Raw genomic sequence first — 56,320 nt, 5'->3', positions numbered from 1 at the left:
GTGATGAAAAAGGGTGAATACCCAGATGTGTTTGGGTTGATATCGGATTAGTCAAGCTGGGGTTGGTGAAAGGTTACTGTTGAATTGCTGATAACAATGTTAATTTTAAGTAAGCTGGTTGACGATAGAGCCAAGAGTTGACTATTGTCCAAAGACCTTCTTCAAGAGGTTGCCCCTCTTTATCTCTAGGAATACAAACTTTTTTATGTGCTGACACTAAACTTTGCACAGCAGCAGACATAAAACCTTTACACCATTCATCTCTTTTATGGCACGTAGATATGAGCGTTGCAGGTTGTGCTTTTTTACCTTGCTCTATATCTTCTTTTATCTGCGCTGCTATGAGTTCATCTCTTCTCGCTAACAAAGCAGTTGTGAGGGGGTCGATTACTTCTTCTGGGCTATTCGCGTACGTAAAACAGGAGTATAAAATAACAAATATAATTATTAGCTTCATAATCCCTCCTTCGATATTCTAGAGTTGGCTTGTAGCTGAAGCCCAAAATGCTAACAGAGGTATTATTCGTAAGATATGCAGAACATGAATTACTTCATTAAGTTTAGTCTAGGTAGTTAGTGCTGCTTAGCTTGATTAGATATTTATGGTTTAAAACTATTATTCAAAGGTCAAACATTCTATAACCCGCTAAAATCTGTAGAAATATCTAATACACGCTAAACCCAACCAAATCGCTGATGCCGTCATCATAACGGCATGAATAAAGACCTCTTATTGAATTATCACCCCGCTTTTCAGGCTGCCATGCTTTGGCTTGGCCCCATTGAAGGCGGCTATGTGAATGATCCTGACGACCCCGGCGGTGAGACCCAATTTGGTATATCCAAACGGGCTTACCCGAATCTGGATATTGCCAACTTAACCCAAGCGCAAGCGGTGCGCATTTACCATCGCGACTATTGGAAAGCCGCGTATTGCCACGAACTGCCCGATGCCCTAGCCATTGTGATGTTTGATGCCGCCGTTAATCACGGGGTTAGCATTGCCAAGCTGATTTTGCAAAACGCCCTTAAGGTAAAACCCGATGGCAAAATCGGCCCCATCACCTTAGCGGCAGCGCGCCAAACCGATACCGCCCAGCTGGTATCGGCTTATTTACTGCGCCGTGGTCGCCGTTATGCCCGCATTGTCGCCAAGCGTCAACGCAGCCAGAAGTACCTAGAAGGATGGTTTAACCGCCTTGATTTACTGCTGCCTTTTACTTGGCAGTATCTGTAATGGGCATGGGCTGGACACTGGCTTATTACGAAGGCCGCCGCGACCGCATTGAAACCGAGCTAGCCAGTTTAGCCGGTGAGTCTGAACGGCCTTACAAACAGTGTTATCCGTGCACCACTAAGGCCAGTTATTACCAAAAGGGTTGGCACAGTGTCACCCCTGCGCAAGTGGCCCGCGCCCAGCTACAAGTCGAGAAATGGCGCGGCAGAATGGCGTGCATTATTCGAAACCTAATAGAAAGGAAGCTTGTATGAAAAAAATGATCTTCGCAGTATTGGTTAGCGCAGCACTCACTGGTTGTAGTTCAGCCGGTTATCTAGCAGAGCCTATGGTTACAAGTTATTGCGGCCAACCAGAAGAAGTTCGCGCTGGGCTAAGAGCGCTTATTGCTCAGAAAATAAAACCACATCGAATTTACGTGGAGTGTAATTGAAATGGCCAAGTTTATTGGACAGTTAGATTTACGCAGTGTTCGCGGAACGATGTGTTGGCAGTTACTAGCACCATTTGGATTTCAAAACGTAGAACAAACCATTTCAGTACCTGTAGGTTTCGAGACGGACTTAGCAAGCGTGCCTCAATTCGCTTGGGCGGTTTTTCCAAAATCGGGGATCTACCGTGAAGCTGCCGTTATACACGATTGGCTTTATTGCCACCATCAAGAGGGCATGAGCCGCAAACTGGCCGATGAAATCTTTCTTGCTGGAATGCGTGAACTCAATGTCTCTAAATGGAAGCGATACACCATGTGGGCTGCGGTTCGCTTAGCTGGTAAGCGTTATTGGCACAAAGAGGGAAATAATGACAGACATTGTTGATAAAGCCAGCGAACACGAAAGCCAATGGCTTGCCCGTAGCTTAGCCGCCCAACAAGCCAAAGCGATGCAAGGCCACCGGCCTGATGATGCCAGCGAGGGCGAACGCCTGTGCATGGATTGCGAAGACGTGATCCCCAAAGCCCGCGTTAACGCTAACCCCTGCGCCCTGCGCTGCGTGGAATGCCAAGGCGTGGCGGAGCGTAAGGAGAAGCTAGGTGCTTGATTTTATCACCACTTACTGGGTGCAAATTTACGCCTTTATTACGCTGGCACTGCTGTTTAGCAACTTCTTTTTAACCAAGACCTTTGCCAAGCAAATCAAGGTAGAAGCGCTAGAGCGCCGCGTGGCTGAGCTAGAAAGCGAGTTTAAACACCTGCCCAGTAAAACCGACATTAGTGATTTAGATAAACGCATTGAAAACCAAAGCGGCAAGCTGGACACCATTTTAACCCAGCTAAATCACTTACACGTTATGACGCAGATGCTCACCGAAAACGAAATTAAAGGATAAGCACCCGCGGATTTAATCGCGGTTTAAGACATGCAGGCACGTAATGAACAGCACCAAAAGCTGCTCACAGAAAACGAAATCAAAGGATAAACATATCATGGCTCTACAGGATTTAATGACCGAGCATCAGCGCCTTGTGGTGCTGCGCTTGCTTAACGAAGTGTCAGGCTTTGAGCTAAACGAGTCCATCTTACAAGATGGCCTTGCGCGTTATGGCCTCACCATCAGCCGCGACGCCTTGCGCACCCAGCTGCATTGGCTGGCTGAGCAGCAATACGTCAAGGTGGAAACTGTTGGCCAAACCTTACTGGCCAGCTTAACCCAGCGTGGTTTAGACGTTGCCCTAGGCCATGCCACCGTGCCAGGCATTAAACGCCCGCGCCCAAATTTATAGGGGGCGCAGATGACAGATAAGCCAACTAGAGGCAAGCGCAGCAAAATCGATCTGCTGCCCGAAGCGATCCGCAAAAAGCTGGATATGGGCTTGCGCGATGGCTCTATCACGCAAAAAGAGCTGTTGGAAGAAATCAACGAGCTGATCCGTCAATCTGGGCTGCCAGAAGAAGCCGAGCTGTCAAAAAGCGGCTTGAATCGCTACGCCAGTAAAATGGAGGCCGTGGGCAAAGACCTGCGCGAAATGCGCGAAATCAGTGAGGTATGGGTGGCGCAGTTAGGCGAAAAGCCCACCGGTGATGTCACCAAATTGATCTTAGAAATTGGCCGCACCCAGCTATTTAAAGCCATGATGAACCAAGCCGATTCAGCCGATGAAGCGGTCGATATAGGCATGATCAAAGATGCCATGTTAGCGGCGCAGCGCCTAGAACAAACCGCCAGCTTGTCTCACAAACGTGAAAAAGACATCCGCAAAGCCTTTGCCGAAGAAGCCGCCAATGCCGCCGAAGCCGTGGGCAAATCCCAAGGCTTAACCAAAGACGCAGTGCAACTGCTGAAAAATGAAATATTAGGGATTGCCTAATGTTGCATACCCCTGAGCAAGTATTAGCCGAACAAACCCGCGCACAGCTCAGCTCCTTTGACCCTGCAGAGGTGCTACTCGGTTATCAAAAACGCTGGATAGCTGACGAGTCTCCGCTGAAAATCGCCGAAAAATCACGCCGTACCGGTATCACTTGGGCCGAAGCGGCAGACGCCTGTTTAACCGCCGCTACCGCCAAAGCCCATGGCGGCACCCATCATTTTTATGTTGGCTCTAACAAAGAAATGGCGCGCGAGTTTATCGACGCCGTGGCCATGTGGGCCAAGGTGTTCGACAAAGCCGCGGGTGACATTTGTGAAGAAGTCTTAAATGATGAAGACAAAGACATCCTCACCTTTGTGGTGTATTTCGAGTCGGGCTTTAAAGTACAAGCCCTTAGCTCAAATCCCAGCAACCTGCGCGGCATGCAAGGTAACGTCACCATTGATGAAGCCGCCTTTCATGAGCGCTTGGCCGAGGTGTTAAAAGCCGCACTGGCACTGACCATGTGGGGCGCTAAGGTGCGCTTGATCAGCACCCATAACGGTGTAGACAACCAATTTAATCAGCTTATTCAAGACAGCCGCGCCGGCAAAAAAGCCTACAGCGTGCACACCATCACCCTAGACGATGCCTGCGCTGATGGCTTGTATCAGCGCATTTGCCAAATTCGTGGCATCGAGTGGAGCCAGCAAGCACAAGATGCTTGGATAGCAGGGCTACTTAACGCCACCCACACCAAAGACGACGCCCTAGAAGAATACTACTGTGTGCCCAAACACGGCGGCGGCGCGTATTTGCAGCGCAGCTACATTGAGCGTGCCATGACCGCAGGCCTCCCGATTTTGCGTTATGAAGCCTGCGCCGAGTTTATTAACTGGAGCCAGCCACGGCGAGAATTAGAAATTAACGACTGGTGCGAGCGCATATTGGCCCCTGAACTGGCTGTGCTTGACCCCAGCTTAAACCACGCCTTTGGTGAAGACTTTGCCCGCAAAGGCGATTTAACTATTTTTGTGCCACTGGAAATTAAACGCGATTTAACCAAACGCACGCCGTTTTTAATTGAGCTGCGCAACCTCACTTACGACCAACAAAAGCAAGTGCTGTTTTACCTGCTGGCACGCTTGCCGCGCCTGCAGGGCATGGCCTTTGATGCCACGGGTAACGGCGGCTACTTAGCCGAAAGCGCGGCGCTGAAATACGGCACCGAAATGGTCGATTGCATCATGCTTAACGATCCTTGGTATCGCGAGTGGATGCCCAAGCTTAAAGCCGAATTTGAAGACGGCACCCTGAGCATACCCAAGCACCAAGACATACTCGACGACCTGCGCCACATCCAAGTGATCGGCGGCGTGCCCAAAATCGACAAGGGCAAAGGCAAAGGCCAAGACGGCAAACAACGCCACGGTGACGCTGCCGTGGGCCTTGCCATGGCCATTCGCGCCAGTTGGATGGAAGGGAGCGCCATTGAGTTTACCGCCATCCCGCACAGCAGCCGCTTTGACGGTGACACGGGCAACGACACCGACGATGACAACCACGCCTTTGCCAGCCGCTGCTGGTAACGAGGAACAAATACATGACTATAGTTGATATTTACGGCAATCCACTGCGCTCAGAGCGCCAGCTAAAGCAGCAGCAAACCGATGACGATGCGCGCTTAGCCCATTTGCACCAGCATTACGACGAGCATCCTACCTCGGGCTTAACCCCGAGTCGCTTAGCCAATATTATGCGCGAAGCGGAAAACGGCCACCTCGTCAGCCAAATGGAACTGGCCGAAGACATATTAGAAAAAGACGCCCACGTTTACTGCGAGGTAGACAAGCGCCGCAAAGCCTTGCTGGGCATAGAATGGAACATCACGCCGCCGCGCAACGCCAGCGCCCAAGAAAAGGCCGACGCCGAGCTGATCCAGCAAATGCTGGAAGACAGCACCATCATGGATGAAGCCATATTGGAAATGGCTGACGGCATCTTTAAGGCGTTTTCTTGCTTAGAAATTAAGTGGGCACAGTTTGACGGCCTGCATGTGGTGCAAGGGTTAGACTTTCGCCCACAAACCTGGTTTCAACTGAATCCACTGCAGCGTGACGAACTGCGCTTGCGCGATAACAGCCACTTAGGCGCAGCGTTGCAACCGTTCGGTTGGATCAAGCACGAGCACAAAGCCAAATCGGGCTACCTTGGCCGCGCCGCATTAGTGCGCCAAGTGGCTTGGCCATTCCTCTTTAAAAACCTGTCGGTACGAGACTTAGGCGAGTTTTTAGAAATCTACGGCCTGCCGCTGCGCCTGGGTAAATACCCAAGTGGTGCCAGTGAAAATGAAAAATCCACCTTACTGCGCGCCGTGATGAGCATTGGCCATAACGCCGGGGGCATTATTCCTCGGGGCATGGAATTAGACTTTCATGAAGCGGCCAAAGGCGGCGCGGAGCCGTTTGAAGCCATGATCGCCTGGTGTGAGCGCAGCCAATCCAAAGCCATTGTCGGTGGCACCTTAACCAGCCAAGCCGATGGTAAAAGCTCAACCAATGCGCTGGGCAATGTGCATAACGAAGTGCGCCAAGAGCTGCGCGACAGCGACCTAAAACAAATTGCCGCCACGCTCACCCGCGATCTGGTGTATCCCTTGTATGTGCTTAATGGCCGCAGCTATCGCAGCCCGCACCGCATTCCGCGCCTTGAGTTTGATATTACCGAGCCAGAAGACATGAAGTTGCTGGCCGAGAGCTTGCCAGCGTTAGTGAGCCTAGGCATGCAAATTCCCCAAGCTTGGGCGCACGACAAACTAAAAATACCCGAAGCGCAACAAGGCCAAGCGGTATTGGGGGCAAGCCCAAGCAATGAAAGCAAAGGTAATCTCACGCCCTTAGTGGCCCTTAGCGCCATTCACAAGTTAACGCCAGCACCAGATAACGGCCCTGATCAAGCTGACCAATTTAGCGCCCAGCTGCGCCAGCAAATGGGCGACGCATTAGGCAGTATGACCGACGGCATTCGCGCACTAGTCGAGCAAGCCAACAGCCTAGACGAACTGGCCGAGCTGTTAGCTAAACACGCGGTTAACGTCGATCAAGCCAGCGCGATCATGGGCCAAGCCTTTGCGGCTGCTGAGCTAGCTGGTCGCATTGACGTAGAGCAAGGCAACTAATGGCCAAGTCGCAGCAGAATATGCAAGGGCAAGCCCGTTACGGCTCATTGCCCTTTGACGAGGCAATCAAGCAGTTTAAAGCCAAGTTAAACCTACCCAGTGAGCGCTGGGCCGACGTGTGGCGCGATGCCCACAACAGCGGCTTTATGGTGGCCGGTGCCATGGGCGATAATCTGCTGAATGACTTTCGCCAAGCGGTCGATACCGCCATCGCCGAGGGCAAAAGCATTGGTTGGTTTAAACGCGAGTTTAACGCCATTGTCAAAAAACACGGCTGGGAGCACACCGGCAACGCCGACTGGCGCGCGCGGATCATTTACGACACCAACATGCGCCAAAGCTACAACGCGGGGCGCTGGCAACAGCTGCAACAGTTTGACGTGTGGCAATACCAACACGGCGACAGCATTACCCCGCGCAAGTGGCATTTAAAATGGCATGGCCTGACGTTAAGCAAAGACGACCCCTTTTGGCATACGCATTTCCCGCAAAACGGTTGGGGCTGCAAATGCAAAGTGCGCGGCCTGCGCCGTGTGAAAGACGAAGACTTAAACCGCTCACCCGAGCCTATCTATCGTGACTATGTTGATCCCGTCACCGGTGAAGTGCATCGCGTTCCCCAAGGTATCGACCCCGGCTTTGACTATGCGCCCACCAAAGCGCAGCAAGCCAAGCAGCAGACTAAGCACCGCGAGCAAGCAGCCAAACCCTTTACGCCGCCAGAGCGCTTGGTGCCCACGGCATTTAGCACAGTGAAAAATGTGAACATAGACAGCTTGAATAAAGCCCTTGAAGCGCTAATGGCCACCGACGCCGCGCCCGAGTTGGCCAAGCTGCTGGCGTTTATTAAAGAGCGTGATCTTAAAACCCTGTTTATCAAATCAACCGAAATGGGCAAAGGTGACGCGGCTTGGGCCATCGCTGATGAGGTGGCCGAGTATTTAGGGCTGACTAAATATCAGGCCAAGGCTTATCACACCTCAGCGAGTAAACCAGAGGGCTTTACCAGCCAGAGCTTTGATCATGTTGTGATTAAAGTGAAAGCCAACCATAACCTAGCAAAAGTGGATGCAGTTAAATTGCGCTCAGGGCTAGCTGCTATAATTGAAGACGGAGCCAACCAAACAGGTAAATATCCACTGCATGGGCAACAGCTTTGGTGGGCGTTCACCGAGGCCAGTGGCGATATGCACGATAATACAGGCCGCTTATTAACTTGGATCCATGAAATGGGCCATCAAGTGCATTACAAATTGGGGATGCCTGAGCCACCAATGAAGCAAGGGCTAACGCATTACAGCATGAAATCACCGCGTGAGTGGTTTGCTGAGCATTTTTCGGCTTATGTGTTAGCGCGTGAAACACTTAACAGCCAATGGCCTGACGTGGTTAAATGGTTCGATGAACAAATGGGGAAACTTAACTAATGGAATTTAAACTGTTGCCCAAGGTGCAAGCGATTACAGAGCAAGACCCGTTACCGGATGACGCATGGCAGCAACTAGAAGCGATTGCCGACCAAGCCAAAGGCATGGAGCAAACCTTTATCAATATGTGCTTTGAGGCATTGATTGCGGCTGCGACACCCGAACAGCTTGCACTTTGGAACCCACCGGCCACTGATGAAGAAATTGCCCAATGGGATGCTGAACTAGCAGCAAAAGGTAAACAATAATGGCGGGCAGCTTTTTATCCATCGATCTGCTGGGCCAACAACAAATCGCCCAAACCCTCAAGCAGATTTACCAGCGCAGTGAAGACCTACCCCCCGCATTAAGCGAGGTGGGCGAATACTTGTTAGACCTGCACGTCCAGCGCTTTATTGACCAAACCGATCCCGATGGCAACACTTGGGCCGCCTTGCAACCGGCCACCTTAGCCAACGCCAAGCGCCCCGATCGCATCCTGCGCGAGTCTGGCACCTTGGCCGATACCTTGACCTATCAAATAGGTGCGCAGCAACTCAGCTTTGGCACCAACCTAGAATACGGCGCAGCCCATCAGTTTGGCCGCGACGAAATCAATCTACCACCGCGCCCTTGGCTGGGCCTAAACGATGCGCAAAGCCAAAGCGTGTTAGACATCCTGGCACACTACATCGAAAGCTAACAATCACCCCTGCAATGCAAATACCCCGCAAACGCCTGTAAGCGATTTTAAGCCCCTTTAATCAAAAAGGTAGGCATTGCCTAGGCTAAAAAGTGTTAAACAAATCTGACGCGAATTAAACAGGTATTAAACAGGGTTGTGTAATGATGTTTAGCTGCTATTTGGTTCACAATCCTTGATATGTGTATTTAGCCGGTTTTATTTTAGGTGGTATAGTGAAAAATCATTCACTTAGGACTTTGCTTTATCGTTATGGATCTGATTTCAGTCGCTCTAGCCTCTTACATCAACACAGTGCAAAACACAGTTCATAAACAAATGAATGACATTTACGGTGTTGAAGCCAAAACCTTGGTGCTCGATTATGCGGGTATGCAGGTGCCGTTTACCTACCAATTGTGGAAAGTGCAGGATAAAAGCGTCTGTGCCACTTATGCCCAAAATGCCCTGCAGTATTCAAAATGCACCGTGGCGGCCAGTGACATGTTTCATCAAATTTGCCGAGAGCTAAAACAAAAAGACCAACCAAGCCAAGCGTGGCAATACACCAAATACAAAAATATGTACTGCAATGCTGCCTTGGCATACAAGCCGATGGTGGCGCAGATCAGCTTTGTAGAGCCTTCATCTGAACTAAGAAAAGCCGAGAAGGCTTGCAATGTGGCGATCCTTGAAGCGATGGGATCTGATGATGAAGCGCTGCAACAAGAGCAAAAGCGGTTGTGTAATAGGTATAGAAAGCTAGATAAAGCGATTAATTAAAGAAGAGATCATGGAGAGCAGCTAGGTCGAGTAAGTGGAGGGGCCTGCTTCTCCGAAGTATCAACTTAAAACAAATATTTACGCTAAACATCAAATGTTAGCTTATGAAAATTAATACCAGTCATAAAGAGATAAAAAAATGAAGAAAATAATGTTAACACCAATCATTGCTGCATTAGTACTTAGTGGTTGTATAGGGAATCCGAAAACAGCTTTTGTAGAGGCTTGCTCTGAAATAATGAAGGACCGGCTCAAATCACCATCCTCGTATCAAGTGCTAGATAGCAGTGACATTCTGTATGAACCATTTACACTAGAGTATTGGGAAAAAAATAACCCTATGGATAAGTACGCAGACCTAGATAAAGTAAAATTTTGGCAATCGATGAGAGATTTAGCGGAACAACAAGAAAAGAATGGGAACAACAAAGTAGCAAAAATCATCATAAAATATGAAGCTAAAAATGCATATGGAACTCCAATAGCAAGCGAAATGCTCTGTAAATATGAGACAAAAGGGCCTGAAGTACCCAGTGATGTTGATGATTTTAATTTATTCGAAGTTCATGTTAACGGGATGACTAAATCGGACTGGCTGATGTCACAAATAAAAAAAATTCGATAAAGACAAGCGGTGGGTGTCCAGTTTCTCGTTGTTAAACAAATCTGACGCGAATTAAACAGGTATTAAACAGGGTTTGGTCTCTAGCTTGTGAGGTGAAAGCACTTTTAAGTCCGCTTTACTTAAAATAACAAGCGTTCAATCAATAATTTCGATTTTTCATATGTACCTATGAAAAAGGTAGTGGAAAAATAGAGATCCGCCTCTAATTGTTTAGTTAGGGTATCTAATCATGGAATCTATATTACACGGCATATCTAATCATGAGCACTTGTACCATCAATCTTAATGTCTCAGACCTTGTTGCAATTATTTCTTTGCTGGTGGCTGCTTTATCTGCCATCTATGCCCGAAGGGCCACAATAGAGGCATCCAGAGCAAATGAAATTTCATTACTAACACATAGGGAGTCAATTTATGATGCTTTTTTAGACTTGAAAATGCATTTGCAGCATAAAGGTTACAAAGCAGAGCTTAGTGAGGTAACTAAATTTTATTGTTCATTAAAAAGTGTAAAGCGTTATTTCCCCGATGAGGAAAAGTTAAAAATACAAATTTCAGAGTATTATAACGCCTGTTTTAAAATTGCTCAGGTTTATGAAAAAGCTGGGGGGTTTAATTCTGATAGCCTAACAGAAATAGCCCCTTTTTTAGAAACTGAAAAAAAATTAGCCCCTGAGTTAGAATCTAGTCTTTTGAGCATTATTAATAAAGCAACAAGTAGGCATTAGAATGATATACATGTTTGTAAAGATATTTGAAGAAAAAGCTCACGCTGAAGCTTTTATAAGGGGTGATCTTTATATGCAGACCCTTCGAATGTTTAAGGAGCACACCGATAAGTCAGGGGAACTTCGTGGAGACCCTATGGAAGGCGTCGTTGCATGGTATCAGCCTGAGAGTGTTAAACTTGAGATAAATGGGCAAAAAATATCAAGTCACGAAATTTCAGCTCCGATAGGGATCCATTGCAGCACACTTCTTGAAAGCAACGCCTTTTGTTTATATTCTTTGAATAGCAGTGGGCATGAAACGATTTCTGCTCCAACTTTACCGGATTTTAAACGTGTTTTAGAAATTCATCAGAGTTGCTATGGGCTTGGTAGTTACTGCGTGGCTATTCTTAATGCAACGGAGTTCATCAACCGGTGTAAAAAAGCTCTCACAATCTTAGATAGCACTCCTAATCTATTAAAAACCAATACAAAACTGGGAAAGGTTCGTTACTTCAATGAGCTAGCGGAAAATGGTGAACTGCCTCCAGAAATGAATGGATTTCATAAGCGGAGTGTTTATGGAAACCAAAGAGAATATAGGATTCTAATTGGCCTGAATCGCGAGCCAGATGTCTATTCATTGAACGTGGGGGACCTTAGCGATATAACCTCAGAGATAATCACACCTGATGATTTTAATAGTAGATTAGAGATTAAGTTACCTGATGGAAGTATTGCATAAAACAATTATATTCATAGTCGCACTAAAACCCGCTAAACCCCACCCATAACCCCATGCCGCTAATCTAGCGGCATGAAAACAAAACACACTCATTACGGCCTAGCGGCCCTCAGCGCCACCTTACCCCACAATAGCAATATTACGGCGTTAGCGGCTGAGCTTAATCTTAACGCCTCAGATGGCTGGGTTCAGCTGTTGCCTGCTGGCCACTTTAGCGCCGTGGATGGTCGCCCCGTTGATGTGCCATCGAAGCAGTGGTTTATTGATGCTGACGTGACTCAGGCCATGCTCGCGGCCACGCCCCATCAGTTGGGTGATTTGGTGATTGACTACGAACACCAAACCCTTAATAGCCCAAAAAATGGCCAGCCCAATCCGGCTGCCGGTTACTTTAGCGTTAACGAAATTGACTGGCGTGAAGGCCAAGGCTTGTTTATTAAGCCGCGCTGGAGCGACAAGGCGCTGGCGTACCTGCACGCTAAAGAGTACCGCTATTTGTCGTGTGTGTTTGGTTACGACAAGGCCACCGGCCACCCCACATTTTTACACAGCGCCGCCCTGACTAATCGCCCAGCCCTTGATGGCATGACGCCATTGGCTGAGCTGGCGGCAACGCTGCTACCCCAATCTATCCCCCCGACAAAACAGGAGACTCCAGTAATGGAAGAATGGCTAAAACAAATGCTGGCTAAGTTAGGCGTTGAGGTGGCAGACGGTGCCACTATCAGCCCAGAGCAGCGCACCACGGCTTTAACCGCGCTGACAGCGTTAACCACTAAGGCCGCGCAAACCGAACAAGCGATTGCCGCACTTGCCGCTGAAACTGAAAAAAGCATCGGCAAAACGATGGCCGTTGACCTGACGCAATACGTGCCAAAAGCCGCGTATGACGCCACGGTGCAACAACTGGCGGCGCTGTCTGCACAAAGCCAAACCGACCAAGTGACCACGGCAGTGGATAAAGCGTTCGCGGCCAACAAGCTAACCGGCGCGCAAAAAGATTACTACCTGCAGCTAGGCCAGCAACACGGCATGGCGGTGCTAACGGCGCAGCTTGACTTGTTACAACCGATTGCGGCGCTGAGCGCGCAGCAAAGCCAAAGTTTGCCCCCTGCAGCGCCAACCGACACCGGCTTAGCCGCACTCACGGCAGAAGACAAAATAGCGGCTGATTTGCTTGGCATCAGCTATGAAGATTTCGCAACATCCAAAGGTGAAAAATAATGGCGATTGTTACCCCTGCTCAAATTGGGTCCTTGTTTACGGGCTTTAAATTTGACTTTAAAAATGGCCTAACGGGCGTTGAAACCCAATACACCAAGATTGCCTCGGTAATTAAATCTACTTCAAAAAGCAACACCTACGGCTGGTTAGGCAAGTTTCCGTCACTGCAAAAATGGGTGGGCGACCGTCAAATTAAGTCGATGCAGGCCCATGGCTATCAGATCGTCAATGAAGATTACGAGTCAACGGTAGGCGTGGACAAAAACGACATTGAAGATGACGAGCTAGGCATTTACTCGCCCTTGTTTCAAGAAATGGGCAATGCAGCGGCCATTCATCCCGACGAGTTAACCTTTGGCTTACTGGCGGCTGGCTTTACCACCTTGTGTTATGACGGCCAAAACTTCTTTGATACCGACCACCCCGTGGCCGAGAACGTCGATGGCACCGGCGCAGTCACCAGCGTGGCCAACATGATAGTGGATGCGGGTTATAGCGGTGAGCCTTGGTTTGTACTGGATACCTCACGCGCGATTAAGCCGCTGATTTATCAAGATCGCAAACAGCCGCAGCTGATTGCCATGACCAAAAACGATGACGAGTCGGTGTTTATGTCGCGTGAATTTCGCTACGGCGTGGATAAGCGCTGCGCGGTGGGCTTTGGTTTTTGGCAAATGGCCTTTGGCATGAAAAAGGCGCTGAACGCGGATTCACTGTGGGAAGCAATTTCGGCCATGCGCGCTATTCAAGGCGACGGCGGCAAAAAGCTGGGCATTAAACCGACCATTTTGGTGGTGCCGACGTCTCTTGAAAAAACCGCCACCCGTTTGCTTGAGCGTGAACTGGACGCCAATAGCTCCAACGAACTCAAAGGCCGCATTGAGCTGCTGGTAGCCGATTACCTGTAAACCCCATTTAAACGGGGTTTAGGCCCTGTTTAAACGCTGTTAAATACGTTTAAAACGGAGAACCCATGCAATGGATAAACCTGTACCAGAAAATCAGCCAACTATCCGCGTGTTTAATGCGGCGCATTCGGGCTATCGCCGCGCGAATCTTACCTTCCACAAAGGTGAAAATTTGCTACCAGTGGCGAGTGTGTCCGCAGCTCAGCTTAAGCAAATCCAAGCGGATAGCCGCCTTACGGTGGAAGCCCATGCTGCGCCAGATGTTGGTGCTGATCATTCGGGGGCCGTGGACGCGGATCCACTGGGTTTAGAGCGCGCTAAAGCGTTGGATTTAACCGGCTGCCCCGATGAACTAGCCGCCATTGTGGCGCTGATCGCAGTGGCCGATGCCGATGGCTCCTTAGTGCTAACCAGCTCAAATAAGCCCGATATTAAAGCCCTTGAAGCGCTTGGCCTAGAAGATTTAGACGGCGAACAAGTGCCGCTAAACATCAGCGGCGCGCAGCGTGATGCGGCGTGGGATTGGTATCAAGCAAACCAAGCTAACGCTGTGACAGTGGCGGAGTAACGGCCATGTATTGCACGCCAGCTGATTTAATCGACGCTTTTGGCACTGATGAAATGCGCATGCTGACCGATGAAACCGGCAGCGGTGAGATTGACCAAGCCAAGCTAGCGCGGGTGATTGCCGATGCTGGCGTGCGTATGAATATGTATTTAGCGCCTTGGTTGCCCTTTGCTGTGGTGCCCGAGGCGTTAAAGCCCCTGTGCGCCGACGTTAGCCGCTACTTGTTATTTGACGATGTGGTGCCGGAGCAGGTGAAAGTGCGTTACGAGCAAGCCATCAGTTATTTAAAAATGGTGGCCAAGGGCGATGTGCGTTTGGTGATCGATAACACCAACACCAGCAGCAACGACTTGGCGCACATTGAATCCGCCGGCACGCTATTAGGTCGCGACCAGGCGAAGGGCTTTATATGAACTATTTAGCCTTTGAGCCCTTGCTAATTGAACACCTTAAAGCCTTGCCGTTTAAGGCGGTGCTGAGCAGTGAACAGCTGTCGGTGCTGGAAGAAAAGTGCCAACCCACGCCCGCTGCCCATGTGATCTATTTGGGTGATCGGGTGGATGAAACCGCCCAAGCGGGCCTGTATAGCCGCGTTAAGCAGCATTGGATGGTAACCGTGACGGTGCGTTATGTCAGCACCAGTAATGCCCGCCAGCAAGCGGGCGAGCTAATGGGCGCAGTGTTGACCCATTTACAAGGCTGGAAGCCGCCAGCCGAACTTGGCTGCGTTAAGCGAGTAAACGCGAACACCATGCCCTTGTACAAAAACGGCTATGCCTATTTTCCGCTGGTGTTTGAAACCAGCTTAAAGATTGAAGGAACTTAAACAATGAACGGTATTTTATGTGCTGGCGATATGTATTTAGAGCGTATTGCTGACAATGGCGCGGGCCTTGGCCTGATTGGCCCGTTAAACACCACTAAGCTGGAAATTAAACCCACCAGTGAAAGTAAGTCGCGCAAGTCCACCAAACAATCCAGCTATGGCCAGTTGTTGGATGATGTGATTATTCCTGGTGCCACGGAAATCACTATTGCCATTGATGACCAACCCAGTGAAGTGGTGGAAATGGCACTGCAAGGTGAAGCAGAGCCCATTAATCAAGGTGCGGGTGATTTGACAGCTGTAGCAGTGACGCTGCTATCAGGGCGTTGGACTGAGTTGCCAAATAGTAACTTGGTTGCCGTCGCTGCGAGTGTGACCGACAGCAGTAATGCTGATGCCCCGTTAGACATTGGCGCAGACGTGGAAATTAATTGGGCTGATGGTTTGATCCGGCCCGTAGTCGGCGGCGCGATTGAAAACGGTGGCCCAGTAAAAGTGACCGCCAGCTTTAATGCATTAAAGGGGACGCGGGTGAAAGGTGGCTTGGCCTCAAGTAACCGTTATCGCTTAGTGCTTAAAGGTAAAAACCTCGCTAACCGCAAACCTATTCGCCTGAACGTGCCGCTGTGTACGCTATCACCCAGTAATGGCACCGACTTTATGGCGGCGGATTACGTCAGCACTGAGCTTACTGGCAAAGTGATTTTGGTGTCTGAAAACGGCGTGCCTTATAGCTACGAAGAGCATGAGGTGCTGGCGTAAATAAGCAGTTGAGTAGTAAAACGCGATGTTCCTTGTTCGGCGCGCCGTTAAATCGTCCTTGATGGCTTAGTTGCCGCGTCCCTGCGGCAAATAGCCGAATAAGAAACCTCGCTTATTTTTCTTGTGTGTTTGGTTTATTAATTTGCGAGATCTGCCGTGTCGAAACTGTCCCTTAGCTTAAACATTGATACTAAAACCACGGGCAGCGAGAGCCTGAAAAAGCTGTCGGCTTTGCTGGATGAGCTGGGCGCTGAGGCAGCGCAGGCGCATCCCGAAGCCAATATGCTGGGCCAGCGGATCAATGAGCTTGAGCGCCAGCAAGCGGCGGTGGAGCAGTTTCGCAAACTTAAAACCGAATTAAACACCACTTCAACTGAGCTTAAACAGGCCGAGCAGCGCACCCGGGCGTTGGCCAAAGAGATCAACCAAGCGGATAAGCCCACCAAGGCGCTAACGGCGTCATTTAACCGCGCTAAAGCCGAAAGCCGTGGCTTAAAAGCGGCGCAATCTGAGCAACAGCAAACCCTGCAGCAGCTGCGCAATCAGCTAAGTAATGCGGGTATTAACAGCAAAAACCTTAACACCGAGCAGCAAAAGCTGGCCACCTCAATGCGCGCTGCTGAGCAGTGGGCGCAATCACTGACCCAAGAGTTAGGCCAACAGCAAGTCAAGTTAAAACAAACCGCCAGTGCTACCGGCGCGCTTAATCAAAAAAGCCAACAAGCCAGCCAAGGCTTTCACCAAGCCAGCCAAGCTGGCACGGGCTTTAATGGCCGTTTAAACGCTATTACGACAAGCTTAATTGCCGCGGGTGCGGCTTATGTCGGCATTAATACCCTGACCAGTTCGGTGCTGGACTTGCTGAATACTGGCGGCAAGTTTGAAGCCTTAGATGCGCAAATGAAAGCGCTGATGGGCAGCATTGAAGCAGGCGAACAGGCCACGGAATGGGTTAAGCAGTTCGCCAAAAACACCCCGTTTCAATTAGATGGTGTGACGAAGGCATTTATTAAATTAAAAGCCTACGGTCTCGATCCAATGGACGGCACCATGCAAGCGTTGACCGATCAGGTTGCCCAAATGGGTGGCGATCAAGAAAAGCTTGAAGGCGTAGTGCTAGCCGTTGGCCAAGCCTGGTCGAAACAGAAACTACAAGCAGAAGAAGTTAACCAACTCGTCGAACGCGGCATTCCTGTCTGGCAGTTGCTTGAAAAAGTAACGGGTAAAACAACCCAAGAAATCCAGAAGATGAGCGAGCAAGGCAAGATTGGTCGCAAAGAAATAAAGCTGCTGGTCGATGAAATGGGCAAAGCCAGCGCAGGCAGCGCAGCGGCGATGATGAGCACATGGAACGGCATGGTTTCCAACCTGCAAGACAACCTGGACAAAGTAAAAAATACCATTGCCAATGCCGGTTTGCTCGACACATTTAAAGACGAATTAAACGCCATTAATACCGCCATTGATGAAATGGCCGCCGATGGCTCATTGCAGCAATACGCCAAAGAAATATCCGATGCCATCACCAGCACCTTATCGGCGTTAAAAACAGGCTTGGCGACAATATGGGAATGGCGCGAGGCCATTGGCAACCTAGCCCAGTTGGTGATTGGCTTAAAATTAGCGTCGATGTTTGCTGGCTTTCCAGCTGCTGCAGCCAGTGCCGCCACCGCGTTAATCGGTTTTAAAAATCAAATGCTGCTGACCCAAAGCGCAGCCAATGGCATGGCAGCAGCGGGCAGCGCAGGCATGAACACCCTTGCAGCTGGAGCTATGCGTTTTACTAGTTTGCTTGGCCCATTAGCGGCTGGCTCGATATTGGCCGCCCAGGGTATCGATTACATTACGCGAGCCGCCATTGGTTATGATGTGGCCATCGCGGCAGCGGCTGAATCGCAAAAGCGTATGAACGAAAGCCAAGGCCAGCTTGATCAGCAATTGACTGAGTTAAGCAGCAAACTGGGCATTCAAATTAAGAGCATGGAGCAGCTTGAGCGCTTAGTAGCCAGCGGCGCGGTGAAATGGAACGAACAAAGTCAAAGCTATTACAACGTGGCAAAAGCCATCGCCGAAAAGAATGCAGCAGCGGAATTAGCTTGGGCGCAAGACACTAAAAACCATACCTTGATGGATAAAATGGTGCTGTCGCAACAAGCGCTGACCGACACCATCAAAGGCTTAAACACCGCTGCGCTAGACAATACCTTGCCCAATTGGGTGACCACCACAGTGGCCGCGTTTGACCCCAGCAAAATAGAGCAAGTGGCCAACTTTGGCACCGTGCTGGAAAAAGCCACCGCGCACAGTGCCGCGCTGGCGCAAAGCCTAGAAACCGAGCTGGCCGCCAAACTGGCCAAGCTGTCGGGTGAAGACTTAGCCGCATTTAGCGCCAACCTGCAACAGCTATTTGATAACGGCATGATAGGCGCAGATGAGTTTGCCAACGGCATTGACGCCGCCCTAAATGCCAGTTTTACCAAGCTAGGCTTAGACATGGCCGAGGTGAACAACCAGATCACCGCCACCGGTAAAAGCGCCATTGATGCCTTTGCGTTGATCTCCAGCTCAGGAACGCAAAGCTTTGATGCGGTAAAAACCGCGTTTGATGCGTCTATTGGCCAAGCCAAAACCCAAACAGAGCTAGATGCTTTAAAAGCGATTTGGCTTAAATACGCCCAAGATAATAATTTAGCCACAGACCAAATAACCGCAGGCGTAAAACGCATTGAAGATGCGCAAAACAACTTGATCCGCAACACCTCAGAGGTGGAAAAAGCGTTTCAACAGTTGGGCATTCAATCGGCCAAAACACTGGCCGACATTGCGCAAAAAAACAAAGACGCCTATTTCATCATCAAAGAGTCGGGTGTGGCCAGCGCAACCGATGTGGCCAATGCCCTTAGTGTGTGGGTCGATTCTGCTATCAAAGCCACACAAGCCACTGGCGGGCAAATCGATCCCCTGATTGACGTGGAAAAAGCCGCCAATGGCTTAACTGACCAGTTTAAAAACCTGACTACAGCGCAAGACAATGCTGCCACTTCATCACGCAACCTAGCCAGTGACTTGGCCAGTACCGCAACCGCCGCGGCGGATGCCGCCACCCAAGTGGAAAACGCCACCCGCCGCATCATTGACGCCAATGCCCGCACACGTCAAAGCGAGATTGATAAAAACACCGCCAGTGCCGGCAGCACATTAGGCTCTGGCGTGGATACCAGCAACCTAGGCGGCAAGAGCGTGCGAGAGCTTGAAGCAATGATGGCAGAGCTTGCCCGCAACATGACTAAAACAGGGTTAAGTCGCGGTTTTAATAATGGCACAGCCATTGATGCACTAATTAAGCAAATGCAGGCGCAAATGGATGAGTTGCGTGAAGCGTTGAGAAAGCGCAAGGAAGAAGAAAAATCGAGTCGGGCTAACGCGAATAATCGTTCAACGGCATTTCAAAATAATAGCCAAAGCCCATCACGCCAAGCAGACAAGGTGATCCGCTTAGAGATAGGTCTGCCCAGTGGTAAAGCCCTGCAAGCTCAGACCAGTGACTTAAGTTTGCTGGCTGAGTTAGAGCGCTTAAAAGGAGTGTCATTTTGATTTCGTTTGCTGATTTTTCACTTGCTGAATTTGTGTGGCAAAACCGTTTTGAATGGGATGCCTGGGTGTCGCACAGCGAATATGCCATTGATGGCAGCTTGCTATTAGAGCAATCACAAAAGCAAGCAGGTCAACCCATTGTACTGGTGAGTGAGCAAGAAAGCTTTGCCACTTACATGGCTCTTAAGGCTCATGCCAGCAGCTCGCCAACGGGCTTTTCGTTAACCATTAACGATGAGGTGTTTAATGTGGTTTGGCTGCATCAACCTCAAGCGATAACCGCCACGCCAGCGATTGCCTATGCCGACTTGTCACCCAGCACCATGTTTGATGTGACTTTGAATTTCATCACTATTTAAAGAGTTACTATGAACCGCAGCGACTTAAAAATATTCAAACCCGAATCCCTTGGCCAAACCGATGACGCGGGCGGCTATCGCTCAAAAAATGAAGTAGTTAGCGGCAAACTATCGGATTTATTAACGCCGATTTCAGACATTGACCATGCTCAAAGCGCACTCGACATGGTTAAGTTTTACCCCACTGTGGATACGCCCGACGCCCAGCTATTGCAAGATGGCCATGTGTTTATCAGTCAGCCGTTAACCGATCCCAAAGTCACGGCTTTATTGATTGAGTCAGACGCATTGAACGATGCCAGCACCTTGGCTGACATGCGCGAAATTTTAGGCAGTGCGGTGACACCGGGCTTACGCCTGCGCACTGGCTTAAGTGGTTTAAGCAAAAACCAGAACGTGATCAGCGCGATTGATTTAGAAACAGGCGCGGCGCAGGGGGAGCCATCGCGAGTAAGTTTGTCTATCGGTCAGATTGTCGCTATCTGCGTTGAATATGATGGCGAAGAAGACGCAACGTGGCCACGGCGAAACCATTATGCGCAAATTACATCGTTTGATACTGCGCAGCGGTTATGGGTGTTTGAGCCTGCTATTGCTTGGCCAACGCCAGAGCGTGACACGCTGATCAACGGTCAGAGAAAATGCACCGTGCTGCGCCGTATTTCCACTGCGAATGAAACATTTAAAGCCCACGGTGTGAGTAAGTTAACCGCGCCAAGCAGCGGCCAAACCTTACAAGTTGCAGCCGCGCAGCAATCCTTGTTGCCCGTGATCAACACCGAGAAAAAACACCTTGGCCAAAGCCCTAACGGCGCACAAAGCGACATTGTGCGCACTGTGGCCCAGTTTAGCACCACCTCATCAAGCACTTATCGGGTGGTGGTTGATGCGCCCACCTTGGATTTATTAGAAAAATATCCTGCCACCGTGTCATACACCAAAGGCGGCGAGCTGAAAACCGAGCAAGATGCTCTTGTTCGCGCCGAATATGATGGTAACGAGCGTTATATTCAAGTGGTGTTGGCAGAGCTGGCCGACGCAGGCAGCTTTGTTAGCGTGTCGTATATTAGTGCAGATAACTACGAATACCGCGAAATACTCACCACGGCCAATGCGAACCCGCTAGCGATTGCCAAGGGCAGCTTGCAAGGCACATTTGATGCTTTTGCGGGCGGAACGACTCAATATGTTGGCCAAATCACCGAGCGTGACGATGGCGTGTATGGCAGCGATGGTAATGGTACAACGCGCATTGCCATTGTTGATTATGCGGCTGGAACCTATGCTGATATTAACAATCGTATTCGCTCCTTGTTTGGCCTTGCCGTGAAATCAATGCCAACCGCCACCGAAGCGCGCTTTGTGTTGCCCTTTAACAACGTATTGCTTGAGTCGCTTTATATTAGCGTGACCACGGCCACCAATACCCAACTTAGCGCCAGTGGTGACAATGCCGGTGTTATTAGCGGCAGTGGCATCACTGGCAGTGTATCAGGCAACGTGGTTGAACTGACGTTTAGCAGCCCCGTTAAATTATCCACCTTGACCTATGACGTAACCGAGTTGGTGAGCTTGTTACCGCCCCCTGATCGCTATGGCATCAACCCGCTGCGCGTGCCCAAAGGGGGTTTAGTGGACATTTACCGTCCTTGGGGCGTGGTGTGTTTATCCGATTTAAAAAGCCAATTAATCAGCCCAGTGAATGGCGCAACCCATACCGTGCGCGCCAATAGCCGCATTGATATTTTAGACGCGAATCAACAAAGCTTATGGACAGCAGCGAACACCCATTTTAGTTATGCGGGCACCACTGTGACCATTCACAGCGACTTTGCTGGGTTTACGGGGCCATTTGTGCTTACAGATAACGTCAGCGAGTTGGCGTTAGTCACCCAAGTGGTGGGTAATGAAGTGAGCTTATCCGAGCCGCTAGCCAACAGTTACCCCGCAGGTGCCACCGTGGCCAGTGTGCAAGTGCTGGGCGATTTACAAGCGCGCATTGTTAACCCAAGAGTATTAAGCAGTTTTAACAATAACTGGGACAATGACAGCGCGTTAGCCATTGCCAAGCTTAATCCTGATTTTCCGATTGAAACCAGTAATGACAGTGCGATAAACGAAGATTGGGCGCTAGTGTTTACCAGCCCAACCGCGTTTCGCTGCATTGGCCGCCGCTTTGGCCAAATTCAAACGGGGGATACCTTAAACCCTTTTAGCGCACTGAATGTAAAAACAGGCGATGTGATGTTTACCATCCCCGTTGAAGCGTTCGGTGCAGGTTATAACGCGGGGGAAGTCATCCGCTTTCAACAAGTGGCCGCCAGTCGCCCAGCCATGTTGGTGCGGGCAACGAATCCCGGTCATAGCAATATCACCCAAGACTCACTCACGATTGCTTTTAGAGGAAACGCATAATGTCTTTACCCGTTACCGTATATCGCTGGGATGATGCTGGCGCGCCCGGCATTCCCAATGGCACCCCCTCAGAAATCATCAATGTGCTGAAAAAATGCCTAGTGGAAGGTTATGGCGCTAAGCAGCCATTGGGCTGGTCGGTGGCGTTTGAAGATGCGCCGACTAATCAGATTATTTTTAAAAACGATATCAGCCAAGGTGGCAGCGGTGGTGTGGTGAAGTTTTTTGATGCAACGGGTAATGACCCAGTTAGCGGTTTAGTTAGCTACCAGAGCGCACAAGCCTGCTCTGGCATTAACGATTTATTTAATGTCGGTGCTCAACGTGTGACTCGAGCCGTCAAAAATAACCATGATGCGTGGGTGTTAATCGGCACTGCTAGAGGGTTTTATTTCACCATTTGTAAATCGGCATCGAAGATGGACGCAGGCACGGAAATCAATCCGACTCTGTTTGCTGGTGACATTGATAGCATTATTGACTCGGACGCGGCTGTCTTTGTCGCAGGAGATGAAAAACCCGATGACGCAACATCGGTGAATTATTCGCGAACAGGGTTTGAGGCTGCGGGCTACAGCTTAAATACTAGTGGCTTTGTTATGTATGACTGTGATGGCCATATAACGAATACGCAATATTATTTTAACTCAGCATTTTTAAATGGTTATTCTGCCATAAATGCACCTGCGGGTGATGTCGTTCCTTCAATGCTATCGAAAGTGATCTTGTCTACGTCAAGTAGTGGCCCCGGGGCTGATTTAGGAGTGGATCGATTCGGTGTGTCCCGAGTTGAAAGCCAAGTTCAACCATCGTTGAGGGGATTTATTCCCGGACTTTTCACCTCATCCAATCGCGCTTTTTTGGATGAAGCATGGCCTGTTATCCGTGAGTATGATGGTAAAAACTACTGGTTAATTCGTGGTACACGCCGCACAGGCTGTTGGATATGGATAAATGTGGATCAATGGTATGCGTGAATTTGATTATATAGTTATCAAGAAGCCCCGAGAGATAGCTACCGTTAATCTTGATCTAAGTGACAATGCAAGCCGAATTTGCATCATGGATAGGCGTGAATTGTTGCTATTGTTTGCATCTAGCGCTCAGGCAAACATATTGCGGCAGGTTCCTTTAGAATACTCCCGCGCACCTAATTTAATAATCTTCATGTTAGATGATACAGGTAATTATAACGCTGTAGTGGCTGACGCTGTGCAAGCGGAATTTGTCAGTGCTGGGGCTGAGGTGTAAATGATTATCTTGCGTTTTAGTCAGCCATTAACGACATATAAATGGCCACTTAAACTGCGCTTTGGCAATGTTGAGCCGCAGCCGCAATTGCCCATTATGCAGCCGAATATGGGCATAGATTGCCACTTAGCTATCGCTAATACCTTGCTAAATAGCCAACAAATCACGCTGAGCCAGCAAAGCCGCACTATTCGCAATGCAATCAAATTATCTCAATCCCGTTTGGCATTACAGCGTCAAGCAATACAGGTCAACATGAAGCGTTACCCGATGCAGTGCCAAAGCCATGTCATTAGCACCAAGCGCTTGGGTAAGCAAAGCCAACGTTATGCCATTGACTGGCAAAACGCGCCATTACAAAGCGCCAGCCTTAACATTCATTGGCAATCAGGTGACTTACAGCAATCAGCTTGGCGAGTTCGCTATAACAAAGGGCCGTTACAAACCGCTGATATTCATCTGGCTTGGCGCGGTGCGATCCCCTTGAGCGAGTCATTTAAGCTGAGTTACGCACTAGATGAAGCGATGCAAGCCGAAAACCATTGGCGCTATGGCCCAAAACCCGCGGTAGTAATTTGCACCTCGGATTACCAGCCCCAAAAAGGCAAAGTGACACTGCGCTTTAGTGGCGTTCGCCAGCCTCAAGCTAATCCGTTGGTCATGCGCTTTATTGCTGAGCCTGAATATTGCTATTGGGATGAAGGCGGCGGCTTAATTGATGCCCATCCTACCTTGCCCGACATTGATTTTAACTTGCCGATTGGCCCACAAATCAGAAGGTCTTATATTATGAAACCAACCGTTAGTTGCCAGCGCTTATCTGATGGCCAAGCCATTGCATTAAAGTCTGCGTCTTATCAGCATGGACGAGAACAATTTGCAGGCACTTGGTCGGTGGCTTTTGGCTCCCGCATTGATATGGAGCGCGCAATGAATCAATTACTGGAATTGAACGTGAATGGTTATTTGTTTCTGATCTTGATTGAGCAAAGCAGCACCTCGCACGCGTTTGGCTCTCAGTCATGGCTTGGCACCGGTCGAAGTCGTTTAGCCGAGTTATCCGCGCCATACCTTGAAAAGTCGTCGATGAGTAATCAAACTCAGCGCAGCTTACTGGGTATTATGAGCGATATTTTAGTGAACACCGGCTGGGTCGTCACGGCTGATATTGTCGATCACATCATTCCCGCTCATTGTTTTAGCTATCGAGACAAAACACCTGCAGAAGCCATTGCCGCGATGGCGAAATCATGTGGCGCCATGCTGTTGGTTGATGACGCTGCACGTAGCATTCACTTGGTGCCAAAATGGCCGGTCACGCCTTGGAATACACAAACAGCAGTCGCTGATGCGGTACTCATACCGAATGTAATTACGGCATTCAGTGAGCGTAAAGAAATTCGACCGATGGCCAATAAGGTGTTGGTACGAGGGGAGCAGCAAGGCGTGGCTTGTGGTGTACGCAGACAAGGCACACCAGGGGATAAGTTTGCTGATGATGTGGTGGACAACCTGATCACCGATGTTCAGGCAGCGCGCCAACGCGGCACTGCTGTGTTGGCAGATGCTGGTGACAAGATAATTAACACCATCAAAACCAAGCTAATGCCTGATTTACCGCCCATTACACCCGGCATGCTAGTTGGTGTGTCATATGACGCAGAGGTATTTAAAGCAACCTGCGATAGCTTAGCCATTGATATTAGTATCGACAATGAGGGCAAACTGAGTGTTAACCAAACCATTACCTTGATGAGAAACGCCGCATGAGCAATGCCTATCAACGTTTATCAGGGCTACTCAAGCCCCCAGCGCGCACTATCGCGACGGTAGTGAACGTGCACAATAATGGCACAACTACCGTAAGACATAGCAACGGCTCATTTGAGTTAGTATTAGGCGATAGCATCGCCTCAGGAAAGGTTTACATTAAAGACGGTGAACTAGTGGCCCAAGCAGCAGACTTACCTTATAGTGAAGTGGAAATTTGATTTAAACCGCGTTTAAACGGATGTTAAAGAAATTTAAGTTTAAACGACTAAAGTTAGTAAAATAGGGCTTTGGCGATGATTTTTCATTCTAACCGGATTTTGTTTCCAAAATTGCCGACGCGCTACATCAAAATAAAGTGAAAATTGAATGTTGGTTCACATTTTTTTTCGATGTTTTTTTTGTCATGAGTAAATAAGAGTTATACACATCAAGCTGGCAACCTTGCTGTGTAAGGCTTGTGTAGACTTATCCACTATTTTTGTGGATAAGTGTGTGGGTTAAGGTCTGTTAAGTGCTCCTGAGCCTTGTGCCATCAGGGTTCGAGCGTATTACTATATTTTATATTGCTCACCATCTTTTTCTTTAATAACAATAACTTAATTATGTCAATAGTGTCATGTTTAAGGTGGCGATGAAAAATTTAATTTCTTGGTTGTACAATTCTTCATCTGTGGGTTATTTCTTTTTTCGTTAAGAAAAATTAGCGATAGTCAACCTTAAAATTAATTTTTTTATCGGTGTTTTTATTGCTAATTCGCCATTTTTCGGTTTTTAAAAATAGCCTTATGGAGCAGGTTAGTGGCTCATTACTAATGACGTTAGATTTCGCGGTGAGTTTGACGAGATTTAAGGTTTAAGGGGCTGCTAAAGCTAAATATTGCTATTCAGGCTCGCTCTTATCGTAATTTTACTGCGCCTAGGCAGAGCAAAGCCTGATAACGCTAGTTTTATCAGTTAAAATAGCGCGATTTTTCGGTTGGTAAAATATAGTCAGTTGAGCTACGGTGCATACTTATCCAAAGGAGCCTATCAGTGAAAAAATCATTTCAACTCGAATCTGCATTTAAACCCAGTGGTGATCAACCAGAGGCCATCAGCACTTTAGTTGAAGGTTTTAATGACGGTTTAGCGCATCAAGTGCTACTTGGGGTCACGGGCTCGGGTAAAACGTTCACGGTGGCGAATTTGATCAAAACGTTAGACCGGCCAACTATAGTTATGGCGCCAAACAAGACCTTGGCAGCGCAGCTTTATGGTGAAATGAAAGAATTTTTTCCGAACAATGCTGTCGAGTATTTTGTTTCTTATTACGATTATTACCAACCTGAAGCGTATGTCCCCAGCACTGATACTTTTATTGATAAAGATGCATCAGTCAATGATCACATTGAACAGATGCGGCTCTCGGCGACTAAGGCGCTAATGGAGCGCCGTGATGTCATCATCGTGGCGTCTGTCTCCGCCATCTATGGCCTTGGTGATCCGCAATCCTACTTGTCGATGATGTTGCACTTAACCACGGGTGATATAATTGATCAGCGTGATATTTTACGTCGCTTGGCGGAAATTCAATATACCCGCAATGATATGGCGTTTAGTCGTGGTACCTTTCGCGTGCGTGGCGAAGTGATAGATGTTTTTCCGGCTGAATCGGATAAACATGCGGTGCGTATTGAGTTGTTTGATGGCGAGGTTGAGCGCCTAAGCTTGTTCGATCCGCTAACGGGCCAGAGTTTAACAGATGTACCTCGGATCACGGTTTATCCTAAAACTCACTATGTGACGCCACGGCAAACTATATTAGATGCGATTGAGAATATTAAAGTTGAGCTGGGTGAGCGTAAAAAACAGTTACTCGACAATAACAAGTTAATTGAAGAGCAGCGTATTACCCAGCGGGTGCAATACGATATTGAGATGATGCAAGAGTTGGGTTACTGCTCTGGCATAGAAAACTACTCCCGTTATCTATCTGGCCGCTCGCCAGGTGATGCGCCGCCGACATTGATTGATTATTTACCTGCCGATGGCTTGATGATCATTGATGAAAGTCATGTCACGGTGCCGCAAATTGGTGCGATGTATAAAGGTGACCGATCTCGCAAAGAAACCCTTGTTGAATATGGCTTTCGTTTACCCTCTGCGCTGGATAACCGACCATTAAAGTTTGATGAGTTTGAACGCATCGCGCCGCAAACCTTATATGTGTCAGCGACTCCGGGCAATTATGAGTTAGCGCAAACCAATGGCGAGTTTGCCGAGCAGATAATTCGCCCAACCGGTTTACTTGATCCTGAAATTGAAGTCCGGCCAGTGGCGACTCAAGTGGATGATTTATTATCGGAAATTCGTGTACGGGTAGCACAAAAAGAGCGCGTGCTCGCCACCACTTTGACTAAAAAGATGGCGGAAGATTTATCCGAATACTTAGCCGACCATGGCGTAAAAGTGCGTTATTTACACTCTGATATCGACACCGTTGAGCGGGTGGAGATTATTCGTGATTTACGTTTGGGGGTGTTTGATGTGATTGTCGGCATTAACTTACTGCGTGAAGGTTTAGATATGCCTGAGGTATCGTTAGTGGCGATCCTAGATGCCGATAAAGAGGGTTTTTTACGCTCGGAGCGTTCGTTAATCCAAACCATTGGTCGCGCGGCTCGAAACGTTAAAGGTAAAGCCATTTTATACGCAGACAGTATGACTAAATCAATGCGTAAGGCCATTGATGAAACTGAGCGTCGCCGCAAAGTTCAGCATCAATTCAACCTTGATAATGGCATTACACCAAAAGGGGTGAATAAAGCCATTTTGGATATTATGGCGATGGGCACAGGGAATAGTAAACTCAATAAAGTCGCAGAGAAGAAGGGTGAGTATAAGATAGTTGACCCGCAAACCTTGCTAAAACAAATCGCTGAATGTGAAAGCAAGATGTTTGAACATGCCAAAAACTTGGAATTTGAACAAGCAGCGGCAATGCGCGACGAAGTAGCAAGTTTGCAGCAGCAGTTGCTAGCCCTGGGCTAAGCTACAGCTAAGCAGTATGGCGATTGCAAGGTTATTCTAGCGTGGCGATCCTGTACTGATAATTAACAGCTTCCTACGGCCTGTTGATCTTTGTTGGTCATTTCTAGTGCGTTAGCGCCTTTTCGCGTCGTTCACTATGCCACTAAGTACAGTGGCTAGACAGAGTTGCACCACCAGTAGTTTGTGGTGCAACAGCCTAAGGTTGGATGGCGGCCCTTAGTTCAAAAAATATTTAGGCCAAATACCGCTTTAACATCAAGCAGTGTTTGCTCGGTCTGCTCTTTTGAGGTTTGACTGCCACGTTTTAAAATGGCCAATAATTGCGCCTTATCGTTTAAATATTCTGCCCGCTTATGGCGTATTGGACGAAGCAGCTCTTGTAGGCATTCTTCTAATATCTTTTTTGTTGTGCCATCACCCAATCCACCATGGCGATATTGGCTTTTAAGCTGTTCAACAGTGTTTTTATCCTGATGGAAAGCATCCAAGTAAGTAAACACGACATTGCCTTCGACTTGACCAGGGTCTTGTACCCTTAGGTGATTTGGATCTGTATACATGGCTTTTACCGCGGCACTGATTTCTTGTTCAGACGCGCCAAGGTTAATAGTATTGCCCATGGTTTTAGACATTTTATTTTTACCATCTGTGCTGGGTAATCTCGGCGCGTTACTGAGCAGTGGTCGACATTCTGTCAGGACCTTTTTGTTTGCTAGGTGATTAATTTTTCTTACTATTTCGTTAGTTTGTTCGATCATCGGAAGTTGATCGTCGCCGACTGGTATCAGAGTTGCGTTAAATGCAGTGATATCAGCCGCTTGAGAAATTGGGTAAGTTAAAAAACCGGCGGGGATTGAACGGTCAAAGCCTTTACTTTGAATTTCTGTTTTGACAGTGGGGTTTCTCTCTAGGCGAGCAATAGACACCAAATTACTGTAGTACATGGTTAGCTCGGCAAGGGCAGGTAATTGGGATTGTAGACAAATGGTGGTTTGGTCTGGGTCGATGCCAACCGCTAAGTAGTCAGCAACCACATTAAGGATATTGGATGATACCTTCGCGGGATTATGCGCGTTATCAGTTAGGCCTTGCATGTCGGCCACCAGTATTGTTTGTTGGTGTTGCGACTGCAATAATACTCTCTGTTGAAGAGAGCCAACATAATGGCCTAAATGCAGCGGCCCAGTTGCTCTATCGCCGGTTAAAATAATCTCTGGTTTAGTTGCTATGTTCATGAATATCTCCAAGTGAAAAAATGCTACTGGAGATAAAAAAGATCTGACATTCTTAGCTACCTACCAGCAGCTTAAGAATGTGAAAATTCCGCGCCGCTCTAAAAAGAGCGCCACCAGAAAAAGGAAATGGTAGGTGAATTAAATGTTTTCATTCCTTGAACTTATCAAGGAATTTTTGAAACCTCAAGGGTTAAATAATTTAAGGCTGAAGTTTAAGTTAACCGTAGCAGTTATTTGACGATGACATCTGCTTGAGCGCCACGCTGACATTGTCTACAATAACGCACTTTATATTTTTAGGTCATGAACATGAACGACACGCTATCGAAACCAGATTTACCTGATCGCCTATCTTGTAACCCACGTAGTCCAAATTATGTAGAAGAGATTTTTGAGCACGATATTGGCATTCGACTTAACGGCAAAGAGCGTTTTGATGTTGAAGAATATTGCATCAGTGAAGGTTGGGTTAAAATTCCTTCGCCGAAGGCGCTAGATCGCCGTGGTCAACCGCTTTTGATCACCCTAAAAGGCACTGTTGAAGCTTATTATTCTTAAGTTTTTCAATAAAATCGCGTCTTACTTAGGCGCGGTTGATCGCTAATTTGTTTTTTCGTTTAAGAAATCTGCCGGTATCAACCGTTCCCTTCTTTCCCTTCTTTTTCATTTTAAATTACATAAAATCCCCTTAGCTATTTTTATTGCCTAGAAAAAGCGATTCAGTGATAAAATACATAAGCTTAGCCGCGTTTATATAAATTGATATGTGGCTAGATAGCCATCACAAATGGAGTTGATAAGTGGATTTTATACAGCAAATGATAGGCAGTATCGCCATTGAGTATATTGCCGTGACTTGTGGGTTTCTTAATGTTTATTTGATCATTAAACGGTCGCTGTGGAACTACCTGTTTGGTTTCATTATGGTGGTGCTTTACGCCAAAATTTTCTTTGATTATCAACTTTATAGTGATTCATTATTACAAGTATTTTTCTTTATCACGCAATGTTATGGCGTGTTTTATTGGCTGAAACATAAAGCCCCTGATGGCAAGGTTCAAGTGGCCTATCTAAATCATCGTCATTTTAGTCAGGGATTGTTGGCTACAAGTGCATTGTGGCTTATTTTAGCCGTGGTGATGCAACAATATACTGATGCAACACATCCATTTTGGGATGGTGCAATTGCGGCGTTGAGTGTCTCTGCGCAAATATTATTGATGCGCCGACATTTGCAATCATGGTATCTGTGGATTGCCGTTGACGTGTTAGCCATTGGACTGTTTATAGTGAAAGGTTTACTGCCCACAGCAGCGCTGTATGGCGTGTTTTTGATACTTGCTATCTTAGGTTTATTACAATGGCAGAGAGCATCACGTGACTAGAGGCTTATATCTTGGCAAGTTCATGCCTATTCATCATGGTCATCTGTGGGTGATTGACACCGCAGCTCAACTTGTGGATGAGCTCACCGTATTAGTATGCGCAGTTAGCCAAGAGCCAATTGATGGCCGTTTACGTAGCCACTGGGTGAGAAGCAGTGTTAGCGAGAACATTCAGGTGCGTGAACTTTTTGATGATTCATTACCTCAACAGCCTGAGGACGACCCCGACTTTTGGCCAAAATGGCGTGATGCGCTTAGCCCATTTGGCCCTTTTGACTATGTTTTTGGTGGGGAAGATTACGTGGTGCAACTTGCTTACGAAATTGGCGCTGTTGCGGTGCCACTTGGCCGCAGTAGCGTTAACATTTCAGCTACTATGATCAGAAATGCCCCCCATGAACATTGGCGTTATATACCCACCGCCGTGCGGGCTCATTTTCAGCGTCGTGTTACGTTTTTAGGGCCTGAGAGCACGGGCAAGTCGACTTTGTCAGCGCGGTTGGCACAGCGGCTTGATCCTAGTGGTCAATTGAGCAATCTGATGACGGAATATGGTCGTATTTATGATGCTTCCCTCAAGCAAGGACAGAACTGGACGCGGCAAGATTTTCGTAGCTTAACACACACTCACATTGCAATGCGTAATGCGCTTGCTAAGCACGCTGGGCCTTATCTGATAGAAGACACCGATCTGATCCAAACCATGGCTTGGCAGCAATTGTTAATGGGAGAGGTGGATAGTCAGGACTACCCGTTACAGGATTTCGCTGATTTATACTTATTATTATCGCCTGATGTACCTTGGATTGACGATGGTACTCGTTATGGCGAATCATTTCGCATTGACATGTTTGAGTTTTTAAAAACGCAACTAGAATGTTTAGGCTTGCGATTTGTCGTGATTGATGGCAATGACTGGAATAGGCGAGAGCAGTTGGTGAAAGATGCGGTAGAAAAGCTACTTAACCTGAGCTCTGGATAAGCAAACGAGTATATTTCTCCTTGTATGTTGAGCAAGTTGATTGGCTTTTTTGTGGCTCAGGGAATGTGTGATGTTCGCTGAGCAAGCTCAGCCCCTACAAAAAAGCGCCTAACGAGTTAACTCGCTAGGCGCTTTTTAATCAGATTTAAAATCTAATATTAAGCTTGAGCAGCTTCGATGATAGCGGTGAAATCAGCCACTTTTAAAGAAGCGCCGCCTACTAGGCCGCCATCGATGTCTGGTTGTGCAAATAGCTCAGCTGCAGTCGCTGGGCCAACAGAGCCGCCGTAAAGAATTTGTACTTTAGCCGCTACGTTAGCATCTTGCGCTGCTAGCCATTGACGGATGTGCGCGTGAACTTCTTGAGCTTGCTCTTTAGAAGCTACTTTACCTGTACCGATAGCCCATACTGGCTCGTACGCGATTACCGAGTTTTCAAGAGCTGCCACGCCGTGCGCTGCGATAACTGCTGCTAGTTGCGTTTCAACTACTGAGTTAGTTTTATCAGCTTCACGCTCTTCAAGGGTTTCACCAATACAAAGTACAGGTACTAGGCCGTTGTCTTGGATCACTTTGAATTTAGCAGCAACTACTTCGTCAGTTTCAGCGTGTAGCGTACGACGCTCACTGTGGCCAACAAGGCTGTATTTCGCGCCGAATGATTTTACCATTACCGCTGATGTTTCACCAGTGAATGCGCCCGCTACGTTTAGGTCACAGTTTTGTGCGCCAAATTCAATTGCGCCGTCTTTAGTAAGCGCTTCAGTTTGGCCTATGAAAATGGCAGGAGGACATACTGCTACTTCTACGCCTGTTGCTTTAGCAACAGGGCCAGCTAGACCGTTTAGTAACTCAGCAACTGATTCTTTAGTGCCGTTTAGTTTCCAGTTACCCATAACTAGAGGTGTTCTCATGTCCATTTCTCCAATGATTATCAAATGAATAGTAAATTATTTTCCAAATCTGCCGCCGATTATAAAAAGGCCGTTGGCTTATAAGTAGTGATTTGAACAAATAAATGTGTAATTAATTTTCATAAATACAATAAATGTGACCCAGATCACTCTTTATTTGATGTTTTGTCGTAATTCTGACCACCAAATGCCTAAATACTCATGCACAGCCATCTCGGAGCGCTCTAAATAGTAGGCACTTGGGATCATCCTATTGCTTGGCTCGGGTAATGTTGAGTTGCGCTGCTTGTAATAGGCGGGTGCGGCAATAGGCTGTGAGTTTTGCTGGGCAAACAGTTTCATGGCGCGGGGCATGTGGCTTGCTGACGTGACCAGTGCCGCTTGTTTATCTTTGATTAATCGCGCCATTTCTTTGGCTTCATCGGGAGTGTCGCGAGTGTAGTCTAAACGCTTAATCTGCGCCTCGGGTACGCCAAAACTGAGTGCTAAGGTTGCCATTAACTCAGCATGGGTTTTGCTATCGCCAAAATTCGAGCCGGAGACAACAATGGTTGCTTGTGGGTTAGCCTGCCAAATGCGAAACGCTTCGGCAAAGCGCGAGATGGCAGTGCCAGACAGCTGGCCAGTAATGGCTAAATCAGGATCGGCAAGGCCACCGTGGCCTAACACTAAAATGGTGTCAACTTTTTGCTCAATGTTAAAGGCTGGATATTGGCGTTCTAGGCTGGCAATAAGATAGCCACTGACAGGCTCAGATGAAAATGCTAATAACGTTATCAAACCCAAGCAGAGGACAAATTTACCAAAGCGTTGTTTGCTGGTCATTATCAACAGTAATAAACCAAAGGTAAGCAGAATAAGTGAAAATGGCAGGGGTTTAAGCAATCCGCCTAACCACTTTTTGAGTAAAAACACAGCAATATCTCCGTTTGCGAAATTGCGCAAATATTACCAGTTTTATGCAGCGCCGGCTTGTGCCAAAATAGCGGCCTTATTTAATCTGCTTAATATAGCTTTATTTCGCGGTTAAAAGGTAACAAAGGCCTTATTTATAGCAGGCTTTCGACTTTATCTTTTTGATTCTTAGCAATTATACAGATATTACTGCGTTCCCCAAGTTTACTTGAGTCGCGCGGTATAGATTGAACTCGTTTGGTAAATTTGGGAACACGATGACCAAAAAATACACGCTAGCAGCACAAAAGAACTTACCTGAGCTCGTTGGTTGGGTAAAGCAAGAGGCGTTTTGCTTAAATCTGTCTTCTGACCGACTAGCCTTTTTGATTGCCGTATCTGTGGTAGCAGAGCAAGAGTTAGGGGCTGAATTAACGGAAGCACAGCTTCATGATGCGTTTCGTTTGGTGAGCGACATTTTTGGCCAAGTGGATGAAACTCAGACCGAGCGTGCTAACAACGCGGTGAATGAATTTTGTCGCCAACAATTATTTAATCGCTTTGGCGCAGATACCATGGACACCGCAAGCCTGTATCGATTAACGCCCTTAGCGCTGGGCATTGTTAACTTTTATGCCCAGCAAAAAACCTATTCCAATGTTAAATTGTCTATTCTACTCACCCAAGTTGCGGCTGAAATTACCAAAGTATATGACGCGGCTAAGCAGGGCGGTGATGAACAATATTGGGATGAGTCGGTTTACAGTGTACTGAAATACTCAGTGGAAGATATTTTTGAGCGCATCGATTTAACCCAGCGCGCCATGGACAGCCAACAACAAGCAGCGAAAGATAACATTGCCCAGTTACTGCACCAAAACTGGAGCCAAGCTATTAGCGCCTGTGAGCAGCTATTAGCCGAAACCAGCAGTCATTTACGTGAATTGCAAGATACACTCACCTCAGCGGGCGATAAGCTGCAGTCGGGTTTGCTTAATATTCAAGAAACCGTGCACGGCAATGAAGACTACGAACACATTGAAGTGTTAGTGTTTAACTTACAAGCCCGCTTAGATGGCATCATTGCTTGGGGTCAACAGTCTATCGATTTATGGACCCGCTACGATCGACATGTGCATAAGTTTATTCGCACCGCCATCGACATGGACAAAAACCGCGCCTTTAGTCAACGTTTACGCGAGTCGGTACAAAATTTCAGTCAACATAACTGGCATTTAGTGATAGCCGAAGAAGACCGTATTCTTGAGCTGCGCGATGAAACCTTGAGTTTCCGCGATGAAACCATCACCGGTGAAGTGCCACAAGAAATGGAATACCAAGAGCTGGTGGATATTCAAAATGAAGTGGCTGGGCGAGTAGAAGCCTATTTGGCGCAGTTTAAAGACAATCAACAGCCCCTTGAATTAGCCATGGTGTTACGGGATTTCTTGGCCGATTACCCCAGTGTGCAGCATTTTGATATTGCCCGCCTAGTCATTGATGAAGCCTGTAAACTGGGCTTATCGAGTGCGGAAGTGAAATTTACCGGGGCACAGGCGCCATGGCGACCCATTAACACCACTGGGGCTAAAATTCAGGCGCATCATATTGATACCTATGACACTGATGGCCAATAGCATTGAGTTTTTACTTAACAACTTTTTTATTTTTTGCTTTTTGCCAGTAAAGGCAGGAGTTAGTGACAGATGCAAATAACCGATCTAAACGACAGCACAGAACAATATATTTCCCAGGATCTGGCCCGCGCGGTAGCCAATCCTTTATTTCCGCAAATTGATGCGCAGTTGCGCAGTGGCCGGCATATCTGTAGTGATGATTTTCAGGCCCATTCATACCTAGCCGATGCTTATGAAGCGTTAGAGTTCTTCTATCGCCGTTATCAAGTGGAATTAATTAAAGCCCCTGAAGGGTTTTTCTATTTAAGGCCCAAATCTAACGCCTTGTTAGGTCGCAGCGTATTGTCTGAGCTTGATATGTTAGTGGGCAAAGTGCTGTGTTATTTATATTTAAGCCCAGAGCGTTTAGCCAATGAAGGGGTATTTACCTTAACGGAATTATTAGAAGAGCTAGCTAACCTCGCAGATGAAACGCAGTTATTACGCATGGTGAACCAGCGCAGTGGCGGCTCAGATTTAGATAAGCAAAAGTTAAAAGAGAAAGTAAAAGGTTGTCTGCGCCGTTTTCGCCGTTTAGGCATGGTTACGTTAATTGGCGGAGTGGATAAATTCACCCTAAACGAAGCAATCTTTCGTTTTGGCGCCGATGTGCGCACCGACGAAGACCCACGTGAAGTGCAAATGCGCTTAATTCGTGAAGGAGAAGCGATAGTGCATGACGACGACATGCCAACGGATGAAAAACTGCAACAATCCGATGATGCAGACAGTGATAACGAAGAACAATTAGGGTTAGAGGTATAATCATGGCAAATCGCGGCAAGTTTTTATCATTAACCATGGTTAATTGGAACGGCTTTTTTGCCAGAACCTTTGAGTTAGATCAGCTGGTGACGACGTTATCAGGCGGTAACGGCGCAGGTAAATCCACCACCATGGCGGCGTTTATTACGGCGATGATCCCAGACCAAACCTTACTGCATTTTCGTAACACCACCGAAGCAGGCAGCTCTAATGCCTCACGGGATAAAGGCTTATACGGTAAGTTAAAATCAGGCCCTTGTTACAGCATGCTACAGGTGCGTAACTCTCACGACCAAGTGATTTGGCTCGGCGTGCATTTAGAACAAATAGCAGGGCGTGATAAAAAAGTGAACATTACGCCGTTTGCGTTAATGGACTTACCTGAAGAGATTAAACCGACCGAATTATTACTCGAAACCTTAGCCTCTGGCCAAGCTCGGGTGAGGCAATTTAGCGAGCTGCGCGCCGCAGCCGCAGAGATTGGCGGTGCTCGTGTCACTAAATATAATTCGATTAACGAATATCATAACTTTTTGTTTGATATGGGCGTTATTCCGAAAAAAATGCGTGACCAAAAAGATCGCAGTAAGTTTTATCGTTTAATTGAAGCCTCATTATACGGCGGTATTTCCAGCACCATTACCCGTTCATTGCGCGATTATTTATTGCCTGAAAACAGCGGCATTCGCAAAGCCTTTCAAGACATGGAAGCGGCGATCAAAGAAAACCGTCACACCTTAGAGCGCATTAAACAAACTCAAAGTGATCGCGATTTATTTAAGAACCTGATCACCGAAACCACCCATTACGTGGCGGCGGAATATGTTCGTTTAGGCAGTCAGCGCCAAGCATTCTCTGATGAAGCGCTCAGCCATCGCGCCAAATTACAAGACACGCAGCGTTTGCTCAAAGAAGAGCAAGGCCGGATTATTTATTTGCAACACGAGCTGGAAAACCTGACTAACCGCGAAAGCATGTTAGAAAAAGAACTAGAGCATGCCAGCGACATGTTACAAAAAGTCATCCAAGCGGTGGCGCTACAAAGCAAAATTAGCCAATACCAAGCTGAAATCGATATCACCCTAGCGCAGCTTGAAGAACAACAGGAAAAACTCGAACAAGCCAATATTCTGTTTATTGAAACTGAAGCCAGTAAACAAGCGGCGGAAGCTGAGGTTGACTCACTGAAAACCCAATTAAGTGACTATCAACAAGCGCTGGATATTCAGCAAACCCGTGCCATTCAATACAAGCAAGCGGTGGCGGCGCTAGAGCAAGCGAAATTAAGCTGCGATACGCCTGATTTAATGCCGGAATTAGCAGCAGACAAACTGGCTTTGTTTAAAGGGCAAGAAGAAGAGTTAACTCATCAAGTCTTAGAGGCTAAGCATCGCCTAGAAATGGCTAATGCGGCGCTGGAAAAATTTGAACAAGCCTTGGGCTATTTAACGCAAATAGAGCCAAGTGTCGATCGTAAACAAGCCTTCACCCAAGCCAAATTGCAGCTGCAACGCCAGCAAGAATATGTCGGCGTGACTAATCGTAAAACTGAAATTGAGCGCAGCTTACAAGATGCCTTGCGCCAGCAAAAACAGCAAGATCAAGTTACGCAATGGGTAGCCGATTATGCCAGTCAAACTTCGGTAAATCTTGAGCAAGAACAGCAAGTGGCCGAGCAACAAGCCCATTGGTTGTTAGAGCAAGAAACCCAGCAAGCACAGCAAGCTGAATTAGCCGATATGCTGTCCACCAACAAAGAAAAATTAGCCTCGTTAACGGCAAGTAATCAGCGCCTAACGCAGTTTGCGCCAAAATGGCTGGTGGCTCAGGCGGAAAAACAAAAACTTGAGCAATCTTCAGAGCAAAGCCTTGAAGATGCCGGCAGCGTCAGCGCTGTGATGCAGCAAACCTTGCAGCAAGAACAAACACTGAAACAGCGTAAAGAGCAGTTACAACAGCAAAAGAGCGAGCTTGAACAGCAAATTCGTCGTTTGCAAAATGCTGGCGGGGAAACAGACGAAACCTTAGGCAGCATTGCCCTTGATTTGGGCGGCGTATTACTCAGTGATGTTTATGATGATATCCCGCTGGAAGATGCGCCTTATTACTCTGCGCTATACGGCCCCGCGCGTTATGGTGTGGTGGTACGTGATTTAGAAGCGGCAATTGAAAAGCTGAAAAATGTCGCAAACTGCCCAGAAGACTTATACCTGATCCAAGGCGATCCCGATGCGTTTGATGAAGAGCTATTTAACGCCACTGATTTAGGTGAAGCGGTATTGGTACGTGAAGGTGCTAGGCAGCTTCGTTATTCACCTCATCCAAAAACGCCACTGTTTGGCCGCGCAGCGCGTGAAGCGCGGATTGCAGAGCTTGAAAAAGCCCGTGATAGCTTGATTGAAGAATTTGGCAGCGTGTCGTTTGAGCAGCAAAAGAAACTGCGTTTATACAATCAATTTAATGACTTTATCGCAACGCATCTGGCCGTCGTATTTGAAGCAGATCCGCAAGCGCAATTAGAAGCGAATAAGCAAGAAATTCGCGCGTTAGAGCAGCAAAACCAAAGTGCGCAGCAGCAACAAACACAATTACTGCAAACCCTCAAGAACATTAAAGCTCAGCTGCAACTGTTGGATAAAATCCAGCCACTGGCTTATTTGATTGGTGATGATACCGTAACGGCTCGATTGGAAAATGCGCAAGAGATGGCCGAGCAACTGCGTCAGGCCGTGCAATTTTTAACTCAGCATAAGAGTGCATTGGCTGGCTTAGCCGCTCATGTGGACTACCTGCAATACGATCCACAAGACATTGAAGTGCTAAAAGCCACACTGGAACAAGTGGATGCACAGTTAGCGGCGAAAAAACGCCAGTGTTATCACTTAGAGCAATTACATGCCCGTTTGGCTCATTTCTCGTATCACGATGCGCAAGCATTATTGGATCAAACCAGTCAAATTAACGATGAGCTAAAAGCCAAACTCGTGTTGGCAGAGAAAACGCGCCAGCAAGCCCAAGCGCAAGAAAAGCAATGTCGCGAGCGTTTAAATCAAGAGCAACAAACGCAGGTGGCGTTGTCTGCAAGCCTGAAAGCTAAACAACAAACCTTGCAAGAAAATCACAGCGAATTAGCGGCCCTAGGCGTGGTGCTGAGTCACGACAGTGAAGCCAAAGCAAAAGCCAATAAAGAGCAAGTACAACAAGACTTAATTGAAACCCGCAATAAACGCAACAGCAGCGGCGCGCATTTAAAAGTTACTGAAAAAGAAGTGTCGACCTTAACCGCTAGCGAAAAGTCGGTGAAGAAAGGTTATCACCAAGCACGCGCCGCCTTAGTTAAGCAAAAATCCGGCTGGAGCCTAGTTAAAACCTTAGCGCAGCAAAATGACGTGGCACGCCGTCTTGATCGCGCTGAGCTGAAATACCTAGATAGCGATGAACTGAAATCCATGTCGGATAAGGCATTAGGGACGTTGAGAATGTCGGTGGCTCATGATGAAGAGCTACGCGACGCACTGCGTTACTCAGAAGATAGTCGCCAGCCTGAGCGTAAGGTAATGTTTTATGTGTCGGTCTATCAGCACCTGAAACAGCGTATTCGTCATGACATTATTCGCAGTGACGACCCCGTTGAAGCGATTGAAGAAATGGAAATTGAGCTAGCGCGCTTAACCGATGAGTTGAAGCAGCGTGAATCTCACTTGTCGATTTCGGCTCATGAAGTGGCCAGCAAGATCAATAACACCATTCGCCGTGAGCAAAATCGCATTCGCGCCCTAAACCAAGGGCTGCAAAGTGTGGCATTTGGTCAGGTAGCGGGCGTACGTTTAAATGTATCGTTACGAGAGGCCTACTCAACGCTACTTAACGCGTTAGCCGAGCAGGGCGCGCAGCATCAAGATTTGTTTGGTAACAATGAACTGAGTTTCTCGGAAGCGATGGCGAAACTGTTCCAACGCTTAAATCCGCACATAGATCAAGGTGAGCGCAGCCATCAGGTATTAGGTGAAGCTTTATTGGATTACCGTAACTACCTTGAAATGCAAATTGAAGTTTGCCGCGGCACTGAAGGCTGGCTTCGCGCAGAAAGTGGCGCGTTATCAACGGGTGAAGCGATAGGTACTGGACAAGCCATCTTGTTGATGGTGCTGCATTCGTGGGAAGAAGAGTCACGCCGTTTCCGCGCCCGTGATGTGCTACCTTGTCGCTTATTGTTCTTAGATGAAGCTGCGCGTTTAGATGCTCGCTCTATCTCTACCTTATTTGAGCTGTGTGAGCGTCAAAACATGCAGTTGATTATCGCCGCGCCGGAGAATATCAGCCCCGAAAATGGCACCACCTATAAGCTTATTCGTAAAACCCACGGTAACAATGAGCACGTACATGTGGTTGGCTTACGTGGTTTTGGTTATGGCAAAACGGAAACGGAATCCAACTTAGAAAGCAGTATTCCAGAGCTGATTTAAGCTAAATACTGGAACCAATATGTATATTGAACGGCCTGTTGCAAAACAGGCCTTTTTTACATTTACCCACTACAAAGCCATGATGCTTGTTAACTTATAGATTAGCCAAATCCCTCAATGGGTTTGCAAAAAAAATTAACGATTTTCTAAGCGATTATAATCGAGAAGTCCGCCTGAAATGGGTTGCTCTTTCATTACTTGGTTTAATACCCGATCACTTATAGCCCAAAATACTGGGCTGGAGCGCCGCACGCCGTATTGGTCAAGCAGTTGGCTGTAATCTTGGTCTGACTTTATTCCTTGTAATGTCCTGACAAACTGTGGGATTTGGCTTGCTTGAATATGCAAAAACACATTTGGGTAGTCACCAATAAGCCCTCGAACAACCGTCAGGTTATCTTCGCCAGGTAAGCGATTATTGCTATCTCTAAGCAAGCTGGACATGTTGCTGTAAGCTGCATTTTTAATCAGGGTATAGAGTCGCTGTTGCTTGCCATCTTGTACCAATAACACCGATACCTCGGCTAACTGATTGACAGCAGTGCTTGGCAGTTCAAATAGTGTGGCAAGGTTTGCCCATTCACTGGCGCTAACATCCACTTGCTGTAAGTCGTAGTTATTTTTTAACACAGGGCCGAGCTTTGCTTTTAGCATGCTAAACAACTCAAGTTTATGCTGGTTAGTTTGGTAGGTAACATCACTTGGGTAATGAAACTGACTTTGCTCGGCCTTAAGGTATTTTTGAATATTATCACTGGTATTGCGGTACCAGTGATCGCGCTCTGATATACGTGAGTCCGGTGGCAATAAAGCGAGAAAGTTGAACTCGCTTTCCATGCGTAAGAAATCCATATAAAGGCGAGTATTCAGTTGATGACCAACATTACCGTAGACATCAAACCCAGCGACAAGTAAATAATGAATACGCTCTAGTATCGGGTAGTCGATTAACCAAGCTGTTTTTGGCGCTTGCCCGACTAAGCCTTTCACAACAGATGCATTGTCAAAATGTCTGAATACAGTTAGGGCAGCGTTAGTGTTTGTTTCTTCTCCGTCCCAAACCAAATCTAAATCGAGTTTTTCGCCATTCTCAAAGGCTTGTGCAAGAGCACCTTGTTTCGCTTTAAGGTAGCGTTTTTGCGCTTTTGAATAGGTGAACCAGCTACTGAGCACCGTTGAATTACTGGCTGACTCAGCAGGGATCCGTAAATGGTCTTTTTGTTGCGCTAAAAACTGGGCTAACCCTTCGCTGTTTTCCCAGCTCCCTTCAGAGAAAAACACCCAAAAATGGTCGTTGATGACATTTAACGCCATTTGACCTCGGCAAACAGGGCCTTTAATAAATGCCATTATGGTGTTCTGTGCTTCCAAGAGCATAAAGCGATAACGCGCTGCTACTGGTAGAGCTTCAAAAGCTATAAATGGGTTGGCAGCAACACTTGGTTCATAACTTGGAAGAGCCGTGACTTGATAGTCGACGCGATAAAACAATTGATTTAGCTGATCCATACGCTGTTCATTAAGAGCGTAAGGCATATGGGTTTTAGCTAATATGGTCTCGCGCTCGCGTTGAAAACGGTAATAGACCCGCTCGACCTTGGGGTCATCATAAGGCCGTAGAGTAATAATCCGTTCAATTGGCTGACCGGGTGGTGTTTTTGAGCGCACTAGAGTAAAAAATTCAGGACTATTTGCGGTATCGGCTAATGCTGAAAAGTAGAGGTGAGAAAGATAAAGGTGTTCAAATATATAACGCGCAACAAGTTGTGATTTAAGGGAAGGGCGGTTAAGCCAGCGCTCCCATAGATCTATCTCTTGTAGTATAGGGTTGGCTAAGGGCGGTTTTGCAGCCATTTTGGCGCCATTTTTAATCCAAGTTGTTAGTTGGTGCTGTTCATCGACAGCAATGGCTGGTAAACCATAAGGCATTCCTGCCAGTGGGTTATTGCTAGCAAAGTCTTGGTAGGTTTCGATGGTGCTGCACTGTTGGTTGCGATCTAATGAAAAATCAAACGCGTCAGCATGAGCGCGAGTATCAACTAAAGGGTGTTTTTGTTTTAGTAGCAGAGCCTGATAAATCAAACTGGCGGCCACATTGGCTTGCTCGGTTTGTTCCCTTTCATTTAATACCGGAGAAAAGCCTTTTTTACGCCATTGCTCGGTGGTGGCAGCGTCCTCATACAAGCGTGTCGGCGTAGCGGCAAATAAACGCGTGCCACTAAATACTTTATCTTTAGAGCTGCCTCGTTCAATGGCTTCCGGCGAGGTGAGCTTTAACTGGCAGGGCGCATCGTAGCAACCATGGCAAACCACGCAGCGCTGATCCAAAATTGGTCGCACTGTTTGGTGATAAAATATTGCGTCGCTACTTTGTTGGTTGACCATACGATCGCGCACCAATGCTGGGCCATAGAGATCTGCAAAATGGGTATTTGAAAAACTTGAACAGCCAGTTAGTAACGCGAAAAGGCTAAGTATTGCCATGTGTTTAAACATTATATTCTCATCATTTCTGTAATCCTTACGCAGATGAATTCTTGCAGTTAAGGCCAGTAAATGAAAGCGTAATATGCTGTACTTCAAGTTTAAACTTGTTTAGCTTGTTGAATTATTTTGATATAAATATGACAACTGAGCTGTTGCCAACGTATTGGTGGCAAACAATGGTAGATTGGGAGTGTTTATGGGACAGCAGTTTACTGAGCTACAAGACAAACATAGTGACTTTATTGCCCAACAGCAGATGTTTTTTGTCGGCACCGCTGCCGAGCAAGGTCGGGTTAATGTTTCACCAAAAGGCGCTGACTCATTTCGGGTGGTGAATAAAAATCAAGTTATTTGGCTTAACCTGACTGGCAGTGGTAATGAAACGTCGGCTCATGTGCAAATTAACCCAAGAATGACAATCATGTTTTGTGCTTTTGCAGGCGCACCAATTATTTTACGCCTTTATGGTCAGGCTCAGGTGCTACATCGAAATGACCCATTATGGCAGTCTTATATATCATTGTTCCCCGCCAGTATTGCTGCGCGCCAATTGTATTTGTTAGATATCGATTTAGTGCAATCATCTTGCGGCATGTCGGTACCTTTGTTTGATTTTAAGCAACAGCGAACGGCGTTAGCCGACTGGTCTGAGAAACAAGGAGAACAAGGTATCGAGGCGTACTGGTTGAAAAAGAATCAGCAAAGTATTGATGGCTTTGACACCAATATTGCTAACTTGGCTGGATTAGCCCACAAACAATAACGATTTAAGGAAGTATTATGATCAAACTATTAAATAAAGAAACGAATGTGTTACTAGGCGAACTGACAGAGTCACAACTACAATTTTTAATTGATCAATTAGAAGAAGAGGACAGTGCCGATCAAGATTATTGGATCAGTCCTGCGCAATTAGAACTATTTAAAGACGAAGGCGCAGACCATGCGCTTTTGGTTTTATTAGAAACGGCTATCGCAGGAACTGATGGCGTAGAAGTTATTTGGCAAAAGGCTTAACTCTTCAAATAAATCAATGGGTTTTTTACCCATTGATTTATTCTGTATTTTTTTACCAATCTATTTTCCCCATCGCAGCTTAAAATACCCCTTTAAATTACAAAAATATCACCAATCAACAGTACTGGTTAATATTAAAAAATTCCCCCTGTTTATTTTAAATAATTGTGAACGAGTGTCTAAAAAAGTTCATATTCAGACGGCATAGTAACTGTGATTTTACTTCAATCTCGGTGAAACAAACTGCACAACGCTACTAGTTTAGCGTTATATAAGCAGGTGTTTATTGTTGGGAGAGTAATTATTTTTACTATATAAAGGACTAAAAAAGTATGTCGTTTAATTTTAAACATGGGCTTGTTGCCAGTGCATTAATGCTTGCGTTAACTGGTTGTAACAGTAGTGATGATAAGACAGCAGTAAAAACACCTGAGGCAGAAGTGCCGGTAGTGGTCGCACCCAATACGTGTGATGGTGTGCCGTGTACCAAATTTACTATTCTTCATACCAATGATAATCATGGACGTTTTTGGCATAACTCTGACGGTGAATACGGTATGGCCGCAAGAAAGGCGCTGGTTGATCGTTTACGCAGCGAAATTGAAGCCAACGGCAGTAAAGCACTATTACTCTCGGGTGGTGACATCAATACAGGTGTTCCGGAGTCAGATTTACAAGACGCGGAACCAGATTTTGTCGGTATGAATGCGATTGGTTATGATGCCATGGCGGTAGGTAACCACGAGTTTGATAATCCATTAAGTGTCTTAGACACACAGCGCGCATTAGCTAACTTTCCTATGTTAGCGGCTAATATTTATAAAGCCGACGGTACACGCTATTTTGAACCATACCAAGTATTTGCAGTGAACGGATTAAAAGTGGCGGTGATTGGCCTGACCACGAAAGATACTGCTAAAATTGGTAACCCTGAATTTATCAGTGAATTAACTTTTACTGATCCACAAACAGAAATAGCAAAAGTGATTGCTGAAATTAAAGCGGCCAAGGCAGCAGATCTTATCTTTGCAGCAACGCACATGGGTCACTACGCAAATGCTCAGTATGGCAGTAATGCGCCAGGTGATGTGGCGTTGGCGCGCTCGTTAGATGAAGGTTTATTAAACGGTATTATTGGTGGTCACTCGCAAAACCCTGTTTGCATGGAGCCTGGCTCAGATGACTACGCGGATTATAAACCTGGCGGTGCTTGCGCCCCTGATCAACAAAAAGGCGCTTATATCATGCAAGCCCACGAATGGGGTAAGTATGTGGGCCGTGCTGACTTTGAATACATTGCTGGTAAGTTAAAGCTTGCAAGTTATGAACTGATCCCAGTTAACCTTAAGAAAACCCTGACTGATGCTAACGGTGAAGATCGGCGCGATGAAAATGGCGATAAAATCAAAGTTTATATTGGTGAAGAAATTGTGCCTGATGCCGAGCTAAAGCAGACGCTGCAGGCATACCAAGATAAAGGCCAAGGTAAACTAAGTGAGGTAATTGCAACAACAGATGCATTGTTGGACGGAGAGCGTGCGAACGTACGTTACCAACAAACTAATTTAGGCCGCTTAATTGCTAAAGCTCAGGCCGAAAAAGTGAATGCTGATTTTGGTGTGATGAACTCAGGTGGTGTTCGTGCTTCAATTGCTGAAGGTAATGTTACCTACCGTGATGTACTTACCGTGCAACCGTTTGGCAACACCGTCACTTACAGTAGCATGACGGGGGCTGAAATTAGCGATTACCTCGGTACGGTAATGTCTTTACAGCGTGGCTCGGGTGCCTATGCGCAAGTTGTAGGCGTGAAAATGGCTGTAGACTGTACGGCAAAGACGGTCGATATTAGTGAGATTAATGGTAAAGCATTCAGTGCTGCTGATACTTATAGTTTTAGTGTACCAAGTTACAACGCAGCGGGTGGCGATGGCTACCCAACATTAAATCCAGTACAAAGTGGTTATGTAGATGCTGAAGTACTTTATTCTTACTTCAAAAACAAAGGCTCAGTGGTTGCTTCTGATTATGCACCAACGGGCGATATTGTTTATCTTAACTCAAACAGTACGCTGGGCTGTGAAGTGACGCAATAATATTTGAGCAAATTAGTTCAAATTTACAACGAAAAAGGTGAAGCTGTGCTTCACCTTTTTTATTCTCAATACTGTCTTGTCAATTGTTTGAATTTATTAGATATTATTCATAGGGTTCAATAGGTAAGAAATAATATGATAACAAGTCTAGGCACCCAGAGGCTGATATTAAGGCAGTGGCAAGATGAAGATTATGCGCCTTTTGCGCAAATGAGTGCTGATGAAAATGTAATGCGCTATTTTCCCAATATCCTAACACGTGCTGACAGTGACGCCTTGGCGGATAAAGCGAAAGGACTCATTGCCGATAACGGTTGGGGGTTTTGGGCTGTTGAATTAAAAGAAACGGGCGAATTCATTGGTTTTATTGGCTTACATTGTCAAGAGGATGCCATTCCCAATACGCCCTTTATTGAAGTGGGTTGGCGCTTAGCAAAGCAACACTGGGGTAAAGGGTATGCGCCAGAAGGTGCGCAAGCCGCGTTAGCATTTGCGTTTGAACAGCTTGAGCAACCCGCTATTTATGCTTTTACAACCTTAACAAATTTACCCTCACAGCGGGTAATGACTAAATTGGGAATGATTAATATAGAGCAAAATTTTTTGCACCCAAAATTAGCACCTGAGCATCCATTAGCGCCACATTGTCTCTATCGCATCACCAAACAACAATTCAACAAGCAGCAATCACAGGCCGTATGACACCATTGAAACCAACGGATGAACAATTACCCAATAAACACGGCGGTAACAACAAAGTTATCTTACAACACAGCCGTGTGTACCGGGAAACGGGCAGCTGGACACCTGCGGTCCATCAGTTTTTAGCCTATTTAGCTGAGCAACAATTTACTGGCGTACCTGAATGTTTAGGCATGACACCTGATGGTCGTGAGATTTTGACTTTAGTGGCTGGAGAGATATGTGATGGGCACCTAGCTGGGCCGTTTGCTTCTTGTGATACCTTGCGCAGTGCAGCCAAGTTTTTACGCCAAATTCATGATTGCAGTGCAAATTGGCCAGAAAAAGAAAGTCATACAGGCTGGATGTTGCCGGTGCGAGAGCCTGTTGAAGTGATTTGTCATGGTGATTATGCACCTTACAACGTGGCTTTCGAAGATGAGCAAGTGGTCGGTTTATTTGATTTTGACACCGCTCACCCCGGGCCGAGAATCTGGGACTTAGCTTATGCCATCTATTGTTGGGCGCCTTTTAAAACTCACCCTGATGATGCAATAGGAACGCTTAATGAACAAATCAGCCGAGCGCGATTATTTTGCCAGGCTTATGGCTTAGCGCATCAGCAGCGTATAACGCTGGTCGATAATATGATTGAGCGTTTGACAGTGTTAGTGAACTTTATGCAAGTGCAAGCCGAGCAAGGCAATCTCGACTTTCAACAGCATATCGCTGCAGGCCATCATTTGGCATATCTAGAGGATATTGACTACCTGACGAGTAATCAAAGCCAAATCACTCAGGGATTAGGTAACGCGCGCACTGGATAGGTAAAATATGTTTATTTTCCCCTGATAGTCTTCAGCAAAACTGAGGCTATGTGATGATCTGTTGTATTTCACTGTATGAGTGTTTATCTAACATAGTTAAGCGAGTACGACACGATTTCGGCCTTCATGCTTGGCCTGATATAGGGCATGGTCCGCTCGCTTTAGCAGTGCTTGGTAACTTTTTTCATTACGGTAACCTGCTACGCCCATGCTAACGGTTAACGATTCAATGTGTTCAAACTTCAGTATCGAGATTTTCTTGCGCAGGCGCTCTGCTATTTGCAACAATTCAGACTCTATCGTGAGGGGACAGATAATTAAAAATTCTTCACCGCCCCAGCGAGCCACTAAATCAGACCCGCGAGCAAGGTAGCGTAATTGTTTGGCAAACTCGATAAGGATCTCATCACCAATTTGATGGCCATGGCTGTCATTGATACTTTTAAATAAATCTATGTCAATTAAGATCACCCCAAAATCATATTGATTACGTTGCGCCAATGAAAATTCATGACTTAAGGTTTCATTAATTTTTTTCCTATTCCAGAGACCGGTAAGCTCATCGGTATTGGCGAGCAAGGCAAGCTCATCATTTTTTTTCGCCAGTAATTGGTTCATTTGGTTTACCTGCTCTAGAGCAAGGGCAGTTTTATGCTTTTCTTTGCGTAAAGAATAATTCCACAGCAGCACGGCAATAATGATACTTAATAAGCCTAAACTTATTTTTATGACGCCTTGGTAATGGTTTTTTATCTCGTATTGAGTCGTGACCCATTTATTATAAATTTGTTGGTTTTCTTTTTTATCCATTAAATTAATGGCTTTTTGAAATAGGCTTGTCAGTTCGGGTAAACCAGCTCGAACTGCCACACTCAGTTTCATTTCATATGGAATGACATCCACCTCCTTTAAATTGAAATTTGGTTGAGTAAGCATTATATGTCGGGCAATAACGGCAGAGCCAATGTAAGCGTCCGCCTGCTTTGTATTGACGGATTCCAAAGCTTGCTGCGAATTGTCTGTACCAATAACTTGTATGTTAGGGTAATGCTTACGGATGAACTCAACCAACTGGGTACCGTGAACCATGGCGACTTTTTTATTTGCTAAAGAATTAATGTCGTCGATGCTCTGATTTTCTTGTTGTGTGATGATATTGATTGGACTGGTTATAATGGGAGCTGTGTAGTCAATAGCATGGTGATTACGACTAGGTTGCATCGCAAGGGCTGCTATATCACATTGACCCTTGGTTAAAGCCTGGATAGTTTCTTGCCAAGAACGGGTAGAGTAGATGTTTGTTTTCAAGCCTAGACGATGAGTAAGTATGGCTAAATAGTCTTTACTCATTCCGCCATGTTTGCCTTTATCCATTGATTCGAAGGGCATTGTATTTGGTGTGACACAGACAGTAATGCGTTGTTGCTGTTTTAAAAATTGTGCTTCTTTGGGGCTAAATGGGATGGTATTTATATCGCCGTAGCGGTCGCTGCCAAATCCGCCTAACCAGCGATTACGCAGCACTAGCATTTCATTAGCGGTAACACTGGCTAAGCCTTTATTGATAATGCTGACTAGCTCAGGTTTATCATTGCGTAGGCCGAAGGCGAGTTCAAAGGGCTTCTTGCCAAGCACAAAGCCAAGCTCTATTAATTTTTCTAAACCAACTAGTTGTGCCACATATGCATATGACTCATCTAACACAGTGAAATCAGCTTGACCAGAGACGACCGCTTTAATCATGTCATGAATACTATCAACATAAACAGGGGTCATCTTCATGCCAGTTTCCTTTGCCATACGTTCAAAGGTGAGGTTACCTTTTTGCAGAGCAATGCGTTTATTGTCGAGGTCATCAATATTGCGGATATTAAGAGGATTATGTTTTTGCACCAGCACAACTGAATATAACTTGGTATAAGGTTGAGAGAAGTTCAAATAGGTTTTGCGCTCATCGCCTGGGCTTGCGGTACTAATGCCGTCAAACTCTCGGCGTTTTGCGCGTGTTTGCATCTCTTCCCAGTTGCCTAATGCAAGATTGATTTTTAATCCCGTTCGCTCGCTAATGAGTTCGAGCAAATCGGCGTCAAAACCACTTACACTGCCATCGGCATTCAATATGGTGAAAGGTTCAAACGAGTCACCACTTGCTAAGGTGATAGTAGGGTTGCTTTGAATAAAAGCCTGCTCTTGGGCACTAAGCTCAACTGTTGAATGGGTAACTTCATGACCATAACTTAATTTTGAAAAGCAACAGATGACGAATAATAAGGTAAGCTGACGATATAATTTATTGAACGTAATCATCCGTTGATCTCAATTCTTCTTTAAATACTAAAACTGGGGATGGCGAGTATTATCCATTATGCAATTTATATAACCAATATGCATAATTGTTATTATACCGGATGCAATATTTTGGCGTTATGTTACAGGGTTTTACTGGAAGGAAAAATGCTTAAATCGAAAAAGGTTTTCATAATTGGGTTACCGCGCACCGCGACAACCAGTGTTTGTTTGGCAACATTAAAAATGGGATTTACAACTGCTCACACAGCTTATACTCGCAGCGCCTTTGAGCAAGCCCAAGTGTTAGCCGACACGCCGATATTTGCCGATTATGCAGAGCTAGATATACTTTATCCTGATGCTAAATTTGTTTATTTAACACGGGAGCTAAAAGATTGGATCCCTTCAATACGACAATTATTATTACGCATGTTTACTAATTTAATGCGTGAAGATGGCGGGTTTAATCCTATTTTAAAGCGCTGTTATAAAAGGGTATTTTCACCGTTGACCTTAGAAAACATCCATGACGATAACTTTTTGGCACTTTGCTATGCGCGTCATCTTGCGCAAGTGAAAGCCCACTTTAGTAATCGAGCCGAAGCTTTACTGGTTATTGATGTTGCCGAGCCGCAAAGTTACCGATCTTTATATGATTTTTTAGCGCCGCCGAGAGCCCTTGATGTTAACGATGGATTTGAGCGTATCAATATGGCGGGCAAAGTAACGGCATGGAAGCAAATAAAGCACCCGTTGAAAGTTGAATCAACCCAAGGAGGGAAGGTTGAAACGTTGCACTACTAGCAGGTAGAATCCCCCCATTTTGCAGAGCCAACATTATGTTTGAATTAAAATACCATACGCCCTTTGCATGGACCGAAGCCGTGTTAGCTGATTTTGACGCGTTTTTACAAGATCACGCAGGGGCGGAAAAAAAGGCTGCAGGCATGGCGATGGCGATGTTATCTCATTATCCCGACCGCCAAACATTAGTACGCGCCATGGCGGATTTGGCGATTGAAGAAATGATCCATTTCAAGCAAGTGGTTAAGTTATTACAAGCGCGCGGCGTGAACTTAGCCAAAGACGAAAAAGACCCCTACATCAAACAAGTGAGATCGTTATTTCGTAACGGCAGTAATGAATTTTTCATGGATCGTTTGATTGTGGCGGGGGTAATAGAGGCGCGCGGTCACGAACGTTTTGACTTAGTGGCTCAAGCCTTACCTGAGGGTAAAGAAAAAGATTTTTATGTCACCATTGCCAAATCAGAAGAAAAGCACAAAAACTTATTTATTGAACTGGCGTATGAATATTTTGATAAGGCTGAAGTGGACGAACGCTTAGAGCAAATACTGGTTGCTGAAGGTGAAATTTGCAGCAAGCTCGCGTTTAGAGCGGCATTGCATTAGGGCTGTATTAAAAACTTGAACAAGAAGTGCGTGACGCACTTCTTATACATGGTTCATTTACAAGCCGTTTTGATATTGCTGGTAAGTCGACTCAGGCACTAGGCTCGCTAAAACCTGACTGGCCTCAGATTGACCACTAAGCAAGGCTTCAAATTGTTTGATCAATGTAATTTTGTCCGGCGACTGCCTATCACCTGCACCAATATCCGTTAGATCAATCATAAAGCCATCAAACAAATCACTAAGATCATCAATAATCTCGGTATTTAAAAACTGATCTTGGTTATAAATACTTGGGTATCCCGCTTTTTGCTTATCGATAGCAAATGAATCCCCTTTCAGGTTTTTAATGCTGGTGGATTTATCACATGACAGCATACAGCCATTATCAATGCGCGGCTTTTCACAGCCCACACTTTGCTGGAAAAAGCACTGACGGCTCGCCATTAGCAAAATCGGGTGATAAATACTGTAGAGCATTTTGAAATTCTTCGGTCTTGCGATGTGACGAATTTGCTGCTTGCTGATTTCGTTAGAAATAAACGCGCCGCGACAATCGAAATTTTGTTGCAGTGACAACAACACATACGAGTTGGTGGTATTGAGCAGCGGCCCTGCGATCCAATTAATGCCAAGGCGCTGGGCGTGATAAGCAATGCCGGTGTTGTTGGTGACAATTAACGACGGCTTAACTTGTTCTAAAATATTCAACGCTACGTCAAAGTCTTTGCCAATTAACACCGCGGGAAACCACGGGATCAGCCTTGGATTTTCTAGAAAGAAGTCTACGTATTTAGTACAGCCACGTTTGTATGCATCGGGCAGCTTAAAGTAAATATCACCATCGGTCACGTTTGCTAGCGCGGCATCGGCGGGGTCACAAATCAGCATCGAAAGTGACGGCGCTTGCCCGCTGGGCTTAGGGTGATGTTCAAGTTTCGGCAGGGTTACTTCGGGTACTGTTGCAATGCCTTCATTTAAGTAAGCCAACAGGTCGTTCTTAAGCTGGGTAACCTCACGATATGGAATGCTTAAGCCGTCGGTTAACGCAGCCGTATCAAGAGCCACTAATTCATAGTTTGCGTTGGCAATGTTTTTAAAACGCTTTTCGATTGCTTCTTGATCGACGCTTAACTTTTCACTTGGCTGCATAGGGCTTTGTGAAGTCAATACAGTGGTTTTAGTTGCATTGTCGGCATTGATTAAATGGTCATTTTGCGCTGTGGTCACGGTTAAGGTTAACGGCTGGCCTTGTTCGCTGGCAAACTGCAGGGTGAGCTTGATTTTATCGATGCTCAAGTGGGCGATTTTTTCATCAACGCTGGCATTTATTTGTTGTTTGTCGGCATGGAGTTGCTGCTTGGCATCAAAAATCTGCACCACTGAAATGGCGTCGCCTTGGCTGACTTTGAATTTTTCCACCGCATGCTGTTTTGAATGATCCCGTGGGTTATCAATAAACATTGACTGATTTAAATCACCCCGTAAAAAGGCATTGGTAAAATCACGATTAAATACTTTATATAGCCGTTCGCCATCTTGGGTGAGCTCGCCCGTTTCAATATAACCATCAATTTGTTTACGAAAGCTGTCGATCACCGTGTGAACGTAGTTAGCCCCTTTAATGCGTCCTTCCACTTTAAACGAATACACGCCAGCATTGATCAACGCGGGTAAATCAAAAAATGCCGAGTTGTCTTTGATGTTGAGTGGGAAGTTGTTGCCTGACTCGGTGGTTTCATATTCCTCGCGACAGGCTTGGCTACAACGCCCGCGGTTACCCGAGTTACCGGCACTGGCCGAGGTGGAATAACACAGGCCAGAAAACGCGATACACAGCGAGCCATGGACAAACACTTCTAGTAGGGTATCGTGCTGCTGGCCGACTTTAGCCAGTGCGGTGATTTCGCGTAAGTTTAGCTCGCGTGATAAGTTAACGCGGCTGGCGCCAAGCTGTTTCAGAAAGGGAATTTGCCCGGCATTATGGGTGGTCAGCTGGGTAGATGCGTGAATATCCAGCGTCGGGAAGTATTCACGCAGTACATACAATAAGCCGATGTCTTGCACTATCACGCCGTCAAGGGTCGTATTCACTAAGCGGTTGAGTAATTTAACCAAGCTTTTAAATTCGTGCTCTAAAATCACGATGTTGAGAGTTAAGAAGATCTGGCAATCATATTGATGGGCAAGTCTGATGGCGCCAACGAGTTCATCGAACGAAATATTGGCCGCGCGATTACGCGCATTAAAACTGTCTAATCCGCAATAAACGGCGTCAGCACCCGCAATAATTGCGGCTTTAATGGCGTCAATATCACCGCCGGGGGCTAATAATTCAATCTTTGGCTTCATCACTTCACAAGGTCTCGGTTAACATTAAAGGGCGAATGTTACCCGTATCTGGTGCCAATGAATATCTTTGCGGGGCATTTATCCTTGTTGTCTTCATGTAAAGGCGATGTTAATAGCCATGGAAATGAAAATATGACTAATAAAAACAAACCATTGCCCGTGATCTACTCACTGCGCAATTGCCCCTTTGCCATGCGCGCCAGAATGGCCATATATCAAGCAAAATTGCCGGTACTGCTGCGTGATATCGTATTAAAGGATAAACCTGCTGAAATGTTAGCTGCTTCGCCTAAGGGCACGGTGCCGGTATTAGTTACCCGTGATGGCATGGTGATAGAAGAAAGCCTGGAAGTGATGTTGTGGGCGTTAAGTGAGCAAGACCCAGCAGATTTATTAATGAGTGGTGACGCCGCGCACTTAGATGAAATGCGCACTTTAATTTATCAGTTTGACAGTGAATTTAAGCCGTGTCTTGAGCAATACCGAGCGGCCAAGCGCTACCATGAGCCAACCTTAGACAAGTGTCGTAGCGCTTGTGAAAGCTACATCGCACAGTTAGAGGTGCGTTTATCGCAGCATCGCTATTTAATGAGTGAGCGTGAAAGCCTTGCCGACCTTGCCATATTACCGTTTATTCGCCAATTTGCGCGGGTAGAGCGCCAATGGTATTTGCAGTCTCCGTATCCGAAACTACGCGAGTGGCTAAACTTGTATTTACAAAGCAAAATGTTCAGTAAAGTAATGGCCAAACATGAGCTTTGGCAGGTGAACCAGCAAGAGGTGTTGCTGGTGGAATAATAGAGTTTTCGACAATAACAGCGCAGTGGTACAACTATTTTGAAAAAACGCCACCCGCCGCATAACCATACTATCTAGCCAGTTTCTATGAGCTGGTGCAGTCATGTTTGATTTTTATCAATCCGCTCAGAATTTAGCATTTCAGTTCAATTTCCAGTTTTAACTGAACCGACAGTAGACTTGCTTGTCGCAAATTAGCACACAAGATTTGGCAATTGTTGTGGTGGCTTGGTATAAATTTGCCTAGTTATTTAGGCGGGAGTCCCAGCTTATCCGGCCATAAACCCATAAAAAGGTGTTGGTAAATTTCATCATCTTAATCTTAAGTAGATGCAAAAATACGCAAGCATCAAACACAACATAGCGAGAGTCGTTTATGTCAGAAGCATATGGACATTTATACCTAAAATCAAACAGCATCAATATCGAGAAGTTAGCGCCAATCAGTGGCGAGCGCTTCGATGAAAAGTTTTTATTATCTGTGGCTGATGATCTAACCGAAGTGGCTTTAGCAGCACATTTTGTTGGTGCTGATGAACCTTTGGATAAGCTAAGGTATTGCTATTCTGAACCGTTAACTGACGAGAAAGATTGCGGTTTTTTTTACATTCATACGCAAGGTGATAACTGGATTAATCTTCTAGAAGCTATCGCAAGCAGTGATGTTGATTTAGAGATCTTCGGTTACATCGACCATGAATATGGATTTTACAAATTCTATTCACTGAGCAACAAATCCCGCGTCATCAAAACCCTAGTAACAGATACTAATGAGGATCTGGAACTGGCGGCGACAAACGTCAAAAACAGTCTGCGTGAAGCCATTCCCGACGACTATTTAAACGTACTCGACAATCTGTTTCTTGACGAGCTATTTAGCTCTTTCGTTGTCAACAACGATGCCGAAGTCGCTACAGCCCCTTGGTGGATCCCGACATCGGATGAAGATTACTTCATTGAAGTAGATGGAATTAAGTATATCAATTACGACATGTTCTACGGTGAAAACTACCAACGAGAATATCTGCTTAAAGCCAAAGCATTAGGTGCGTCGATTCAGGTTATTAATGGGCCAGCTAGTGACTTTGTTGGAAGCAGCTATAGCACAAATCCCATTATGCAGGCGATTACTTCCTTTGATGACGACTTGGCTCACCGACATCAGGTGGTAAAAGATGTATTGGAGGTATACGCCAAAGACATCGATCTGAACCAAGTTTATGCCGGATACGGCAGTTGGTTAGGTACACCATTAGTCAAGGCCATCGATAGAGGTTACTTTAACATTGTGGCCATGCTGTTAAATGCCGGAGCCGATCCCGCACAAACAGAATACTATGGGCTCTTCGAGAGCGTCCCTATTGTTCTCGCAGAACGAGAAGCCAATGTCTGGGCTGAACATGTCGCATCTGGTGCCATTTCCAGCAATGAATTTGTCGATAAAACAAAAGTCTACGAGATCCTAAAGGCGGCACTTGAACAGGCAACTTAATTAAACCGCGATGCTATTTAGTTAATGCCACGGCGAGTTTGCAAAGTCGCAGGTAATCTCAATCCAAACAATTGAATTAAATGGCGTTATGACAAAATAAAAAATAATAGGACATCCAGTGCGCCGAGCTAAATCGGTAGAAGATTGGAGGTGAAAGCCCTCTGACTGGTAAGACCTAGCAAGTC

General features: G+C 46.4%; 53 protein-coding genes. 46 read left to right on the top strand and 7 right to left on the bottom strand.

Translation table 11 applies throughout. The features are described 5' to 3' along the window. Positions 1-73: 73 nt before the first annotated feature. Positions 74-457: a hypothetical protein gene (locus tag Q4519_RS14865; RefSeq protein ID WP_303513553.1), complete on the bottom strand. Its 384-nt coding sequence runs from the start codon at positions 455-457 to the stop codon at positions 74-76. Between the two features lie 258 nt (positions 458-715). Here Q4519_RS14865 and Q4519_RS14860 point away from each other — a divergent pair, with 258 nt between their 5' ends. The 31 genes from Q4519_RS14860 (at position 716) to uvrB (ending at position 28,367) form a co-directional block, all read left to right on the top strand. After that, on the top strand, positions 716-1,237 hold the full coding sequence (locus Q4519_RS14860) for a glycoside hydrolase family 108 protein (protein WP_303513550.1): 522 nt from the start codon (positions 716-718) through the stop codon (positions 1,235-1,237). Next, positions 1,222-1,491, top strand: coding sequence for a hypothetical protein (locus Q4519_RS14855; protein ID WP_303513547.1), 270 nt, complete (start codon positions 1,222-1,224; stop codon positions 1,489-1,491). Before Q4519_RS14860 ends, Q4519_RS14855 begins: the two co-directional genes overlap by 16 nt. After that, complete coding sequence (locus tag Q4519_RS14850; protein WP_303513544.1) at positions 1,488-1,670, top strand: hypothetical protein; 183 nt, start codon at positions 1,488-1,490, stop codon at positions 1,668-1,670. Before Q4519_RS14855 ends, Q4519_RS14850 begins: the two co-directional genes overlap by 4 nt. 1 nt (position 1,671) lies before the next feature. After that, positions 1,672-2,055, top strand: coding sequence for a DUF1353 domain-containing protein (locus tag Q4519_RS14845; RefSeq protein ID WP_303513542.1), 384 nt, complete (start codon positions 1,672-1,674; stop codon positions 2,053-2,055). Continuing rightward, entirely contained in the window at positions 2,039-2,278 is a 240-nt protein-coding gene (locus tag Q4519_RS14840) for a TraR/DksA C4-type zinc finger protein (RefSeq protein WP_303513539.1), read from the top strand. The genes Q4519_RS14845 and Q4519_RS14840 overlap by 17 nt, the downstream gene beginning before the upstream one ends. Then, positions 2,271-2,567 carry a DUF2730 family protein gene (locus Q4519_RS14835; protein ID WP_303513536.1) on the top strand — a complete coding sequence of 99 codons (297 nt, stop codon included), beginning with the start codon at positions 2,271-2,273 and terminating at the stop codon, positions 2,565-2,567. The genes Q4519_RS14840 and Q4519_RS14835 overlap by 8 nt, the downstream gene beginning before the upstream one ends. Before the next feature lie 97 nt (positions 2,568-2,664). Beyond that, positions 2,665-2,961 carry an ArsR family transcriptional regulator gene (locus tag Q4519_RS14830; RefSeq protein ID WP_303513535.1) on the top strand — a complete coding sequence of 99 codons (297 nt, stop codon included), beginning with the start codon at positions 2,665-2,667 and terminating at the stop codon, positions 2,959-2,961. 9 nt (positions 2,962-2,970) lie between these two features. Continuing rightward, positions 2,971-3,546, top strand: a complete 576-nt coding sequence (locus Q4519_RS14825) for a DUF3486 family protein (protein ID WP_303513533.1) — start codon at positions 2,971-2,973, stop codon at positions 3,544-3,546. Further along, entirely contained in the window at positions 3,546-5,117 is a 1,572-nt protein-coding gene (locus Q4519_RS14820) for a terminase family protein (protein WP_303513531.1), read from the top strand. Before Q4519_RS14825 ends, Q4519_RS14820 begins: the two co-directional genes overlap by 1 nt. Positions 5,118-5,131: 14 nt before the next feature. After that, on the top strand, positions 5,132-6,706 hold the full coding sequence (locus tag Q4519_RS14815) for a DUF935 domain-containing protein (protein WP_303513529.1): 1,575 nt from the start codon (positions 5,132-5,134) through the stop codon (positions 6,704-6,706). Beyond that, positions 6,706-8,133: a phage minor head protein gene (locus tag Q4519_RS14810; protein ID WP_303513527.1), complete on the top strand. Its 1,428-nt coding sequence runs from the start codon at positions 6,706-6,708 to the stop codon at positions 8,131-8,133. Before Q4519_RS14815 ends, Q4519_RS14810 begins: the two co-directional genes overlap by 1 nt. Further along, positions 8,133-8,381: a hypothetical protein gene (locus tag Q4519_RS14805; protein WP_303513525.1), complete on the top strand. Its 249-nt coding sequence runs from the start codon at positions 8,133-8,135 to the stop codon at positions 8,379-8,381. The genes Q4519_RS14810 and Q4519_RS14805 overlap by 1 nt, the downstream gene beginning before the upstream one ends. Further along, positions 8,381-8,815, top strand: coding sequence for a phage virion morphogenesis protein (locus Q4519_RS14800; RefSeq protein WP_303513523.1), 435 nt, complete (start codon positions 8,381-8,383; stop codon positions 8,813-8,815). The genes Q4519_RS14805 and Q4519_RS14800 overlap by 1 nt, the downstream gene beginning before the upstream one ends. 252 nt (positions 8,816-9,067) lie before the next feature. Further along, positions 9,068-9,577, top strand: coding sequence for a hypothetical protein (locus tag Q4519_RS14795; protein WP_303513521.1), 510 nt, complete (start codon positions 9,068-9,070; stop codon positions 9,575-9,577). Between the two features lie 139 nt (positions 9,578-9,716). Continuing rightward, a complete protein-coding gene (locus Q4519_RS14790; RefSeq protein WP_303513519.1) occupies positions 9,717-10,202 on the top strand; it encodes a hypothetical protein in 486 nt (161 codons plus the stop codon). A 260-nt stretch (positions 10,203-10,462) separates the two neighbouring features. Further along, positions 10,463-10,930, top strand: coding sequence for a hypothetical protein (locus Q4519_RS14785; protein WP_303513517.1), 468 nt, complete (start codon positions 10,463-10,465; stop codon positions 10,928-10,930). A 10-nt stretch (positions 10,931-10,940) separates the two neighbouring features. Continuing rightward, positions 10,941-11,657: a hypothetical protein gene (locus tag Q4519_RS14780; protein ID WP_303513514.1), complete on the top strand. Its 717-nt coding sequence runs from the start codon at positions 10,941-10,943 to the stop codon at positions 11,655-11,657. A 72-nt stretch (positions 11,658-11,729) separates the two neighbouring features. After that, the gene (locus tag Q4519_RS14775; protein WP_303513512.1) at positions 11,730-12,881 is read left to right on the top strand and encodes a phage protease; all 1,152 of its coding nucleotides are present in this window, start codon (positions 11,730-11,732) and stop codon (positions 12,879-12,881) included. After that, a complete protein-coding gene (locus tag Q4519_RS14770) occupies positions 12,881-13,789 on the top strand; it encodes a Mu-like prophage major head subunit gpT family protein (RefSeq protein ID WP_303513509.1) in 909 nt (302 codons plus the stop codon). The genes Q4519_RS14775 and Q4519_RS14770 overlap by 1 nt, the downstream gene beginning before the upstream one ends. A 70-nt stretch (positions 13,790-13,859) precedes the next feature. Continuing rightward, a complete protein-coding gene (locus Q4519_RS14765) occupies positions 13,860-14,357 on the top strand; it encodes an HI1506-related protein (RefSeq protein WP_303513507.1) in 498 nt (165 codons plus the stop codon). A 5-nt stretch (positions 14,358-14,362) separates the two neighbouring features. Next, positions 14,363-14,770 (top strand): gp436 family protein, encoded by a 408-nt coding sequence (locus Q4519_RS14760; RefSeq protein WP_303513505.1) that lies wholly within the window; start codon positions 14,363-14,365, stop codon positions 14,768-14,770. Then, positions 14,767-15,183: a hypothetical protein gene (locus Q4519_RS14755; protein WP_303513504.1), complete on the top strand. Its 417-nt coding sequence runs from the start codon at positions 14,767-14,769 to the stop codon at positions 15,181-15,183. Before Q4519_RS14760 ends, Q4519_RS14755 begins: the two co-directional genes overlap by 4 nt. 3 nt (positions 15,184-15,186) lie before the next feature. Continuing rightward, positions 15,187-15,945 carry a hypothetical protein gene (locus Q4519_RS14750; RefSeq protein WP_303513502.1) on the top strand — a complete coding sequence of 253 codons (759 nt, stop codon included), beginning with the start codon at positions 15,187-15,189 and terminating at the stop codon, positions 15,943-15,945. A 156-nt stretch (positions 15,946-16,101) separates the two neighbouring features. Next, positions 16,102-19,539 (top strand): tape measure protein, encoded by a 3,438-nt coding sequence (locus Q4519_RS14745; RefSeq protein WP_303513500.1) that lies wholly within the window; start codon positions 16,102-16,104, stop codon positions 19,537-19,539. Next, the gene (locus tag Q4519_RS14740; protein WP_303513498.1) at positions 19,536-19,898 is read left to right on the top strand and encodes a hypothetical protein; all 363 of its coding nucleotides are present in this window, start codon (positions 19,536-19,538) and stop codon (positions 19,896-19,898) included. Before Q4519_RS14745 ends, Q4519_RS14740 begins: the two co-directional genes overlap by 4 nt. 9 nt (positions 19,899-19,907) lie before the next feature. Then, complete coding sequence (locus Q4519_RS14735) at positions 19,908-22,313, top strand: hypothetical protein (protein ID WP_303513496.1); 2,406 nt, start codon at positions 19,908-19,910, stop codon at positions 22,311-22,313. Beyond that, positions 22,313-23,290: a hypothetical protein gene (locus tag Q4519_RS14730; RefSeq protein ID WP_303513494.1), complete on the top strand. Its 978-nt coding sequence runs from the start codon at positions 22,313-22,315 to the stop codon at positions 23,288-23,290. Before Q4519_RS14735 ends, Q4519_RS14730 begins: the two co-directional genes overlap by 1 nt. Beyond that, positions 23,283-23,564 (top strand): hypothetical protein, encoded by a 282-nt coding sequence (locus Q4519_RS14725; RefSeq protein WP_303513491.1) that lies wholly within the window; start codon positions 23,283-23,285, stop codon positions 23,562-23,564. Before Q4519_RS14730 ends, Q4519_RS14725 begins: the two co-directional genes overlap by 8 nt. After that, on the top strand, positions 23,565-25,334 hold the full coding sequence (locus Q4519_RS14720; protein ID WP_303513488.1) for a hypothetical protein: 1,770 nt from the start codon (positions 23,565-23,567) through the stop codon (positions 25,332-25,334). After that, a complete protein-coding gene (locus Q4519_RS14715) occupies positions 25,331-25,555 on the top strand; it encodes a hypothetical protein (protein ID WP_303513486.1) in 225 nt (74 codons plus the stop codon). Before Q4519_RS14720 ends, Q4519_RS14715 begins: the two co-directional genes overlap by 4 nt. Positions 25,556-26,369: 814 nt before the next feature. Further along, positions 26,370-28,367 carry an excinuclease ABC subunit UvrB gene (uvrB, locus tag Q4519_RS14710; protein WP_232799709.1) on the top strand — a complete coding sequence of 666 codons (1,998 nt, stop codon included), beginning with the start codon at positions 26,370-26,372 and terminating at the stop codon, positions 28,365-28,367. 221 nt (positions 28,368-28,588) lie between these two features. On the opposite strand, the gene trpS is transcribed toward uvrB, so the two are convergent. Then, on the bottom strand, positions 28,589-29,602 hold the full coding sequence (gene trpS / locus Q4519_RS14705) for a tryptophan--tRNA ligase (RefSeq protein WP_232799708.1): 1,014 nt from the start codon (positions 29,600-29,602) through the stop codon (positions 28,589-28,591). A 309-nt stretch (positions 29,603-29,911) separates the two neighbouring features. On the opposite strand from trpS, the gene Q4519_RS14700 reads away from it, so the two are divergent. The 3 genes from Q4519_RS14700 (at position 29,912) to Q4519_RS14690 (ending at position 31,969) form a co-directional block, all read left to right on the top strand. After that, entirely contained in the window at positions 29,912-30,160 is a 249-nt protein-coding gene (locus Q4519_RS14700; protein WP_232799707.1) for a DUF3297 family protein, read from the top strand. Positions 30,161-30,402: 242 nt separating this feature from the next. Continuing rightward, positions 30,403-30,987 carry a nicotinamide riboside transporter PnuC gene (gene pnuC, locus Q4519_RS14695; protein ID WP_303513483.1) on the top strand — a complete coding sequence of 195 codons (585 nt, stop codon included), beginning with the start codon at positions 30,403-30,405 and terminating at the stop codon, positions 30,985-30,987. Next, the gene (locus tag Q4519_RS14690; RefSeq protein ID WP_303513482.1) at positions 30,980-31,969 is read left to right on the top strand and encodes an AAA family ATPase; all 990 of its coding nucleotides are present in this window, start codon (positions 30,980-30,982) and stop codon (positions 31,967-31,969) included. Before pnuC ends, Q4519_RS14690 begins: the two co-directional genes overlap by 8 nt. 158 nt (positions 31,970-32,127) lie before the next feature. On the opposite strand, the gene tpiA is transcribed toward Q4519_RS14690, so the two are convergent. Both tpiA and elyC read right to left on the bottom strand, forming a co-directional pair. Further along, on the bottom strand, positions 32,128-32,883 hold the full coding sequence (gene tpiA / locus Q4519_RS14685) for a triose-phosphate isomerase (protein ID WP_303513481.1): 756 nt from the start codon (positions 32,881-32,883) through the stop codon (positions 32,128-32,130). A 153-nt stretch (positions 32,884-33,036) separates the two neighbouring features. Next, positions 33,037-33,798, bottom strand: a complete 762-nt coding sequence (gene elyC / locus Q4519_RS14680; protein ID WP_232799703.1) for an envelope biogenesis factor ElyC — start codon at positions 33,796-33,798, stop codon at positions 33,037-33,039. Between the two features lie 257 nt (positions 33,799-34,055). On the opposite strand from elyC, the gene mukF reads away from it, so the two are divergent. From mukF to mukB, 3 genes are all read left to right on the top strand, one after another. Further along, complete coding sequence (gene mukF, locus Q4519_RS14675) at positions 34,056-35,414, top strand: chromosome partition protein MukF (protein ID WP_232799702.1); 1,359 nt, start codon at positions 34,056-34,058, stop codon at positions 35,412-35,414. A 69-nt stretch (positions 35,415-35,483) separates the two neighbouring features. Further along, positions 35,484-36,218, top strand: coding sequence for a chromosome partition protein MukE (gene mukE / locus Q4519_RS14670; RefSeq protein ID WP_232799701.1), 735 nt, complete (start codon positions 35,484-35,486; stop codon positions 36,216-36,218). 2 nt (positions 36,219-36,220) lie between these two features. Further along, a complete protein-coding gene (gene mukB, locus Q4519_RS14665) occupies positions 36,221-40,684 on the top strand; it encodes a chromosome partition protein MukB (RefSeq protein WP_303513478.1) in 4,464 nt (1,487 codons plus the stop codon). 135 nt (positions 40,685-40,819) lie between these two features. On the opposite strand, the gene Q4519_RS14660 is transcribed toward mukB, so the two are convergent. Next, positions 40,820-43,180 (bottom strand): fatty acid cis/trans isomerase, encoded by a 2,361-nt coding sequence (locus tag Q4519_RS14660; protein WP_303513477.1) that lies wholly within the window; start codon positions 43,178-43,180, stop codon positions 40,820-40,822. A 187-nt stretch (positions 43,181-43,367) separates the two neighbouring features. On the opposite strand from Q4519_RS14660, the gene Q4519_RS14655 reads away from it, so the two are divergent. From Q4519_RS14655 to Q4519_RS14635, 5 genes are all read left to right on the top strand, one after another. After that, positions 43,368-43,934 carry a pyridoxamine 5'-phosphate oxidase family protein gene (locus Q4519_RS14655; RefSeq protein WP_232799698.1) on the top strand — a complete coding sequence of 189 codons (567 nt, stop codon included), beginning with the start codon at positions 43,368-43,370 and terminating at the stop codon, positions 43,932-43,934. Between the two features lie 17 nt (positions 43,935-43,951). Beyond that, the gene (locus Q4519_RS14650) at positions 43,952-44,188 is read left to right on the top strand and encodes a hypothetical protein (RefSeq protein ID WP_232799697.1); all 237 of its coding nucleotides are present in this window, start codon (positions 43,952-43,954) and stop codon (positions 44,186-44,188) included. A 332-nt stretch (positions 44,189-44,520) separates the two neighbouring features. Next, entirely contained in the window at positions 44,521-46,284 is a 1,764-nt protein-coding gene (gene ushA, locus Q4519_RS14645) for a bifunctional UDP-sugar hydrolase/5'-nucleotidase UshA (RefSeq protein ID WP_303513474.1), read from the top strand. Positions 46,285-46,419: 135 nt separating this feature from the next. Beyond that, positions 46,420-46,986, top strand: coding sequence for a GNAT family N-acetyltransferase (locus Q4519_RS14640; RefSeq protein ID WP_303513472.1), 567 nt, complete (start codon positions 46,420-46,422; stop codon positions 46,984-46,986). Beyond that, entirely contained in the window at positions 46,983-47,792 is an 810-nt protein-coding gene (locus Q4519_RS14635; protein WP_303513470.1) for a phosphotransferase enzyme family protein, read from the top strand. Before Q4519_RS14640 ends, Q4519_RS14635 begins: the two co-directional genes overlap by 4 nt. A gap of 96 nt (positions 47,793-47,888) precedes the next feature. Here the strand turns inward: Q4519_RS14635 and Q4519_RS14630 are convergent, their stop codons facing one another. Further along, positions 47,889-50,099: a transporter substrate-binding domain-containing protein gene (locus Q4519_RS14630; RefSeq protein ID WP_303513468.1), complete on the bottom strand. Its 2,211-nt coding sequence runs from the start codon at positions 50,097-50,099 to the stop codon at positions 47,889-47,891. A gap of 147 nt (positions 50,100-50,246) precedes the next feature. On the opposite strand from Q4519_RS14630, the gene Q4519_RS14625 reads away from it, so the two are divergent. Next, a complete protein-coding gene (locus Q4519_RS14625; protein ID WP_303513466.1) occupies positions 50,247-50,885 on the top strand; it encodes a sulfotransferase in 639 nt (212 codons plus the stop codon). Between the two features lie 35 nt (positions 50,886-50,920). Continuing rightward, the gene (locus tag Q4519_RS14620) at positions 50,921-51,493 is read left to right on the top strand and encodes a tRNA-(ms[2]io[6]A)-hydroxylase (protein WP_232799691.1); all 573 of its coding nucleotides are present in this window, start codon (positions 50,921-50,923) and stop codon (positions 51,491-51,493) included. A 57-nt stretch (positions 51,494-51,550) separates the two neighbouring features. Here Q4519_RS14620 and Q4519_RS14615 read toward each other — a convergent pair whose 3' ends face one another. After that, entirely contained in the window at positions 51,551-53,845 is a 2,295-nt protein-coding gene (locus Q4519_RS14615) for a peptidase U32 family protein (protein WP_303513462.1), read from the bottom strand. Positions 53,846-53,977: 132 nt separating this feature from the next. Between Q4519_RS14615 and Q4519_RS14610 the strand changes: the two genes are divergently transcribed. Continuing rightward, entirely contained in the window at positions 53,978-54,643 is a 666-nt protein-coding gene (locus Q4519_RS14610; protein ID WP_303513459.1) for a glutathione S-transferase, read from the top strand. Positions 54,644-55,019: 376 nt separating this feature from the next. Beyond that, complete coding sequence (locus Q4519_RS14605; protein ID WP_303513456.1) at positions 55,020-56,135, top strand: hypothetical protein; 1,116 nt, start codon at positions 55,020-55,022, stop codon at positions 56,133-56,135. Positions 56,136-56,320: the final 185 nt, after the last annotated feature.

This window comes from Motilimonas sp. 1_MG-2023, from assembly GCF_030547455.1.
In the GTDB taxonomy this organism is placed as follows: domain Bacteria; phylum Pseudomonadota; class Gammaproteobacteria; order Enterobacterales; family CBDFNC01; genus Motilimonas.
The sequence above is the reverse complement of the archived record's forward strand: the minus strand, read 5'-3'. Positions and strand labels throughout refer to the sequence as shown.

Coding starts and splice junctions, on each gene's coding strand:
- Q4519_RS14865 (WP_303513553.1), bottom strand. CDS start 457: ATGAAGCTAATAATTATATTTGTTATTTTATACTCCTGTTTTACGTAC.
- Q4519_RS14860 (WP_303513550.1), top strand. CDS start 716: ATGAATAAAGACCTCTTATTGAATTATCACCCCGCTTTTCAGGCTGCC.
- Q4519_RS14850 (WP_303513544.1), top strand. CDS start 1,488: ATGAAAAAAATGATCTTCGCAGTATTGGTTAGCGCAGCACTCACTGGT.
- Q4519_RS14845 (WP_303513542.1), top strand. CDS start 1,672: ATGGCCAAGTTTATTGGACAGTTAGATTTACGCAGTGTTCGCGGAACG.
- Q4519_RS14840 (WP_303513539.1), top strand. CDS start 2,039: ATGACAGACATTGTTGATAAAGCCAGCGAACACGAAAGCCAATGGCTT.
- Q4519_RS14830 (WP_303513535.1), top strand. CDS start 2,665: ATGGCTCTACAGGATTTAATGACCGAGCATCAGCGCCTTGTGGTGCTG.
- Q4519_RS14825 (WP_303513533.1), top strand. CDS start 2,971: ATGACAGATAAGCCAACTAGAGGCAAGCGCAGCAAAATCGATCTGCTG.
- Q4519_RS14820 (WP_303513531.1), top strand. CDS start 3,546: ATGTTGCATACCCCTGAGCAAGTATTAGCCGAACAAACCCGCGCACAG.
- Q4519_RS14815 (WP_303513529.1), top strand. CDS start 5,132: ATGACTATAGTTGATATTTACGGCAATCCACTGCGCTCAGAGCGCCAG.
- Q4519_RS14810 (WP_303513527.1), top strand. CDS start 6,706: ATGGCCAAGTCGCAGCAGAATATGCAAGGGCAAGCCCGTTACGGCTCA.
- Q4519_RS14805 (WP_303513525.1), top strand. CDS start 8,133: ATGGAATTTAAACTGTTGCCCAAGGTGCAAGCGATTACAGAGCAAGAC.
- Q4519_RS14800 (WP_303513523.1), top strand. CDS start 8,381: ATGGCGGGCAGCTTTTTATCCATCGATCTGCTGGGCCAACAACAAATC.
- Q4519_RS14795 (WP_303513521.1), top strand. CDS start 9,068: ATGGATCTGATTTCAGTCGCTCTAGCCTCTTACATCAACACAGTGCAA.
- Q4519_RS14790 (WP_303513519.1), top strand. CDS start 9,717: ATGAAGAAAATAATGTTAACACCAATCATTGCTGCATTAGTACTTAGT.
- Q4519_RS14785 (WP_303513517.1), top strand. CDS start 10,463: ATGAGCACTTGTACCATCAATCTTAATGTCTCAGACCTTGTTGCAATT.
- Q4519_RS14780 (WP_303513514.1), top strand. CDS start 10,941: ATGTTTGTAAAGATATTTGAAGAAAAAGCTCACGCTGAAGCTTTTATA.
- Q4519_RS14775 (WP_303513512.1), top strand. CDS start 11,730: ATGAAAACAAAACACACTCATTACGGCCTAGCGGCCCTCAGCGCCACC.
- Q4519_RS14770 (WP_303513509.1), top strand. CDS start 12,881: ATGGCGATTGTTACCCCTGCTCAAATTGGGTCCTTGTTTACGGGCTTT.
- Q4519_RS14765 (WP_303513507.1), top strand. CDS start 13,860: ATGGATAAACCTGTACCAGAAAATCAGCCAACTATCCGCGTGTTTAAT.
- Q4519_RS14760 (WP_303513505.1), top strand. CDS start 14,363: ATGTATTGCACGCCAGCTGATTTAATCGACGCTTTTGGCACTGATGAA.
- Q4519_RS14755 (WP_303513504.1), top strand. CDS start 14,767: ATGAACTATTTAGCCTTTGAGCCCTTGCTAATTGAACACCTTAAAGCC.
- Q4519_RS14750 (WP_303513502.1), top strand. CDS start 15,187: ATGAACGGTATTTTATGTGCTGGCGATATGTATTTAGAGCGTATTGCT.
- Q4519_RS14735 (WP_303513496.1), top strand. CDS start 19,908: ATGAACCGCAGCGACTTAAAAATATTCAAACCCGAATCCCTTGGCCAA.
- Q4519_RS14730 (WP_303513494.1), top strand. CDS start 22,313: ATGTCTTTACCCGTTACCGTATATCGCTGGGATGATGCTGGCGCGCCC.
- Q4519_RS14725 (WP_303513491.1), top strand. CDS start 23,283: ATGCGTGAATTTGATTATATAGTTATCAAGAAGCCCCGAGAGATAGCT.
- Q4519_RS14720 (WP_303513488.1), top strand. CDS start 23,565: ATGATTATCTTGCGTTTTAGTCAGCCATTAACGACATATAAATGGCCA.
- Q4519_RS14715 (WP_303513486.1), top strand. CDS start 25,331: ATGAGCAATGCCTATCAACGTTTATCAGGGCTACTCAAGCCCCCAGCG.
- trpS (WP_232799708.1), bottom strand. CDS start 29,602: ATGAACATAGCAACTAAACCAGAGATTATTTTAACCGGCGATAGAGCA.
- Q4519_RS14700 (WP_232799707.1), top strand. CDS start 29,912: ATGAACGACACGCTATCGAAACCAGATTTACCTGATCGCCTATCTTGT.
- tpiA (WP_303513481.1), bottom strand. CDS start 32,883: ATGAGAACACCTCTAGTTATGGGTAACTGGAAACTAAACGGCACTAAA.
- mukF (WP_232799702.1), top strand. CDS start 34,056: ATGACCAAAAAATACACGCTAGCAGCACAAAAGAACTTACCTGAGCTC.
- mukE (WP_232799701.1), top strand. CDS start 35,484: ATGCAAATAACCGATCTAAACGACAGCACAGAACAATATATTTCCCAG.
- mukB (WP_303513478.1), top strand. CDS start 36,221: ATGGCAAATCGCGGCAAGTTTTTATCATTAACCATGGTTAATTGGAAC.
- Q4519_RS14660 (WP_303513477.1), bottom strand. CDS start 43,180: ATGTTTAAACACATGGCAATACTTAGCCTTTTCGCGTTACTAACTGGC.
- Q4519_RS14655 (WP_232799698.1), top strand. CDS start 43,368: ATGGGACAGCAGTTTACTGAGCTACAAGACAAACATAGTGACTTTATT.
- Q4519_RS14650 (WP_232799697.1), top strand. CDS start 43,952: ATGATCAAACTATTAAATAAAGAAACGAATGTGTTACTAGGCGAACTG.
- ushA (WP_303513474.1), top strand. CDS start 44,521: ATGTCGTTTAATTTTAAACATGGGCTTGTTGCCAGTGCATTAATGCTT.
- Q4519_RS14640 (WP_303513472.1), top strand. CDS start 46,420: ATGATAACAAGTCTAGGCACCCAGAGGCTGATATTAAGGCAGTGGCAA.
- Q4519_RS14635 (WP_303513470.1), top strand. CDS start 46,983: ATGACACCATTGAAACCAACGGATGAACAATTACCCAATAAACACGGC.
- Q4519_RS14630 (WP_303513468.1), bottom strand. CDS start 50,099: ATGATTACGTTCAATAAATTATATCGTCAGCTTACCTTATTATTCGTC.
- Q4519_RS14625 (WP_303513466.1), top strand. CDS start 50,247: ATGCTTAAATCGAAAAAGGTTTTCATAATTGGGTTACCGCGCACCGCG.
- Q4519_RS14620 (WP_232799691.1), top strand. CDS start 50,921: ATGTTTGAATTAAAATACCATACGCCCTTTGCATGGACCGAAGCCGTG.
- Q4519_RS14615 (WP_303513462.1), bottom strand. CDS start 53,845: ATGAAGCCAAAGATTGAATTATTAGCCCCCGGCGGTGATATTGACGCC.
- Q4519_RS14610 (WP_303513459.1), top strand. CDS start 53,978: ATGACTAATAAAAACAAACCATTGCCCGTGATCTACTCACTGCGCAAT.
- Q4519_RS14605 (WP_303513456.1), top strand. CDS start 55,020: ATGTCAGAAGCATATGGACATTTATACCTAAAATCAAACAGCATCAAT.